Origin of the sequence: Pseudoalteromonas sp. CO342X, assembly GCF_004208915.1 — a bacterium.
Classification (GTDB): Bacteria; Pseudomonadota; Gammaproteobacteria; order Enterobacterales; family Alteromonadaceae; genus Pseudoalteromonas; species Pseudoalteromonas maricaloris.
In genome coordinates, this window is the sequence record NZ_SGPH01000022.1 from 57,672 (window position 1) to 114,142 (window position 56,471).

Here is a 56,471-nt window from a genome sequence, read left to right on the forward strand (position 1 = left end):
AGCGGCGAATAGCAGTAATTTGCCACATAATGTTTGTAATCATTTTGCTGCCAGCTCAGGTTATCCTGAGTATCAGGCGGCTGATGCTTGTATGACACAGCTAGGTTTTGGCCTATTTAGCCTCGAAGATCTTACCTTCGACCGTTGGCAAGGGGGGAATTATTATCCGAATCAAACAGTCAGCGGGCAGGATAATTCTTGGTTTCCTTGGTATACCAACTTTGTTGGTGATCCACCAGTAACAGAAATCTTTGAGCAGGCCTCGAGTGTTGAAATGCTTGCACGGCTGCAATTTAACCTAGCGCAGTTTGGTAAAATCAACCAAGACACCTATGTTAACGGCACACGTTTTAGCCAAGACACAGTCACCGGCTTCTACCGCTGCAGCCACCAATAATCAGCTAAGAATAAGGATATTCGTATTCGAGACTCGCAAATTGTTAACAATGCATTAAACTTCATTCAACTGTTCAAAAAGGAATGAAGTCATGCGCATCATCATCGCCATTGCGACGCTCAATTTAATTGCTTGTAGCAGCACGTTTGCAGTCCAACAAGCAAATACCAAAGTATTAGGCGCTTACTCAATGTTCGCGCCTTCCACTACTGAAGCCCCAAATATTTACGCGCGCGTTGTTGTTGACGGCGTGCTCAGCGACGCCAATCAATGCCCAAGCTTGCTCTTTGGTAAAAAATCCATGCCGATGCAGTTGCGAGCAATGCGTCCAGACCAAACACACTTTCCGGTTTCAGTATGTGAAGCAAAAATCTCCCCAAACACGGCTTATACCGTCAGTGGTAGCCAGTTCTCGTTAGCGCCCGTGACATTCGATCCGAATAAAATTGCGGTTTTTGGCGATACCGGCTGCAAATCATCAGTTTGCGAAAACAACACTGCTGCCGAGCCGTTTAAAACCCTCGCAGAGCAAGGGGCAAAGCAACAACCACAATTGTTGCTCCATATGGGGGATTTCAACTATCGAGGCACCGGTGGTGCGATTTCCGGTGATACCTATGCTTATGACGCAGGCGATGGTGGATATGGTGGTACTAGCTGCGGTCTTAACGATACCTACTACAGTCAAAACGCGTTAAATAGCCCAAGACCAGATACATGGAGCAACTGGCAAGCCGACTTTTTTGCCGCAACAACGGATCTTTCAGCAACCGCACCATGGATTTTTGCACGAGGCAATCATGAACTTTGTAGCCGCGCAGGAATTGGCTGGTTTTACTTTTTTGGCCCGGGAGCCAATCTTCCTGATGCCATTGACCAACAGCAATGCCCATCTCAAGGGGATTATAATCAACCGCCACAATCTGCAAGTGCCCATATCATTGTGCAAAACTCCTATACCATCAACTTAAAACCGCTCAGTGTGTGGGTAATGGATAGCGCCAATGCCTGTGATGCCAGTGCTGATAATGGCCTGACAAAAGTCTACCAACAGCAATATCAACGACTTAATGTCAGAAGCGAACTGCTCAAAGCCAAACCCATGTGGATTATGAGCCACAGACCCATTTGGGGCGTTGAAGACCCAACAACCAAAGACACACTAAATGTGATGTTGCAAACCGCGCTGAAGAGCACCAGACAAGGTAAGTTGCCTGCTCACGTAACTTTATCACTCGCAGGACATATGCATATTTATCAGTCTTCAACCTTTGCCGCGAGTACCGCACGCCCTGCGCAAATCGTTGTCGGCAATAGCGGCGTCAGCCTCAGTGATACCAATGCCTTTAGTGAATTTGATTATGCACTTGATAGCCAAAACGCACTCGTTAATGAGCAAGGTAAGTTCGGCTTTTTATCCATCAAGCTTGGCAAAGATGGCGCGTGGCAAGGGGAGTTTTTGGATGAAAGTGGTGCCGCTTTTCTAACCTGCGGCAGCGAAACTACAGATAAACAAGCGGTATGCCGCGCGAAGTAAGCGCGGCTTTTACATCCTAATCACTGACAACTTGAGTTGCTCGCCTTTTATCATCGTGTTTTTGATACCTGGCGAGTAACACCACGGTAGCAGCAGCGACCACTGCAACCCCAAATCCAAGATCCACGGTAAAGTGTTCAACGACCCATCCGGTCAACGCAGCCCCACCTGCAATCCCCACACCGAGCCCGGTAATTAGCCAAGTTAAGGCTTCAGTGAGTAAGCGTTTTGGTACGCTTTGCTCAACAAGCCCCATGGCAATGATCATGGTTGGAGCAAACGCAAGTCCCGAAATAAACATCACTACTGCCAAACCATAAACGTGGTTAACACTGAGTAATAGTACGCTCGCGATCAATGTGAATATCGCAAAACGTACAAGCAGTACTGGCATAGACACACGCCACTTAACTGCCCCAAATCCAAACCCAGCGATACAAGAACCAAGCGCGTACATCGACAATACTAAGCTTGCCGCAATTGGCATCCCTTGCTGCTGAGCAAAAGCGATACTTAATACATCGATAGCACCAACTATTACACCGAGCGCCAATAACACCAAACTAAGCAACTTAACCGTGGAGTTAGCCAGTGCGGAAGTTCGGGTCTGATTTTCACTTTGTTCTATTTTTGGCTCCGTGTCCTTCTGCGACACTAACCAGATACTGCCTATCACAAACAAAATAACCGCTAGCAACGGACCGGCTTGAGGAAAGAGCAAGCTGCTCAATGCAATCGCAAGAGGAGGCCCTATCACAAAAGTAATTTCATCCAGTACCGACTCAAAAGAATATGCCGTCTTAAGTAAACCTTGATCTGATTGTATCGCGCTCCATCTGGCCCGGACTAAAGCCGGAACACTTGGCATAATGCCCGCACACATGGCTAAAACATAGAGACTCCAAAGTGGCGCTTGCAAGTGGCTTAGGAGCAACAATGCCAGCGCAGATATTGCACTAAACAAAACCGCAGGGATCACAACCTTGCGTTGCCCTACCCTATCAATCAGTCGCGACAACTGCGGCGCAGCAAATGCCATGGTGAAGGTAAATAGCGCAGCAATGGAACCTGCAATCCAATATGAGTCATAGAGTTGCGAAAGCATAGTGATTAACCCAATCGCCATCATAGAGAGCGGCATACGAGCAATAAAACCAGCACAGCTGAAATGCTTGGTTCCTTTTGTCTTAAAAATTTCGGAGTAAGGATTATTCATTGATCTCTCCTTGAGATTATTTTCACATACAGTGTGTATGTGAAAATAATTGACATACACACTGTATGTCAATTATAAATTGCGTAGTTTTTTAATAAGGATCGCAAAATGACAACAAGAAGCAGCATGATGGAGAAAACCCGCAGCGAGCTATTGGCCCAAGCCAGAGTGCTTTTTGCAAGTAAAGGATTTGCAGGGACAGCATTAGAAGAGCTAACAGCGGACGTAGGACTCACTCGAGGAGCGCTGTATCATCACTTTGGCAACAAAAAAGGGTTGTTTTACGCGGTAGTACAGCAATTAGATAGTGAAATGGATCTCCGGCTCCGTGATATTGAACGTAGTGAAACCTCACCTCAGCAAGCGCTTTTGAAACGTGCAGAAACTTACTTGGATATGGCTACGGAGCCCGAGATACAGCGTATCATATTACGTGATGCGCAGTCGGTATTAGAGCCTGAACAACTCAAAAAAGCAGCGTCAGGGTGTGTGGCATCAATCACACAGTTACTAAGTGTAATCGCACCGCAACAGAGTTCTCAAGCGCATAAAACTAGCGCTCAATTTATCAATGGTGGATTAACGAGTCTCGCACTTTGGATTGCAAATCATCAAGTACCCGATCAAGCCGTAGATGATGCAAAACGTACCGCATACGAATTATTAAACCGTATTATGCCAGCTTAGATTTTACTTAATAAGAACAGCACGCCGAATCATTCGAACTGTTCTAGCGTATGCATAAGACTAAACGGATGCTGTAAAAACTCGGCTTGGTAGGTTTTATTGCGAACACTTTCTGGTAGCTGGTTAAACTCCAACTCCGTTTCAACATAATCGAAATAAACGCTGGAGCTTACCGTGTTTAGCGCATTCACGAACCTTAAGACTCCTGACTGCTTTTGCACCGCTAAATTCGCGGCAACAAGTCTGGCGAATTCGCCATATTCTTCGGCTTCACATTCTCTTTTTTGGTGAATATAAAAATAAGATAAAACGATACCTCGCTGCTGCGGGGTAATATTAAGACTGTGTAATTGTTTTGGTGTAATAACACGCGCATTTTCGCATGCCGCTTTTCTATCACCCAGTTGTGTTACGCTATTTAACAGCTCACTAAACAGCGTCTTTTGAACTGGTTCAAGTTGTTCGACTGGATATTCAATAGTCGGCGTAAGATTTACTGACATTGTTTCAGCGTTAGTTTGCGGCGCGAACGCAAACAATATCAAAACTAATAGCAGGGGTTTCACAAATATTCCTTTTATCACTCGTGTCCGTGAACTTGCTCCAAGCTTTGAAACAAATTAAAGTTATCTCGAAGAAAATCCGCTTTTAGCGTGGCCGTTTTAACGGTCTCAGGTAAAGCGTTAAACTCAGCCTCAAACTCAATAAAATTTGCGTAACGCCCAGACGATAGCACGTTCATTGCTTTCACCAGCTTAAGCTCCCTCGGGCTCTTATGCATCACATAATTTATAGCGACTGTCCTTGTAAAAGCGCCAAACTCCGCAGATTCACACTGATTTTTGTTCAAACCATCAACATAAAAAAGCACAGTGGTGTAGTACTCTACATCCATTTTGAGTGAGTCCAATTGCGACCTTTTCAACACAGTCGCAACGTTGGCACATTCTATCCGTTTGTTGTGTAATCGGTTATAGCCCTTAATTAATTCAGCCATAGCGTGCTGCTCAAGGCCATGTAGTGCTAGGTCATGCAGTAAAGTGGTAAGTTCATTAGGTGGCAGCGGTAGCTGGTTAAGCACATTTTGATAGTCCGGTGTGGCGGACGCTGTACTCATATTTACTATAAAGCCAGCGACCAAAAAAGCAGGGGATAAATTCATTGCAAAATTCCTTTTTGACTGTATTGCCTCCAAGCGTACAGTTCTTGCAATAAATAAACAATGAACAACAGCGTGGCTCACTAGCCACGCTTTGTTAGTTTACAGTCTGCTAAAAATCATAGCTAAAACTTAAGCTGTAATTTCTCGGCGCACCATAGCGGTACTGATCAAAGAAGCCTATTTGGCTGTAGTACTTTTCATCGAAGAGGTTTTCTACGTTGAGTTGTAGCGCCATATTGTCTGCCAGTACGTAGTTTGCCATCAAGCTAACCAGTGCATAGGCATCTTGCTCTAGCCTATCGTTGCCCGTTACTGAATAAGTGTCATCCTGCCAGTTCACGCCACCACCAATCGTCAACTCAGGTAAAGCATTCACAAATTGGTAAGTCGTATACAACTTAAATTGCTTTCTTGGGTTATCCGTATTCACTTCAACGCCGTTGGCATCCTCTGCTTTGTATTGTGAATAACCCAAATGCACATCAAAACCGTCAGTTAACTGACCCACCACTTCAAATTCGAAACCTTTACTGGTTGTGCCTTCAGCAGCATATTGCGCGACTGTATTTACCGAACCAGGAACTATGTATCCAACATCATCTTGAGCTAGGTTATCTTGTTCGATTTGGAAAATCGCCAATGTTGTTTGCAGCGTGTCGTCTAGATAGGTACTTTTTAGCCCCACTTCGTATGATTTTCCTTTGATTGGATCAAGGAAATCACCATTACGGTCTTGGGCATTTTGCGGCTGGAATATTTCTGTGTAACTTGCATACACTCGCTGCGTTGTCGACAAGTCGTACAAGGCACCAGCGTAAGGTATAAATACGCCATTGTCGCCAAAATCAGTGATGACGCCATAGCTTTCGCCTTCGCGCTGCCAGCTCGACAAACGACCACCCGCTATTACTTTAAGTTCATCGCTAAGATTTAGCCTTGTTGCGGCGTAAAACCCTTTTTGCTCAGTATCCATATCTTGAGCAACTGAGGTTTCTGTGCCCCACGTCGGCTCAGGGAAATTGCCGTCCCACTCGTAAAAATTGCCAACTGGCAAAAAGGCATTATCGAGCGCAGCGAAAGTGAGTGTATCGGCACTCTGCTCACTGTAGAGCGCGCCAGTTACGAAATCATGCTCACGACCGGCGAGTTGATAAAAACCTTTAAGCTGGATATCAAAGCTGTCTTGGTTACTTTCACCTGTACTTTTATAAGGCCAAGAAGCTAAGCCCTCACCTGTTGTTTTATCCAATGTGCCGAATAAATACAGCAGCTCTGTATCTTGCTCGTATTTCAGCTTGTTGTAATTGGCAACCAGTTCCCAGCCATTTGCAAAGTTGTGACTAAAGTTCACAAAAGCATTGGTGCCAGTAGTTTGCCACTCTGTCCAATTTGCAGCCGTGGTTTTTTCGACTTCCCAGTCTGTTTTACTTCCATCGGTAAAGAAAGTAGGTAATGCCCCCCAAGTTGGACTGGTAGGGTCGTTACGCTGATAGCTAGCACCAACGCGGATTGTCGAATGCGTGCTTAAATCCGCTTCTAGTACCCCATAAAGCACGGTACTTTCGTCAGAGAAGAGATCTAAATACGAGTCACCTTCTTCATACTTCGCCACCACTCGTCCACGCACACTGCCATCGTTAGTTAATCCATTGGCAACGTCCACCATCACTTCTTTATTGTTCCAGCTCCCCAAAGAGACACTAGCAAAACCTGTGAGGTCGGTGCTATTTGCATGTTTGCGTACTAGGTTAATTGAAGCTGAAGGATCGCCCGCGCCGGTTAATAACCCGGTTGCACCACGCACAAACTCCACGCGCTCGTATATAGCAACATCCGCGATGGTTTCGCCTGAATCCCCCGCTAAACTCCATGACAAAGGAACGCCGTCAATTTGATAGTTGGTAATGTCAAAGCCACGAGACTGCAACGTATTACGAACATTATCAATTTCTTTCGCTGACACCCCAATCGCATTTAACACGGTGTCGGTCAACGTATCGAGCTTTTGCTCTTTGATCCGTGCAGCGGTAATAACGCTAACAGATTGCGGCGTCTCAAGAAGAGATAGCCCTAAACCAGTTGCGGTGTCTATCACTTCATTGACGGTGTATTTTCCCGTCACAACTATTTTTTCAATTTCTTCATTATCTTGCTGTGCTGCTTGCACCTGTAATGCTGACGTGCCGAGCGCTGCCATAACAGCAAATGAGAGCGTTTTGAGAGGCAGAGTGTTCACTGGGTTCATCCTAATATTGTAAAAATCGAAACGATAATAATGCAGATGATAACCATTAGCAATAACATTAAGGTAAATTACAACCAGTTTCGAACCCGATTTAAGGAACGTTCCCAAAACAAGTAACCAACTAATTTAAAACAACTTTACTATAAAAGAAACAAGAAAGGTAAACCGCTAAACGAATAAAACATGCCATTTAACGCACATCCAAATGAATATAATTGCCATTTACACTTTTAAAAAGATATACTTTATTTACATTTTTGCGCAAATACTCCCTCAGCTTTAATTTGTCGCCGTCATTCAAAGAACTAGGAACACACAATGGCAAAGAAAATAAGCAACAAGTTTTGGTTTCAGTTGCATGGTTGGTTTTCACTGCCAATATGGCTACTGTTTTGCTTTATTTGTATCACAGGTACCATTTCCGTTTTCAGCCATGAACTTACATGGCTTACCAACCCTGATTCTCGGGCACATAACCCCAGTCAAGTAAGTGAGATGTCAGCGGGCTCAGTGTTACGCGCGTTTAAGGATGAGCACCCAAGTGCAGATGTCATGGGCCTCAATGTGAGAGAGCCCTATTTGACCTACGTGGTGATGTTTACCGACGTCGACAAGCCCTATGCGCTTGCATACGTAAACCAGTACACAGGAGCTGTTCAGGAAATAAATGACGGCAATACGTTTATTAACTTTATGCGTTCACTACATGGCTGGCTGCTATTTCCATGGCAAAATGGCTATAGTGTTGGTTACTATTTAGTGGCGTTTATGTCACTGATCCTATTGGGCGCGTTGATCACAGGCCTGGTGGTATACAAAAAGTTTTGGTTAGCGTTTTTTCAGTTTAAGCTGCGTAAATCACAAGGTGGTCGCACCCTTGCCGCTGACATCCATAAACTCAGTGGAGTATGGTCGCTTTGGTTTATGGCCGTAATGAGCCTCACCGGACTGTGGTATTTAACGCAAGCGGTGCTGTGGCATGCTGGTGTTGAACTCGAACATCATGAAACATTAAATGCAGCGAATATACCCAACTCAACAATAAACACGAATGCAGTAGAGACCAGTGTTGATCTAGCGCTCGCTGAAATCCAACAACAGTACTCTGACTTTCGCCCAAGTTACATCATGCTACCTGAGCATAACCGCGATACGCTTAAAATCAGTGGCGCAAACGACTACGTACTCTATGACGATTACAGCATTAATATTGCCTACAACACTTGGAATGATACAGTCGTTCATCATGCAAACCCTGATTCAATGACAGGCTTACAAACGGTTATGCACATCACAGATCCACTGCACTACGGCACCATTGGAGGGATCTGGACAAAAGTCATCTGGTTTATTTTTGGCTGTATTTTATCCGGGATGTCAGTTACCGGATTTATCATGTATCAGCTTCGGACCAAACGCGCGCGTAGCCAAGAACGAAGCAATGCAAGACAACTAAAAGCACAACAAGGGTAAATCGCCATGAATGCAGTCAAACGCTTTATACAACACAATAAATATTGGTTAAATGCTCTATTGCTGGTATTGCCAGCTTGGTTTTATTATCAATCATTACATCCAGAATTTCCCGCTCCATTGGCGGAGCAAACACTTGGAAAGTACAGCATTACACCAATGCCTTTTGACGACAAGCCGCCATACATCCACGATAACTTATACGTCAAAGACTTCTTATTGCTATTTAATAAAGGCGATGTTGATTCTATGCGTCAAGGCTATCTCAATATCGGCCCCAACGCGATGCCACTTGCACAGCTTGTGGAGCATGAGCTCGGGATCCTTCATGGCACAAAACACGGTCAACACGTACATGCTTTAGCAAAGAAAACATTGTCAAAAGACGACAGGGTTTGGCTGACGATTGAAACTTGGCAAGGCGAAGTCATCGTCATGAATTGGCCACTGCCAGAGTATTTAATCAAAGAAAGCGCATAGAAAAGGGGCATCTCGCCCCTACTCGATTTGAATTACACTTAAGACTCAATGGAAATCAGGATATTATACCAGTTGTATTAAGTAAATGATCTATCTTGAAGCGGGGAAATAGCTTTAGTAGCAAGGCAAAAATTTCGCTATTTAGTTGTTCTAAATGAGAAATTTTTAACGAAGCTAATATGCTATTTCACCCTTCAAATTGATTAGAGAATTAATTCAATTGGTATTAGTACCCCACCGCAGCGCTATCTGCGCGCCTTGGATCGGAGGAGCCAAATAGACCTTTATCGGTAAGCATGATTGACTGGGTTGAGCCCATCGCATTCTGCTCCGAAAGTGTGTGTCCTTTGTTTTCTAGTAGACGTCGAGTATCCACATTTAAGCTGCGTTCAATACGAATTTCATCTGGTAACCATTGGTGGTGAATACGCGGAGCCACGGTTGCTTCAGCGATATTTAAGCCATGATCAATAACATTCATAATGATTTGTAGCGTGGTGGTGATAATACGTGAGCCACCCGGGCTACCCGTTACCAAAAAGGGTTTACCCTCTTTCATTACAATCGTAGGTGTCATCGAGCTCAGCGGGCGCTTCTTGCCTTCAACGGCGTTAGCTTCTCCACCAACCAAGCCAAAACCGTTTGGTGTGCCGGGCTTTGCCGAGAAATCATCCATTTCGTTGTTAAGTAGAATGCCTGTGCCAGCCGCGACAATACCTGAGCCATAGCTAAAGTTGAGCGTATAAGTGTTACTCACTGCATTGCCCCACTTATCTACCACAGAATAATGCGTGGTTTGGTTACTCTCATAAGGTAATAATTTACCGGGCTTAATCTCACGACTTGGCGTCGCTTTGTCTGCGTTTATTTGTTTACTGCGCTGCTTTGCATATTGCTTATCCACCAATGCTTTAACGGGTACGTCGTAGAAATCAGGGTCGCCCAAATATTCACTGCGGTCAGCATACGCACGCTTCATGACCTCAGCCATTAAATGGATGGTAGCAGCGCTATTATGCCCAAGCTCACCAATAGGATATTGCTCCAGCATGTTCAGCATCTCTATGATATGCACACCACCAGATGAAGGAGGTGGCATAGAAACGATGTCGTAGCCGCGATATGTACCTTTTACCGGCTCACGCTCTACCGCTTTATAGCCTTTTAAATCATCCAGCGACATAATGCCACCAGCTGCTTCTACCGCAGCAACAATTTTCTTTGCTGTCTCGCCCTGATAAAAGCCCGCGCTGCCTTTTTCGGCAACAAGTTCCAAAGAGTGAGCCAAGTCAGCCTGCACCAGCCATTCATTTGGCTTGTAGCTGCTACCATCTTTTTTATAAAACACAGCCTTAGACGCCGGCACACTCAGCATTCGTTCTTTAATGTAACTATGAGAAAGCGAATTAGCTAAATCAGAGGTCACTTTAATGCCATCTCGCGCCAATTTTATTGCAGGATGAATAACTTGGTTAAGTGTCATGGTGCCGTATTTTTCGAGTGCTAACTCCATCCCCATAACAGTTCCGGGAACACCCACGGCAAGGCCGTGCTGAAGGCTTAGCTTTGGGTTTACCTCGCCATTTTCATCAATAAAGATATCTTTGTGCGCACGGCTCGGTGCCATTTCGCGATAATCAATTGCGATGGTTTTATTCTCTTTTGCCAGATGCACTAGCATAAAGCCACCACCGCCGATATTTCCGGCCCTTGGCAAAGTCACGGCAAGACTAAAACCTACTGCGACAGCCGCATCAACGGCATTACCTCCTTGCTTTAAAATCTCCACCCCAACCTGACTGGCAAGTGCCTCTTGGCTAGATACCATGCCATGCTCAGCCCATATTGGCTGTGCTGTGGCTTTAGAACTAAATATTGGTGACTCGTCAGCTTGCGCCGTGTTACCAAACGCAACACCCACGCACAAGGAAACAGAGCAAGTCCACACCAAGGCTGTTAATTTACGCATCTTCATCCCGTTTTTTAATTATTCTCATGTTGCAGTGTTGCATGATTAAAAAGACCAAACAATATCGATGCGTTGGGCGACTGGCAGTGCAGATGTACGTTACGCCATGTTTCTAAACTCAAGGCTAACAAGCAGCATGTTGTCGAACGTTGAAGTTACACAGGGTTGAAATAAGGCAATTAAGAAAAACATAAATTTAACTTTTAAAGAACATATTTGACAAATGGTTTATATTGGGTACAGTCAATAATGCAGTTTATTTTTTGTACGACAACTCAAGCTTTCACAATAAGGAAAATAAGATGAAATTAACTCTAACAAAAAGAAAGATAAAACAACTGAACCATACTGCAGGCTTGGAAAAAGCCCAAACACCAAACATCGCGGGAGGTTATTTAACCGCGGGTTGTGACAGAGAAATAACCGAGTTATGCAACACGAAAGCATTTGGTTCTTGCTATAACTGTGGCTCTCTTCGCTGTTAATACGCTTTCTTACCACCCAAAGGAAATGAAAAATGAAAATTAAACTAAATAAAAAGCCGCTTAAAAACTTAAACAATGCTCAAGCTATTACACCACAAGCGACCCCCCAAATTGGTGGTGGTGTAAACCGTTTAACTGATTTGGACTGTGTACCGACTAACCGCCACGATTGCCGTACAGGTGCTATCTCTTGTTACGGTGATCACGACTGCGCTTTCACAAATAGACAGTATATGTGTGATTAATTCTTTTTAGGCCCGTACTTGGGCCTATTTTGGAGTCTCGACCTGCTTAAAACACTAATCCTAGCTCACGTAACTCGCGCTCAGCTTGCGCCGCATTAAAGAACTGAATGCCATGCAATCCGACCTGCTTTGCACCTTCGACATTCGCTAAGACATCATCAAGAAAAACACAGTCATCTGCCGCTAGTTGATAGCGCTCCAGTAAGTGAGTAAAAATAGCTTTACCGGGCTTCATGCAGCCAAGCTCAGCAGAAATAATTTCTCCATCAAAGTGTTGCCAGAAAGTATGACGCGCTTTTAGGTGGCTCACAATCTCGTGCACATTATCGGTTAGGGCATAAGCACTATATCCAGCCGCCTTTAGGCGCTGCATCAGTGCAAGCGTGCCATAAAGTGGGATCAGTGATTCTTTGATATAAAAGAACAGTTCGTCAGCTTGCTCAGAGGTTAAGTGACAGGTTTGCATAAAAGCGTGCTTGGTGTCTGCTTCAGTCAGTTCGCCTCGATTAATCGCAAACCAAATCTCACTGTGGAACAGCTGCTTAGCTAGACTCTCAACGTCGCATTGGTTGCCAAAGGTAAGCCGAACAATCTCCTCTGGTGACCACCTCACAAATACGTTACCGACGTCAAAAATTACGTGTTTAATATTGCCAATTGCCATCCTTGAACCTCTTTAGTTAGTTTAAATATGAGCGTTTATTATGCATATCTTTATCACTTACGCACGGCTAATTCGTTAGGCTTCATTGAAATAAAATCAATCATGCATTTGTTGTAAATACTCGCTAAAAAAGGTTAGAAACGCTTTGACTTGGCGAGGTTGGAACTGCCTAGATGGATAAATCGCTTGCAGCGCGACTTTATCTGAGTCCGTTGGACTAAATCCCAATGTTTGAGTTGGCAACAACTCCACCAATCGCCCCGCTTTAATATCTTTGTGAACATCCAACCATGACTTAATGGTGATCCCAAGCCCCTGAATAGCCCAGTTTCGCAATACTTCTCCATCTGAACTCACTAAACAGGTAGGCACGGTTTCAATGATGGTAGCTTGCGTGTCTCTGTCGATAAAATACCAATCGTTTAGCGCCTGTCCTGCTCTTTCCAGTACTAAACAGCGATGGCGCTGTAATGCTTGATAGCAATCTGGCGTACCATACTGTTCGAGATAGTTTGGGGCAGCCACCAGCATTCTGCGGTTGTTTAACAGAGGCCGAGATATCAAACTGCTATCATTTAAATTACCATAACGAATGGCGATATCAGTGCCAGACTCAACTAATTTGACCAAGCCCTCCCCCAAACTCAAGTTAACCACCACCTGTGGATGCTGCGTGGCAAACTCCGCAACGGCGGGAACCACGTACTGACGGCCAAAGTCTGAGCTTGCTGCAATTTTGAGTGTGCCTCTCAAATCAGGATCGGCATCTTGCAGTAGTGCCTCCGCCGCCGCGACCTCCTCAATGACTCGCACACAGCCCTGATAAAACCGCTCTCCCGCTTCTGTCAGTTTGATACTTCTGGTGTTTCGAGTCAGTAAACGGGTTTTATAGTGCGCTTCAAGTGCATTGATCCGTGCGGTCATGCTCGCTGGAGAAAGCCCTAATACTCGCCCTGCCGCAGCTAAGCCATCAGAGCGCACCACTTGAACAAAAAGCGCCATATCGTCTGCTTTGCTTTTCATTATTCACCTTTTATGAAAAGTAATTTTATATAAAAGCCAATTATCAAATATTAATAAACAAATAGACTGTTCTCAACGCATAAATCGCCAACACCAATGGAGGTAACACACCATGCAGTTAGATCACTTTTTGTTTAGAGCCCATGACATGGCAAAAATGGCGACCTTTTTTGAGCAGGTGCTTAGGCTCAAAGAAGGCTTGCGTCCACCTTTTCCATTTCCAGGAAAGTGGTTCTATGGCGACCAACAACAACCTTTCATTCATCTGGTTGAACAATCACCACATACCCAAGCACAGGCTGAATACCTTGGTTCTGTGCAAAACACAAGCATGAGTACTAGCAACATAGATCATATTGCATTTCGTGGTGACGATTACCCCGGGTTAATCGCCCGACTAGAGCATTTTGGCGTTCGCTACGTGGAACGAGATGTCCCTATTAGCAATGAGCATCAGGTTTTTATCTTTGCACCTGAATCTCTAAAAATTGAAGTGCTGTTTCCACGCCACATCAACTCACTTGTCCAATAATTAGGAGAATACTATGTCTAATCCATTGTTATTTACGCAGAAAAAACTCGGTAATTTAATCTTACCAAACCGCATTTTGATGGCACCAATGACCCGCTCTAGAACAACACAACCGGGAGATATTCCAAACCAGTTGATGGCAAAGTACTACGCCCAACGCGCTTCGGCAGGGCTTATCATCAGTGAAGCCACACAAATCTCTTGTCAGGGCAAAGGATATTCATTTACTCCCGGAATTTATACTGCTTCGCAGGTTGCTGGATGGAAAGAAATCACCCATGCAGTGCAGCAAAAAGGTGGCCGTATTTTCTGTCAGCTTTGGCATGTCGGTCGTATGTCTCACTCCACTTTTCATGAAGATGGCCAACCCGTCGCTCCCTCAGCACTGGCTCCCGACGCACAAGTGTGGGTAGTCAATGAAAAAGGAGTGGGTGAAATGGTCGATTGCCCAACACCACGTGCACTGGCAACCCAAGAAATACAGAGCATAGTCGAAGATTATGTCCATGCGGCTGAGAATGCCATGATAGCAGGGTTTAATGGCGTCGAGATCCACGCTGGTAATGGCTACTTAATCGACCAGTTTTTACGCCGCAGCTCTAATCAACGTCATGATCAATATGGTGGCTCGAAGGAAAACCGAATTCGCTTTGCGGTTGAAGTTGTCACTGCGATTAGCCAAGCAATTGGGCCTGAAAAAGTAGGGATCCGGTTAGCGCCTTTTATTACCCAACGTGGCATGCAAGACGAAGAAGCCATTGATACTATTTTGCTCGCCGCGGAGCACTTTAACCGCTTAGGCATTGCCTATGTGCACTTAGCAGAAGCGGACTGGGATGATGCGCCGGTCGTGACGGAGAGTTTTAGGCAAGCACTAAGAAGAAAATTCCACGGCGCCATTATTGTGGCGGGAAATTACGAGCCAGAGCAAGCCGAAGCCCTTATTGAACAAGGCCTAGTCGACTTTGTGGCTTTTGGTCGCAAATTTATCTCCAACCCAGACCTCGTATATCGTCTGACTCATCAATTACCTTTGAGTCCAATCAACCCTGATGCGCCTTTGTTTGGTGGTAGCGAGCAGGGCTACACCGACTATGCAGATTTTCAACAATTAAGAGCAAAAGGTGCAATATGAAGCCATTATTACTGAACTTATCCCTAGCCTCCATGGCATTACTCGGTGCAACCAATGCAATTTCAGCACCTGAGTTTACACTAGAAAGCCCAGATCTTGTTGCCGAAAAATCTATTCGGCCATTTCAATACTGGGATCAATTTGGCTGCGAGGGAAACAGCACACGACCAACCTTAGTTTGGTCAAATGCACCTAAACAAACCAAGAGCTTTGCGGTGACATTTTACGATCAAGACGCGCCAACCGGCAGCGGATTTTGGCACTGGCAAGTGTATAACTTGCCCAAAGACACGACTAGGCTTGCAGAAACTTTACCAAGCCAAGCCATTGAAGGTAATACGGATTTAGGAAAGCCTGGGTACTTTGGCCCGTGCCCGCCTATTGGCCGCAAACATAAATACACCTTTACCGTGCATGCGCTAGATGTAGATACACTCCCCGTGCCAGCTGGTGCAACGGCACCACTTACTGGATTTTTTATCCACCAGCATAGCTTAGCGCAGGCAACACTTTCTGTGTATGCCGGTCCAAGAGCCGCAGGAGAATAACCATGCGTACCACGTTGACCACAAGTATTCGAGCACTACTAACAGCAACCGCCCTGCTTGCAGGCACAGCCTACGGCGCTGAAATAGAGTCTGGCCATTACTGGCCTGATGATGCTCAATTGGTGATCTCTATCTCCATGCAATTTGAAGCAACCGCGCAAGACCCAAGCGATCCTGGGCCATTTCCTCAGCAAGAAGCGGGCTATCCCGACACCGTCGCTCCTACTTGGTATCAGTATGGCATGAATGAAGGGATCCCACGATTGCTTAAGCTTTGGGATAAGCACAACATCAAAGTGACGTCCCACATGGTAGGAAAAGCTGCTGAGCTTAATCCTAAACTTGCCAAAATGGTGGCAGAAAAAGGGCATGAAATTTCAGGTCATGGACAAAACTGGACACCACAATACTCGATGACACCCGAAGAGGAACGTGCATCTTATATTCACAGTGCAGACGTGCTTGAAAAGATCACCGGGCAAAGGCCACAAGGCTTTAATGCATTTTGGATGCGCCATTCTGAGCAAACATTAACTATTTTGCAGTCCCTTGGCTTTGTCTATCATATTGATGATTTATCTCGGGATGAACCTTCGTTTACCCCGGTCAATGGCAAACCCTTCGTGGTGGTGCCTTATACCTTTAGAAATAACGATATCGTGCGCTATGGCGGCAGTTCCGCAATGACAGCAAAAGCCTATTTGCAAGAGTTAAAGGACGAGTTTGATGTGCTTTATGAAGAAGGAAAATCCCAGCGCCGGATGATGTCTATCAGTGCACACGACAGGCTCGCAGGCAGTCCGGCTCGCGTAAAAGCACTTGACGACTTTATTCGCTACGCGAAATCGCATCCAAAGGTTAAGTTTATGCGCAAAATAGACATAGCGAAATGGACCCTAAAACAGCAAGACGTACCAACCAACCCAGAACGTGTGTTTTAACAAATAATAACGCTGCAATTCATAGGCTCTATTGATGAGCCTATTTTCTTCTGCGCACTTGCAAATACAATCGAGCTTCCCAAATCCACAATTTTTATTTTCGAAACCGCAAAAAGCACTCATTCCCTGCAAACAGACAAAGTAAAAAATCCAATAATTTCAGTAAATTAAATTTTGGCATGTGACTTGTTATCTACTGAGTAATAACAACCTTCATTCCACCAGAGATATCAACATGGATATACAAGTCGAACATAAAAAACGCAACAAGGTTAACTGGTTGTGGGCTGTTGGCGGAACTATTTTCGCCATCGTTATTATATGGCTGCTATTACAACCCTCAGCGCAGGCATCTTTGCCTATGGCAAAAACATGGATTGCGGAGGTCCAGCAAGGGGATTTAGAGGTCAGTGTATCTGGATATGGTCAGCTTAAATCGAGAACGCCGCGTTTGATAAGTGCCGCAAGCGATGCCACGGTTGAAGAAATTTTGCTGCGCCCAGGTGCACAAGTTAACCCCGACAGCATCATCATGAGGTTACAAGATGCAAATTTGGCCCAATCTTTAAAAGATGCCAAACGCAGTTTGGCGCAATCGCAAGACCAATATCTACAGCTCGATATCAATCAACAACGAGAACTGCTGTCTCATCAGGCGGATTTGGAAGTTCTGAGATCTGAGTTAGAAAGTGCCGAGCTGGAGGTTACCGCTCAAGGAGAGTTGGTTGAAGATGGGGTTGTTTCTAAACTCGACTACCAACGCGCGGTACTTACCCATCGCCAGCTGAAACGTCGCATTAATATTGAACAACAGCGAATATCACAATTGCAGACCTTACACAAAGCCAACCTGCAGCTTGCGCAGTCAAATATTGATGCCAGTAATGAAGCATTTTTATTGGTGCAAGATAGGGTGAATAAGCTCACTGTACGGGCTGGGATCAAAGGAGTATTGCAGCAACTTCATGTGGAACTTGGACAAAGTGTCTCTCTTGGCACTCAATTGGTGTTAGTTGGTAGCACCACAGATTTATATGCGCAATTGCAGATCCCACAAGCCTATGCCCAGCAAATAAAGCTGGCTCAGCATGTGAGCATCAATACCCGTAACGACTTAATTGAAGGCCAAGTGTCGCGCATTAATCCAATGGTACAAAATGGCAATATTGAAGTTGAGGTGACACTGCCTAAAAGTCTGCCCGCGAGTGCTCGCCCCGAGCTAAATATTGAGGGAAAAGTCTCTATCGACAAATTGAGTTCCGCACTGTTCATCGACAAACCCGTCGGTGCAAAACCTTATAGCCAAGCAACCTTATATCTTGTTGATAAAGAAAAACAACAAGCCCATGCAATTCAAGTACACTATGGCGCAGAAACGTCACAGCACATTCAACTACTCAGTGGCGCTTCGACAAATCAGCAGTTTATTTTGTCAGATATGACATCTTATGCCGACGCACCCGTAGTGACTTTGAGCAAATAACAAACCAAAGGAAGAACAATGAATAATAAACACGTTATTGAACTTAAAAACATCACTAAAAAGTTTGTCCTCGGCGGAATGGAAACACTGGCACTGCGTGGCGTAAACCTCAATGTGGCGCAGGGCGAATATCTGTCAATTTCAGGCCCATCAGGCTGCGGCAAATCAACACTTCTAAGTATTCTTGGTTTATTAGACAGCCCAAGCACCGGCACCTACACAATTGCGGGTAACGATGTCAGTAACCTTGACGTTAACCAAAGAGCCACACTAAGAAATAAACATATCGGTTTTGTGTTTCAGTCATTTAATCTCATTGATGAATTGAACGTCTTTGACAATATCGCCTTACCTATCAAGTACAGTAGCACCGCTCTTTCAAGTACTGCGTTAAAAGAACGGGTAATGACTTGCTTGGAGTTAGTACAAATGACCCACAGAGCAGAACATAAGCCCAATCAACTGTCAGGCGGACAGCAGCAACGTATCGCCATCGCCCGTGCACTCGCCAATCAGCCAGATATTCTGCTTATTGACGAACCTACAGGAAACTTGGACTCAAAAAATGGCGATGCGGTAATGAACATGCTGAGCGACCTAAACACCCAAGGCACAACCATGTGTATGGTTACCCACGACCCTAGGTATGCAGACATGGCAAAACGTAAACTGTTCTTGTTAGATGGGGTGATGGTGGATGAAATGAATTTGGAGATGGTGGGATGATAAAAGAGGAATGTAAGCTCGCACTGTCAAATCTTAGGAAGCTTCCGGGATTTAGTCTTACCATACTTGTCACCCTAGCATTAACCTTAGCAGCGCTAACGGTAGTGATTAATATCAACCATAGATTGATCACGCAACCGCTTCCCTACCCTGATGCAGATAAGCTGTGGGTGACCGATCAAAGCGAAACCATTAATGGAGAAACCCAATATGGATTCCAACTGCTCTCGACCCAGTTTCAGCTATATCAAGATAAGCAATTTATCGACAAAATGACGATGATGCACTTGGTATCATCTCGTTTTATGGACATTAAGGATATGCCCACGGTAGACATTATTCGAGTGACTCCCGAATTCTTTGAGTTGTTAGGTACGCCACTGCATCTTGGTCGCGCGCTAAAGCAAGACGAAGGCGTCAGCGATGAACAAAAAGTTTTAGTCCTGAGTTACCAGTCTTGGATAACGCACTTTAATGCAGATCCAGATATCGTTGGTAGCTACACCTCCATAGATCGTGAACGCTATCAAATTATCGGAGTAACGGGAGAAGCGTTTGAAGTGCCTGAGATCTTTGGTGGCTTTCCCGTTAGCGGCTTTAGTAGCTTTCCGGAGCCTGTCACCACCACCTCGCACTGGAATAACATCAGTAGCCAGTTTAACGGTATCGCTCGACTGAAAGCGGGTGTAAACATAGAGCAGATGAATCATGCGCTGGGCGAACAGATTAACACGCTTTACCAATCCCGTGAAAACGTAGCGCCTAACACGCGAATTGGCGCTCAGTTTACACCACTGCGTGACAAAATCGTTGCACGAAGTGATGAACTCGCCATTACCTTGTTGTTCTCAGCAGCGGTTTTGGTGCTCATTGCCCTGACCAATGTGGTTAATTTATTTCTCTCAAGGGCTGCGCAAAAGCAGCGCACCATGGCAATTCAAGCGGCACTGGGGGCAAAGCCTACTCACATTTTTGTCAGTATGTTTTGCGAAAGCATCCTGTTAGTGGGCGCAGCCACTATACTCGGATTATTGCTTGCCGAGTGGTTGAATGTTTGGTTAGCAAACGACTTGAGCTATTTATTTAGTCGCATGCAGGGCTTAACTCTGGACTGGCCGACCATAGTAGTTGCTTGTGCACTGAGTCTGATAATAGCGCTACTCATCGCCTGGTTTACCAGCAAACAAGTAAACTATCATGCCCTGACAGATGCGCTACACAGCAGCGGTAAAGGCACTGGCGCGCAAATTTCCAAGCGTACTCGTCAAGTGTTGGTGGCATTACAAGTATGCTTTGCCAGTATTTTACTCTTTCTAGCGGCCAACAAATTAGTTCCCGCATACGCGCAAATGACTCATCCCACAGGGTTTGATACTGAGCATTTGTACTATGTCCGTATCGATGGCAGTGCCACAGAAATCGATAACTTTGAGCTTGGCAAACAAATCAAACAGCTTTTAGCCAATCAAGCGAGCATCGCATCGGTATCAGCAAGTTACACTTCACCACTACAAATGGGATGGCAAAACTATTTGTATGATCAAAATATCGCGCTGATCGGTATCGTCAGTTTGTCCTTTTACGACGAAGACGGTTTCACTGCGCTTTCACTGCCATTTGAGCAAGGAAGCCGGTTTACACCAATCATGGCCTCAGGCTCAGACAACAATGAAATAATTCTCTCAGCCTCACTCGCTAAGCGTTTGTACAAAGATGAAAACCCTATCGGTCAAACCCTCTATGCAGACAGAGAGGCGCCAAGAAAAGTGGTTGGGGTTGTGAGTGATATTTACGTGCCTACGGGCAACCGAGGCTATACCTTAGAGCGCTATTACTTGCCTGTCACAGAAGGCAGCACATCTTTTATTATCAAGGGGAATGCAGAACTGTCAAAAGTCCAATTAACTCATGTTCTCAAGGCCATTCATCCGAGTTTAAACTTTGCCTTTTTTGAGCCTGTTGATGACATGCTAACCCAACGGTTAAGACAAACTTGGCTGCAAGCAATGTTGACTGTCGCCCTATTAGCCCTTACCTTAAGTCTAGCTGGCGCTGGGATCTACGGCGTGCTCAACTACAGTGTACAAATGCGTCGCTGTGAGCTTGGCATTCACTTGTCGTTGGGCGCACATACACACAAACTGATAGCACAAGTGCTCAAGCAGAGTCTAACACCGGTAATGATTGGCCTTGGAGTGAGTGCATTAACCGTTGCAATCGGATATGGGATACTGACAAAGATAAGCACAACTGCTATTTCCGTGAGCTGGTTCGCTGTTATCGTGACAATCCCTATCATGCTGCTGATTGCGCTCATCGCAAGCTATTTACCTGTGCAAAGGGTGATAAGGCAAGATCCCATTAAAGCGCTAAGAAACGAATAAGTTAATAATAACAACAGGAATGAGTAGGCAAAGCGTGGCGTGTAAACTCCCTTTGCCTACAACACACTATGCAAGGTTCAATTTTAATCGTTGATGACAAGGCCGATATCCGCCTTAGCTTACAGTTTTTGCTAAAAAACCACGGTTTTACCATTTTCCAAAGTAGTAGTCTCGATTGTGCCGCTAAGCAGCTCAATGCGCACGACATTGATATTGTACTGCTAGACATGAACTATGAATTCGATACAACATCCGGCGATGAAGGTCTCGCTTTTTTGAGTCAGTATGCAAGCCAAAGTAGCACAACCTTTATTGCGATGACTGCTTGGTCTAGCGTCGAACTCGCCGTCGAAGCCATGCAGCGCGGCGCCAAAGACTTTTTTGCCAAGCCTTGGGACAACCACGCTGTAGTAATGATGGTGAAAAAGCATTTAGGGCTAAAGCAAATCGCTGCAAAACAACAACCTGCTTCCTCCCAACAAACCACAGCTAAAATAGCGCCAAATGCAGAACCTGCTGATGCATTACTCTGGTTAAGCCCTACGATGCAAGCGCTAAAAAGCCAACTTGATCGCATTGCCAAAACCAAAGCGAATATATTGCTTAGAGGAGAAAATGGTACGGGAAAATCACAAATTGCCAGCTACATCCACCAGCAAAGTAACATCACAGGCAACTTTGTGAGCACCAATATGGCGGCCATTCCAGAGTCACTGTTTGAAAGTGAAATGTTTGGCCATGTGAAAGGTGCGTTTACTGACGCTAAACAGGATAGACAAGGTCGTTTCTCAATGGCTGAGCAAGGGACTTTGTTTTTGGATGAGGTTGGCACACTCACAGAGCCTCAACAAGCGAAGCTACTACGAGTATTAGAAACAGGGGAATATGAAGCTGTTGGCTCAAGCAAAACGCAGCATGCAAGCTGTAGAATTATTAGCGCAACTAATGCAGATTTAGAGTCGCAACAACAAGCAAGTCAATTTCGTAGTGACCTGTATTTCAGACTAAATACAATGGAGTTTGAGATCCCACCACTGCGCTTGCGTCGTACAGAGATAATTCCGCTGGCCGACTTTTTTATTCAAAAGCACGCAACGACCTATGAATTAGACGTAAAACCCTTGTCTCATGCAGCACAAACAAGACTACAAAATTACGCATTCCCGGGTAATATCCGTGAACTTAGTCATATGATGGAACGTGCGATTTTGCTGTGTGATGGCACTGAAATTGAACAAAGCGCGCTTTCTTTAAAATCTGTGGTAACCACAGAGCAGAGTGAGCCCGAAATGATGACGCTAGATCAAGCCGAGCAAAAGTTGATTAAAATGGCGCTGTGCCAATGCCATGATAATGTGGAAGATGCTGCTGTTTTACTTGGGATCAGTAAAAGTGCGCTATATCGTCGCCTTGATAAGTTTGATATCAAAACGCGATGAGCTTGCCTATGAAAAAGCCTAACTTTGAACAGACTATCGAGATTTTTTACCTGGTAATTTGGCTTCTGTTCACCGTACTCAGCGCTTTTTTTATGGTCATCCTTGAGGTCTCAACACTCAGTGTTATCACCTACTTTATCCTTGTCCTTTGTCCGCTCGCACTGCTGTTGTATCATTTTAAACAGCGCCTGATACAACCTTTTTATCACCTCTCAACCACCATAGAGGCGATCAAAAACGAAGAGTATGGGCAGCGCTTTTACACCTCTGACAGCTCGGGCATTCTTCACAGTTTGCAGCAAGAAACACAACAATTATGTCAGCAGCTGCAATCATTCAAATCAGAGCGAGACCACCAGGCCATATTACTATTTAGACTCATTGAACAACTGCCCAGCCCCATCGCAATTTTCGATAACGATACTGCACTGGTGCATGCCAATGAAGCCTTCTCAAATTGGATTGGCAAACCATGGCAAAGCCTACGTTTATTAAAAGCGCATAAGTTCAGCCTTGAGTATCATAGTGGCCATTGGCACTTTAACCACCCTACTCTCGGTGATGAGTGGCAGCTTCGCTATAGCGAGCTTACCATTGCAAGCATGCAGGCGCACTTAGTGATCCTGACCGATGTGCAAGCGGTTGTCAGTCAAGCTCAGCGCGACGCTTGGCAAAAAATGATCAGAGTGCTCAGCCACGAGATTCATAATTCTCTCTCGCCGATTAAGTCACTTGCTCAAACCTTGATAGAAATTCCCACCACGCAAGAAAATCAAGCCGATTTTGAACAAGCGCTTGGCGTGATTGTGCAGCGCAGCGATGGCCTGATGTCATTTGTTAATCGCTATGCAAGCGTTGCAAAACAGCATCAACTTCATATAGAAGCGATATCCATAAATGACTTACTAACACCGCTCGTAGGGCTTTTCGACAATCGCGTGAGATTAACAATTGAACAGAACTTTACGCTGCAAATTGATCAAAGCTTACTTGAGCAAGCACTTGTAAACCTGATCAAAAATGCCTTGGAAGCGGGAGGTAAGCGCAATGCTGTTTACGTCAAAGCATATCACAATCATAAATTCGCAGGTATTGAAGTACTCGATGAAGGGCATGGCATAAAGAACGCTGACAACCTATTTGTACCTTTTTACACCACTAAAGCAGCGGGTAAAGGGATTGGCCTCATCTTAGCTAAAAATATTGTCGAACAGCATAACGGAAAACTGAGCTTAACCAATCGTAAAGATGCGCAAGGCGCAATTGCTCATATTCAGCTTCCACTGGCGGCAGCGAATAGGTGAGTGTTCACCGCCACCTCTAGGCGACATTTATTCAGACATTTTAAGCATCGCAATCAACTGACGGCCAGCGGCAATGGTATTGGTTTCACCACTATAGATGTTGTCGCATTCTTTCGATTCAAACACTTCTTTAATCCAAACAAATAAATCTTTGTTAAACATCACCAGCATCTCAACGGGAATATCTTTATCGTGCAAATGCGCCGTTAAACATTCTGCAACCTCATCAATTAATAACGCGCCATCATTAAACTCAACACAAAAATACAAGCTATTAGCCAATTCTTTGTACAATTTTACAATTAGTTCAATACGTTGCTGTGAATATCCGTTGGCTTGAATAAGGCCAACTTCGGCATCCACCTCTTCTACGGCTTCAAGTAAACATGCAACATCATCGCCTTCTATCGGACACTCAAGCCAAAATTCGCTGGCAGATTCCGCCTCTTTTTGCAATTTACTTGAAAATGCTCCGAGGTCGTCTGGGCCCATATCGAAAAAAGCATCATCGAATAGATCATTGGCGGCTTCTGAGCGTAAATTACCGTTGAGTAATTTTTCATTTTTCTTGAGCTCTTCGAGGGTTTCATCAAACAACTCAATTGCCTCTGGCGCAATCTTTCCTCGATCTCTTTGGCGTCGCGCTTCAGGCCCAACAAATGCCTGATTATGTGAGATTTTAAAGTAAAACTTCTTAAAGACTTCTGTCGACTCTTGGATTTGTTCTGCGAGTCGACGCAGATTAGTTAAGTCTTTTTGCATCGAAATATAATGCGTTACCTCTCCTTGTTCATTACGAATAGCGGAAATATTCCACTCTACCGGATACATACTGCCATCTTTACGATAGTTAATAGAGGAGCCGTAGAAAAAGCCGTTGCGCTCAAGGGCATCACTTAGCTTAGCAATAACGCTTTTATTACTTTTAGGCCCTTGTAAAATCGCAGGGGAATTGCCAACAAGTTCTGCGAGCTCATAACCCGTATGCGTACAAAACTTTTTATTGGCGTAGACGATGCGGTAGCCATTTTCCCTATCTGCATCGGTGACAACCACCGCATGATGAGAATGCATAAGTACTTGTTTTAATAACTCTATTGCTGAGGTTTGCTTTAGTAACTGGCTGAAAAACAAGGTTTCTTCAATGTTATCTTGCTGGATAGGCATATAGCTTCCTTAAACCAAACGCGGCTTATTTATATACCTTTAAACCGTAGCTCAATTATCGTTACCTGCTACTTTTTCAGCATCATAACAAAGCAATAATACGTGTTAACCGATTAACTTTGACCCCTCGTAAAAGTGCTGTCGATGCTCAAGGTAGCGCATCCACACTCTATCCATTTGCGACTGATATAGTTTTGCGCCATGTTTGTAATCCATGCCGTGCAACAGCAGCATATCCGCAAGTTGCATGCTGCTAGTCATGGCATGCAACATGCCTTGCGAAGAGAGCGGATCAAAGCTCATGCTCGCATCACCCACCGCATACCAGCCTTTTGCTGCACAACTATCCAAACGGACCGAATTTGCACTTACCATTGGGTGCAGGTGTGCTGTTTCTATATTCACCAAGTCCACTAAGGTGTTAAATCCCCTCACCTGCTTTACTTTGGCTAAAAAATCTCGAGCGTTGGTGATGTTGCACTTTTTGATCGCATCAGCGCAAGCCTGCCAAGAAAACACCCGAGGCTGCATATTAGGGTCGAGTGAAGAGCATGCCGCGCTCGGCGCACTATACCACCAGCCATTTTCTTCATCGCTTATCACCGCAAACTGTTTCGTCGTGGCAACCTCTGCGGTAAGCCACAGTGCCATTTGCTTATCAAACTGTTGTAGTTTTGCACCGAGTCGCCTCGCCAGATGACAGGCGCGACCGGTGGCATCAATAAGCAGTGTTGTCGTGATAGACATGTCAGTGTCGCAGCCTTCAACCCTAACTTGCCACCCTGATTGTGTTTGCACCACATCAGTGAGCTTTGTAGAGGATAACAAAGGGATACCACGAAGCACTAATTGATCACGAAGCTGCTGTTCAAAATGCTGCCGATGAATGTGCCACCCCAAACCATCGGGGTTTTTAACGTTATCCACTATGGTAGGCGATTCACTGCCCCAAAACGAAATCATACCGTGACAAGTGAGATGTTCCGGGCTTTGTAATAAGTGCAACAGGTTAAGCTTTTTGAGAATTCTAGACGCCGCTGGCGGTAAACACTCGCCCACTTTGTCTTTAGCTGTAGCGAGCTTATCGACTACTATCACCTGATAGTGGGGATGTAAAGCAAGTGCAGCAATGCATCCTGCAATGCCTGCACCTACAATGACAATATCCGACTTCCTTTCAGCCATATTAGCCCTTATTATTTGCGATTCCGGCGATGTGCTTTGTCGGTTTGTGACAAATCAGGACGACAATCTCGCATGCTTTCGTTATTATCCGCAGTCAGCAGTTTTTCCGCTTTGACTGGTGTTAACCCTACTTGCATGGTGGTTGGAAAACCAGTTACGCCTTTTTCTGTTTTCGGTAATACCACCGCCAATTGACCAAACCCAGTGATCATACTGTTGATCTGCTCAATATAGTTGGTTGAAGGGCCTATCGGCAAATCGTTTAGCCACAGCTCCCGGTCATTAAATGCTGCTTGCCGCTCTGCAAATGGCTTAGTTTCATCAACTACCCGATGATAGTTTTGCTCGCTAAGCATATTATTTGGCACTCGTGCAGGCCAAAAGGTCGGTAAATAAGGGTCGTAAGCTTCATTGTAGCCATCGCGACAACTCGCGGTGTCTGTTTGCCAAGGAATGGCCATCCAACGTGTAATGCCACCAGCAACCTGCCCCGTTTTTAATGGGCCGCTCGAATGCAGCGCGATTTCTGATGTCATTTCCACGCCATAATTGGTGCCGTGGGTCGGTGCAGTATCTTCTGAATGTTTAAGACGGAAAGCCTCGCTATACATGCCCGCTGTACGCATTGGCCAAGTCATTTCACATCCAGGGTGGAAAGCATCCGCTAAACAGAACTCCATCGCCGCTTTAGTTAACATCTCAGGCTGCTCAGCAACCGGAATTTCATCAATGCTGGTTGGGGGGCAATAACAAGGGTCGTAATCAGAGTCAAATTCGCCATTCGACCACTGCTGTAACATATTCAACTGAATGTCTGTCAGGGTGACAAACTGCCTTGGCGAGTCATCGGCATCTACACTCATCGCATCGCCGTACAACCAAGGCCACAACTGCGGAGCGGTAGCGGCAAATTTAGGGTTCCAACTATGTTTTTCATCCGCCGTGGTGACTTTTTCTATCTGTCTAAAGTTATTAAAGAGATTACGTCTTGCTTCTTGCCATGTGCGTGAATTGTCATTTAAACGGCTGATCCAAGTCTCTGAAGTAAAATCAAAGGGGCTATTCCAGCCAAACCCAGCGGCAAATCCCGCATTAACCCATTGTAAATCGGTTAACCTTTGGAAAATTGGCAGAATGTCTTTACTAAAGGAAGGCTTACCCTTAGGTGCAGGTAGCATCTTGGCGTCAACTGCAACCTGACGCATTAAATCCCACATGGTTCGCGGAGATTTTTGCATTGGTGCGTAATCTGGTGGCGCACAAATAACCCATGCTGGTTTCACATCAAGTGCTTTGCCTTGATATTTAACCTCTGCAGTTACAGGGCCGTCCGAAGTATCGTCGTACCAGCCTTCATTATTACCGAACGTGATCGCCTCGTGGCCTTGAGGATTTTCTGACACTCCGTGCCCACCAAGCATAAGTAAGCGGCCCTTATCATCGGTACGCATTTCGCCTAAGTACACTTTTTTACCGGCAAAGCATCCTTCAAAGCGACTACAACCACACCCTGAAGCAATACCACTGATCTGCTGCGCTCCACCATCAATGAGCAAGCTGTTACGGTCGTTTACATTGAGGTTGCGCAGTAAACTCGGCTCGGCTTCAGCCGCCTCTGGAATATCCAACGCTAATTGAAACTCATACCAAGATGCTTTTTGATTAGCCAAGCGTGCATGCCAAATGATAGAAGCACCATCGTCACAAGTGAGCTCTTTAACGATGTTGCCCTCGGCGTCCAATCCATAAATACGAAATCGCGCGGCTTGGCGCTTCAACGCTCCCGTGCTATCGCGATAGTAATTCATATCTCTTGGAATGGCGGTATCGACCTCAGGACCAATAAAAAATTCATCAGGGCTATTACCAACCCGCATTACTCCAATGGGTGGGTATATCGCAGCTGAAACAATGGGATTTTGATTGCAGTGATGTGACATGTTGTAATCCTTTTTACAGTGGTTCAAGTCATGAAGCTTTACAGCAGTGTAGAAGCTATTTCTGACTTACACCATTACATCGAATTACAGGTAGGAAAGAGGCCAGAGCCTCAAAATGAGGATGGCCCACATGGAGAAAGGGTGATATCTCATCTGTGATAGATGAGATAAAAGTACACCCTGTGCGGGACACAGGGAGAAAGGAAAAATTAAGGAAGGAAGCGCTCAATGGGATAATCACTGACGCCTGGTATAAAAAATGTGGGATTTAACTTAACCTAATGCTTCGCATACTAAATAGCTTTTAAAGCCGGCGTGATTAATTACATGCTTGACCTCACAGACAAACCAGTCACCGTTGAGGTTATCATCAACCTCTTCGATAGTTATCACTCCACCTGCTAGTAAGTTAGGGTCGCCAACCACACAAAGCTGCACACTAGTATGCGCTCGATTTAAACGCTGTAACATGGCCGTCGCCGCGGTTTGTGCTTCGGTTTCATTAGGATAAACGTAAGAGAGTGTCGTGTTAGGTGAACCGCCACCAACACTTACCAATGTTTTTTGCGCTAACGCTTTATCGTAAAAATAAGCTTGCACCCCTTTGACTAACTTGTTGTGATTAGCATTAAGCTGCCATGAAACCAGCTGCTTTTTACTTACCGTCACGCTAGGCAAAGCTTTGCCAGTTAACGACTTTCCAGTACCTTTAGCCATAAATATAAGCTTGTCATCCGCAATCTTCATGATTGCATCAAACTGCACGGCAAGCTTGCTTAGCAATTGCATATCGCTTTCAGTTTGCTCAATGTGCGGTATTTCTCGGCCTTGAAAGGCATCACCTATTTTTGCCTGTAGTCCATACTCACCAGCAATGTCTTGAATAAGCTTGTCCAGCATCAGCGGCTCATCCTTCCCCTGCTCTGGCCACGAACGTATTTTTAGTGCTTTAAAATCTTGATCCCATAGCACTTTATTACCATAAAACGTCAACGAGCGATTGGGGCCAGTCAATTCATAAGCGCCCACTTCGAAAATACCTAATTTGGTTGAGGGAGCACTCTGATCTTTGGTGCCTTCTTTATATCCCATCGCAATTTCTAGTTGATCCGTTGGTGCGGGTAAGGCAATGGGCGCGTCAGCTAAATTGTCAAATCGTACATAGCAGGTATCACTCGCCAGTCCTGTGCGTGTTGTAACACTGAGCTCAGCCAAGCGGTTCTTCAGTGTTTTTGATACCTCATTGCCATTTGCTTTAATAGAATAATGCGGTTGTAAGTCCATCTTAATCCCAAATATTGATCACTTTAGACACAGTAGGTTTTGCGATTTCGGGAAGAAAAATACTGATCTGCTCCGAATAAATTGGCCCAAGCTCTGCCAAGCCATGATTGGCTTCTAGCACCTTTTCTACCATGCCACTACTGCGGCCATAGTGCTTAAAACAGATGAGATCGAGACAATCGCCATCTCGCGTAATATAAGTTACCCCTTTGCTCATAACGACTCCTTAGCACTCAGCGCGCTTAATAGCGGCTGAGCTCCATTGAAAATTGGATTTCTCGTGGGATCCCATCATTAAAAAATAAGGTCCGCGTTTCACTTATCCGTTTGATGACCCACTTACCCATCACGCGCCCTACGCTTGGACTAGATTTCCCACTTTCTTCAACATAGCCAAGCGTCATCGGCTCCCCTTTGGCGGCTTCATCTCTCATCATGTCTAACTGCTTCAAGCCGTTATCCACAATTTGCGGGAAGATCACCCCTTCAATGTTTAAGGTTTGCTCTCCTACGCCAATAAATTGCATCGGCGGAGAGTCCTTATCAGTCTGAGATTTGTGGGCTTCCCAGCGATATTGAGAATCGTACTGGAGCTTATTAAACGCTGCGGTGCTTACTGAAAACTTGTAGTCTCCCAGTTGCATCATATGTTTAGCATGATTAACTTTGCTCATTTAGTCCTCTATCGTTATGCCACTTGATTGTAATATCGAGCACTAAGCTCTTGCTCTGCTTGTTGCTGCTGCTGATCCAACATTTGCTTCACTTGCTGCGCAACCTCATAAGCCTGTTGGCCATCTTTTGCATTGACTGTAATATTAGCGTTCACCGTTACCGATGCCGCGCCCGGTTGTAGCGCCGATGAATATTCAGATGCTTTATTCGCACTCGCATTCAGTTGATTTAAACTATTTAGATCTGGTGCTTTAGCCTCATTGGTAGCTGATGTTTTGTCATCGCTAAACCAACCTTTAATGGCATCACCAACCATGTTGTTGGTAAGGTAACCCGCCATAGGGGCCACCATTCTTACATAAGGATTTTTGCTTTTTGACAGTGCACCAGATACCGCGTCGGCAGAAAACATGCCGCCTAGCGTGCTACCAATGCCAGCCGCTTTTTCTTTAACAGAAAGCCCATCATTATTGAGCGTTTCCCATACCGTGTGTGCGTTTAGCGCTCTGCCTGCCAAATCACCCGCCTTGCTGACGCGGTGAATTTTGCTGGTTGTCATCCCCTGATTAGCAGCAAAGGCAGCGGCCGTGCCTGTGGCTAAATTCAGCTCATTAATGACATTATTTTTAACAAAGTCGAGTGCGTTATTTTTTGTTGCTTCACTGTTTTGAGGCGTACTAATCGCTGCCGTTTTGCTGTCTGTTTGCGCAACGTTTTCCTCGCCTTTTGATAACCAACCGCCGAGAGTGTCGCTAATTAAGCCCAGCGGCCCCATGGTGGCAAAACTCGTTGCGCTATCGAGCAAGCGCTCTGTCACCGAAGGGCTCGAGGTACCTGAAGCTGAGTCCTGAGCATCGTCAGAGAACCAACCACCAAGTTTGTCACCAAACCAACCACCGATTGACTCACCGCCCATAGCGCCGAGTGCACCACCGACTAAGCCACCGATTGCAGTGCCAACCACAGGAACAACCGAGCCAATTGCCGCGCCTGCAGCGGCGCCAGCGAGTGCGCCGCCCGCGCCACCCGCAGCCGCTCCAACCTGAGTGGTTTTTTCTTTAGTCGTTAATGTGTCATCAGTTAATGCCGTGAACGCATCGAATGCCCCTAACGCCACGCTAAGCGGTGCAGCCGCACGCCCAAGTAACTTTTTAGACCCCTTGAATAACTGACCAAGTTTGCCACCTTTAGCTGGAGAGAAACTGCCAAGCTTTTGATAACTAGCATCATTTGCGGCAGTCATCATTTTGACTTTTTTGGCTTTTGCTTTGGACTTTGGTTGCGATGCTTGATTATCTAGCTGTGCTTTTACGCTGGGGGCTTTCCCGCCGTCCAACAGTTTCAAAGCGGGTTTATTAGCGCTTCGTTTGTTGATTTTGCGCGGCTTGTGCTCGCGCTCCGCCGACGTTTCTTGTTTATCCGCTAGATTAGAAGACCTAGCTCGCTTGTTACGCTTTCTGCCTCGCTTCTTGCGTCCTTTTTTACGCGTAGATTTCTTCTCTTCAACATCACTTTCTAACTCAGCAAACGACTCGGATAAATCATCGCTAATACCGTCTAATCCAAACTCACCAAATAAATCTGGTAAGCTGTTGGTAAGTGAAGATAAATCTCCCTTGAGAACGCCTTTTAAATCAATATTGGAGAGTAGATCAGCGTGTTGCTCTAGTACACTTGCCGCATCGTTTAGCCCAAATGCATTCAACAATTCAGGTCCTGCGCTTACAAGGGACTTGATGTCGCCCCCCAAAATCGCGTCGACATCCAGTTTTTCTAATGCCGGTAATGCGCCTTCGAGTACGCCAGCTGCACCGTCTAATTCAAATGCCTTTAGTAATGAAGGACCTGCCGCCATAAGGCTCGATACGTCACCGCTGGCAATTTGCTTGAGATTCAGTTGTTTTAAGCCAGGAACCGCAGCTTGTAGCTTATCCGCAGCATCGCCAAGTTCAAATGCTCTAAGCACTTCAGGTGCGGCATCCACTAAGCTGCTCAGCTCACCATCCATTAAGCCCTTAAAATCGAGTTTTTCAGCGATAGGAAGAACTGAATCAAAAGCCTGTGACGCACCTTGCATATCCAATGCATCTAATAATGCCGGAGCACTTTGTAGCAACGACTGGATATCACCATCTGCAATTGCGCCCAAGTCCAATTGTTGTAGCGCTGGCAAAGCCGCAGATACCGAGTTTGCGGCACCATCAAGTCCCGCCGCCTCAAGTAGGTTTGGTAACGTTGCGGCCAACGACCCCAGCTCACCATTAGCAAGCCCGGCTAAATCAAGTTGTGCAAGCGCCGGTATTTCTTGCGCAAGAGTTTGGTTTAATGACTTAAGATCAACGGCTTCTAGCAAGCTTGGTAAAGCCTGCTGCAAACTTTGTAAATCGCCTTGAATAAGTCCTGGAATATCCAATTGGTTCACAGCTGGCGCAAACTGCGTGACCACATTTGCCGCATCGTCAAAGCCAAATTGAGTTAATAACGCAGGAGCTGCTTCTGTTAACGAACCAAGCTCTCCTTTGAGTACCTCTGCAAACTCAATATTGCTCAACAAATTGCCTGTTTCGAGCAGCTGCTTTGGCAAAGCAGCCAAATCTAAACTCGATGCAAATTCCGGCAAAGCTTGACCCAGTGACGCTGCATCTAGGCAAAATTGCTGCTGAGCATCGATTACAGATTGACCTTGCTTGGATGCATTTGTCGCCGCAGTCACGGCTGGTGCAACGGAAATTGCGTTAAAAAGTGAAGGCACGTGTTCGGCTAATGCCGCCAATTCAACTTGTACGGTTTGGCTTGCGGCGCTGAAATCTAGTTCAGCAACCCGTTCAGACAAGCCGCTTATCGCATGCTGTAAAGAATCGGGCAACGCCAACATAACCTGCTCAGCTTGCTGCACCAGCTGGCTACTAGGCACAGCATTTTCACCAGTGGCAGGTGCCTGAAACTCAGGTACTGAGAACGAAGCCTGTGGACTTAACACCGCGCTGGCATTAAGTTGAGTCATGATGGAGATTAATTGCTGGATTTGCGCACTAGTCGCTGAATTGGCATTGAGCTTTGCAACTAGACTACCTAAATGAGCAACTTGGTTAGCAAGCGAAGTTACCTGTGGCAACTTATTTTTGACTTTGTTCGCCTCTCGTGAACGAACCTGTTTACCTTGTTTTGTCATGGCGTTACCTGAGGAAAATAGAGAAAAGTGAAACGCTTTAGCTTAAGCTGAGGCCTAAGCTAAAGCGTCTAAAAGTATGGAAATGCGCCCCTTAAAGGGTTAAGGGGCGGTTGCGGTCATCGGTTTAGCCCGCTTCTGTCGCTTGTTTGTAATCAAGCGCTGCTTCAAACCACTCGATGAGTTCGTCTTCGGTCAGCGCGTTGAGTTCGGCCAAGCCCCAGCCAGTATATTTGGCCAGAGCGATAACCATGGCTTTTAAGCGCTTTGGCGGGACACGAGAAAAGCTTGTAGCGTTTCTCGCAGCTTCACAAAATCACTCCAATCAAGCTCTTCGATGATATCTGGAGAAACTTCGCATAAGTGCGAGAAATAACGAATTTCGCTTTCAGACTCGCTGATATCCGCTCTATCCACCATTAACCGATCGCGTACTTTTGGTCGTCTCATTGTCAGTTCTGCATACTCATGCCCATCGACCGTAATTGGGAATACTAAGGTAATGATTTCTTTCATGGATTAAGCTCCGATTGCTGCGCGAAGTGCTGCCATTTGGTCCTTACCATTAACGGTACGAACGTCGTTGTATAGGTCAATTTCGTAAATTACATCTTGACCGATCTGTAGCTTGTACTTCTGAATTGCATATTGCAGCGTTAGCTTAGCTTCCTCGCCATCTTTCCAGCTGCCCATATCCACTTCTTTGAAGAAGCCTTCAAGCGTTACCACCACTGGTACTGGCGCTTCGCCTTGCGCTTGGATAGCACCACGAGCCGTTAATGGCGTTGTTGCACCGCTCCAATCGCCAAGTAGCTTCATCATATCAGCGTTGTATTCAAGTAACGTGATTGTGCCTTCTAGCTTTTCAAGTTGGCCAACATCAAGCTCAACTGGCGCTTGGAAACCCGACGTCACTTCACGAGTTTTTACGGTTACTTTTGGTAGCTGGATTTCATCAGCGATACCTAGATAGCCTTTACCGTCTACAAACAGCTTGAATTTTTTAAGAATTTTTGGAGAGATTGCCATTATACGATTTCCTCTAGGTAGTTGTTAGTTAGAATACTCTTGAAGGTGATGTGCTCAGCCGGTGTTGGCGGCGTGAAGTCAAAGCTAAAATACACTTTACCCGCTTGAATATTGGCCGGTGTGTTTAACTCTTCATCAGCCCAAATTTGACCGCCAAGAATTGCACCTTGTGCTTTTAAGCTATCTAGGTATGACTGAACACTTTGCGTAACATCTTCGATGTAAGTTTTGGTGATATTGCGGTCAACCGCCCACATGTGCGCACGCAGTAGTGAGTCGTTGATCATATCTGCGGTACGTACCACTGACAGGAATGCCCATTTAGGGTCGTCAGAACAAGTACGGTTACCCCACAACTTAAAGCCATTTTGACGAATAATGGTCGACACTTCTTTTTCGTTCAGCATATTCGCACGTGCGTTAGCATCGCCCAGCTGGAAGTCGATAGGACGTGCAGTTGCCACAATACCGTTCATATTGGTATTACTTGGGCTCCACCAAAAGCCTCGGTCGTTGTCCGACTTAGCAATCATGCCCGCAACACGTGCACTTGCAGGTTCAACTTCTGTTTTGCCATCGCGGAATACTTTGACATGAGGGTCAACAACGAACACACGACGCGAACCAAAGTCTGCACGATATGTTTTTGCATCCTCATCGTTGGTGTTTGGACCATCTGCGATGATAACCGCACGAAGACGCTCAGCCACGTTCACAAGTTCTGTGATAACTGGGTTACGATTACCTTCAGGGCGTTGATGCGCATAACCTGGCGCCACAAAAATACGTGGTGTTACGCCAAGTACAGACTCAGCACCAAGGAAAGCTTGTACACCTTCATAAGAACCGTCTGCTGCCACACCGCCAACCATGTTTGACATGATTGCCGCTTCATCAGCACCATCGACACGAACCACAACGACTACCGCACCAGCTTGGTCAAAAATACCGTCCATTGCCGCAGGTAGTGTTCCTTCTGTACCCAATGGTGCAGCTTCAGCACGTTTACCAGCAACCAATACAGGTGTGTTAAGTGGAAACTTTTCTGGATCTGCACTAGGTGCAGTACCAATCACACCAATTACTGAGCTTTTTACTGTTTTGATTGGACGCGTGCCGGATTGCGCCTCAATGACTTCTACACCGTGTAGAAATTTTGACATAGTTATCTCCTTTAAAGACATGTCAGTTAGAGAATAAAAAAGGCCATACAAGCTGCCTTGTATGGCCCAGGGTCTGTTGACCTTATACCTAACGGATAAGGTGAATAAAAAATGACTTAGATTTGGATACCCTCGATGGTGACAGGCTCCCCGTTGATTAAATACAATCCTTTTATTTCGATAGACAACTTGCCCTCTCCCGCTGGGTGTACTGCAACACCATCAAGTTGAAAACGTGGCTCCCATTTCTCCAGTGCATTGGCGATGGTCATAGTGATATCCCCTACCAGAGAGTGAGAAAAAGGCCTATCTACAAGCTCATATAAACCGCAGCCATAATCGCGTCGCATCACTCGACTCCCAAGCGGTGTGGTCACAATATCGCGAATACTCTGTTTTAGATGCTCAACACCGCCGAGCGGCTTGCCCGTTTTGGCATTCATTCCTATCATGCTGAGTTACCCTCCTACACTAAATGAAGCGACGCCCGCAACCGCGAGCTTGCCACCACAACTCGCTGCATCACTGATCCTCGCGACCGCTTTTCCTGCAATGGTGAAGCTACCAGCACCGGCAGCTATCGTGACGCCAACGTGTTTTACTTTTGGATCGGGTGAAAATACATGGTCACTGATGGGATCTCCAACCCTAAGTACCGGCTTACCTGCGACGGTAAAACTCGACTGTGTGGCACTAGCCGTCCCTGGTACAAATTGCGCGTGAACATTTGTCATATCGCCATCCACTGCTATCACTGGCATATCCAATCACTCCTGTGCACTGATGTTTGCGCCGTTTAATTTCAGCGTCGCGCTGGCCGCTATTTCAATATTCCCTGAGGTTGAGCTCATTGTTATGCTGCTGCCCTCAAGCGATAGCTCATTCGCTGCTGCCACACTGATATTGTTATCAGCATTTACCACCGCATCATTACCAATTTGCGCTGTTAGATTGTTTGCAACCTGCACGTTAGCATCATTGCCAACGATCACCGTGGCATCGTTACCACACTCAATGTGTATATCTCGCGCCGAGTGCACTTTAATTTGCGCTACCTCGTTGCCACTGGTGTTAGGCACGTACAAATGGTAAATGTGCTGCTCTCGGTCGTATTCCACCATCGCACCATCCTTATGCTTAGTGCGACTCACCGCTTCCCTGTCAGACACCTGCTCATATGCCTCACCAGCACCAAGAACATGATCTTGATGATGATGTGATTGCGAGCTGGAATACAAGCTGCCAAGTACCACTCCCTGGGAAGTATCTCCACAGGGAGATAACACCATCACTTGCTCACCAACTTCAGGGGCTTGCCAAGTCATATCATGAGCAGCTTGCGCCGTTAGCCAAGGTAACTTTGCCGTGATCCAATCACCCATTTTGACCTTGACGGTCGCCGTTTCGTAGTCCACTTCATGCACCGTTCCTAGGCTAATTAGCTTAGTAAGACGCTGCTGTAAGTCGGACATGGCTAAGTCTGAAAAATGTTGATTGGCTATCACGCTATCGGTCCTTCTTCTGGGGTTTTATAAATTAAGCGATGCTCGCCACCATGCGGGCCAAGGTACACTTCTGTTACCTCCACACCGGCCTCCTCGGGGTACTCAACTTGGTAATAAAACTGCCAAGTCAGCGTCGCCTTAGCGAGCATTGAATTGACTTGGTTGCTATAACTAAAACTGCTTTTTTCGCAAATAAAGTGTTGCCAAGGGACGGGCGTTTCGTCCTTTATAATCGAAGCCTCAGCGGCACTGACCAAGTTATCCAACCGCGCTATCAACGCCGAGGGTTCAGCCTCTTCAAGCGCCAGTTCAAGCTGCAAAGTCATCACTCGTCTGTCGAGTGCATTTGGGCTCAGGTTTTTATTGTACGCAGGCCCATAAGTCACGCCTTTGTCGGCGCCCTTCGCTTGCAGTTCACTGGCTTGTCGCTCAGCGGTTGGGATTAGGGTAAGCTGTGCACGCTCTGTTAAATCCGGTTGTGGCTGGCTTGCTTTTAGTAAATCAACTTGAGCAAGCTCAGACAGACCGGCACTCAGGCACGCCAACACCTTAGCTATCAAGGTTTGTCGATGCATAGTTGTGCTCTCAAATTATAAATTGGCTAGATTAAAAAGCCGAAGATGGACGAAACGCCCGAAAGAAGGTTAATTAAATGGAGTGATTATTGCTTCTCGGGCGAGCTTGCGTAATTCTTTCACATCAGCAGGAATGGTCTCTCCCGTTTCCAGCTCCCTTATCACATACCAATCCGTTTTTTTAAGGTACGCTCTTAATTCACAATCAATATCGAATTGGCTGCGCTCTCCGCCTAGCTCATCTTTTCTCATTACGATTTGTTCTAACATTATAGTTGCCTCTCAAATACTGGTTTTTCAAAATATCCCCATCGATTTTCTGGAACCTTACCTGCAACTACCGAAGGTAAAGCAATTAGGCAGCTAGCTCCCTTTTCTAGATAAATGTGAGGACCAAAGGTGTAATTCACACCACCGCTACTAGGCATATTTGATTGTCGAGTTACTTCATGCCATTTGTCATCTGTTGGAACTAAGAATTCATCGGACGGATAAGTAAATCGAACCTTTCCTGATTCAGCTTTTATCCAACCACCAAAGGTCAATGCGTTGTTGTAAGGTAAACCACCTTGATAAATGGAGTATGCATTTTCAAATGCTGGATAATCATCCACTTCTAATGCTTTTATACGTACGATTGCAAAATCAGGCTGATTATATTTTGGAGTACCACCTTGAATTTGGTCATACATAGCTCTGATTTCAGGGTGTTTATCTTCTTTGAGCTTCCCATGCTCTGAATAGGCTACGATTTCACATTCGTAATGATTACTATTCCTACAGTGGTAACCATCTGGGATCCCCTTAGTTCCTGGGGTTAAAGAGCCATTAATTTTCAGCTCTTGATTCTTAGTAATACGGAAGAACGGCAGTTCAGCTCTAAATTGACTATCAATAAAACTATTTACCTGCGCTTTCATTCCATTCGTAGCTGCAGTGAGTTCAACAGTAGAAGAGTCAATATGCTGATCTACTTCCTCAGCTTTATTCTCTAGCGTACTTTGAATAATCCCAACCTGATCTTCAACAGTTTGGCACAGTGCATTGGCACGTGTGGCAACCTGGCTCAGGCGCTCCGTCATGGTTAAATTGTCATTTGACATAGTGTTTCCTTATTGATGCTCAAGATTGGTTAATCTAATTTCTTGATTGGTTTGGCGGTTCATGGTGTCTAGCTGTACCGTTGTTACGTTGGCAAGTTCTGCGTTAAATAAGCCATGGAATGCTGCTACGCGATTATCTAGCCGAGCGGCATGTGTTGTATCTAATCGTGCCACTTCACTGGTGAGCAATTGTTGCAGCTCACTTAGCGCTGTTTCCTGTTGTTGCAAGCGAAATTCCTGTTTGATTTGCCGATGCATGGTATCGAGCTGCGTAAGCGTCATTTCGGCAAGCTCCTTGTCAACAATCAGATTAAGATTGTCGACCCCTAGCTTTACCTCAATACTCTCACTAGGCAGCTGGGCCAAACTTAACGTTAACCACTGTAGTACTTTGACGTCAGGTGTACGGTAACCAAGTGTGGTGTTGGCTTTTGAGTAAACCCCCAGCAAAATCAGCTCCGGCTCACCACTTGTGTCTACTTCACCGCTATCTAAATAAACGCCAATTTCTCTGATGGCATATTCAAGTGGTGCGTCGAATTTGCCTGCAATTTTAAGGCTCGTACTTTCACCGTCTTGATAGTCACTGTCGGCAATAGCTACACGCTCTTTAAGGCTGCGTAGCTCAGTTTGATTCTGTGATGGCGTATAAGCGGCATCGCCAAACGCCATATGGCTGATTTGTCCCTTAAAGCCTCGCGCTTGAGCGCTGAGTAGGGCATCAAGTCCCGCATGGGTAAACTGCAGCGTTAGTGCAGACATTAAGTCGCTCCTTGTAAATGATAATGTTGATATTGAAGTCGGTGCATACCACTGGCGAGTACCACTCCTTGCATTAACTCATCAGGATGAATGCCCATTCCTTGGCTGGTATGCATTTGTGCATTCAGCTGTTTTGCAACCGCTAACACACCTAAACTTGCCTGCGTTTCACTAGGTAAAACGCCTGCGCCTTCGGTATTTAGCATTTGATAGCCATAGTGATTTATATGGCCACATGCCCCTAACCCGGCTTTGCCTTGCTCAGGTTTTACCCCTAACCCCAACACTTGGGTATTGCTCAAACCCAAAGGCGCTTTGCCAAGACCTGCTGCACCAATTAGCTCTTTAAGCGCAATACCCAATTGTAAATCAACATGGATAGCACCGCGTTTCACCGCGTTTACCACACGGCGAATACGTTTGAGCATCTGGGAGGTCAACAATCCTTGTTGTCGGTCGTCCAAATTCTGATTAATAAGCGCCCAGATCTGTACAGTGCCAGGCAAACCATCTTCCTGCTGCCACCATTCCTTGATCTCGGTTTCAATATTGAGACTATCGAGCGCTTTTTGTAGCGCAAATGGGGTTCCCTTGCACTGATGAACCGTAAACGCATCAGTAATGACTTGGCGTTTAATCGCCACAGGCCAATGTTCACCCCACTCATCCACTGAGTAGTTCCACGCCAAAAAAGGCAATAAAGGCTCAGGGCAAAGCTCTGGTTGCCAAAGACTCGTTAAGAGCAGCCGTGTATCGTTCAGTACACAGGCATCACGCAATTGGGTTCGTGCTTCATCATCCTTGAGGGAGAGCCCACTTAGTCCGACACTTCTCGCTAGCCGCTCAAGTGCATCTCTTGGGAAAAACACTTGAGAGTAAATAATTGGCAGCAACTTATTGCTTGATAAGCGTTTAAGAGCGCTGCGTAAATCAAGGCAACCGACCTCAGTCAACGAGAGATAACGCGCAATTTCCACTAGCTCATCATCGCTGCGCTGTTCAAGTTTTAAGGCCGCTAATAAACCCGCTCGGATAGTTCGAGGTTTGGCTTGCAGCTCTGCTAACCACTGCTCCAGCGTTGACGCATTATGAGGTAAAAGCTTAGTCATCCTGCCCCCTCACCTTTACTCGCAAATCCATTTGCTGACAATACGCCACCTCAATATCTAGAGGTATAATGTCTTCACTTGGCGACTCCAATTTAATGTTTTCAACACCTGACAAAAACAAAGCATTGCTAATGCCCGCTCGCGTGATCTGCCTACCAAGCTGACGCCTTTCAGTTAAGTAAGCGTCGAGCGCAGCCGAGGCACTGTCCACAATCACCTCAGGCGACGGGCCAGGTAAAATCTCAAGTTCCGCATCAATGCTAAACGTCAATATCTGTGGCTGCTTGATTGTGACTCTATCGCCAAGCGGTCTCACTTTAGAGACTTCAGGCTGAGTTGACGATTCAGGGGTAAACGCGACGTGTAATTTATTCAGCAGCTCCGCGCTTAGTGTACCTTTCCCTATTCGACTCAAGGCGGTTAGCTCTATTTCACATGGCCTTGGACTATGAACTTGCACATCACAAATCTCATTACTCACCGACAATGCATGAAAGCGATAAGAGGCCGCGCTCCCTGCGGTATTCAGTCCATCAAACGCCAGTTGCGTTCTCGCTCTTAAACGCTCATCATCCTCATTCCCAAGCCTTGCAACATTAAACCTCGCTGCGATTGCGTCTAAGTCACTCCCTGAAGCACTCGCGAGCAAGTTCGCTTCTATTGCGTCATTTAGCATGCTTTGCTGAGTCAGTCCTTGATATGCCATGACTTCTAACAGTTTAGTCAGAGGTTCACTTTCCAAGTTTACTACCTCTTGGAGTGCGCTATCCTTTTGCAGCAATTCTTGCTTTAATGCGTCTAGACGCTGCTCAAAGTTTAAGGGTTTTAATACGTTAGGAATGGGCAACTGCGATAAGTCCAATCGCTCAAATGCCATCATCACCTCCTCGCTTTGCGCCATAAAAAAACCCACAGCAAACACTTGCTTGTGGGCCTTGGAGATTGGAAACCTGTGTGCTTGTTAACTTTCTCAAGCATAGGTCTATCTTACTGGTTTTTAGGGTGTAAAACAGGTCAATCCTGACCGGTTGGGGACATAAAGTAAATTTCTAGACCCATTCCCATAAGTTAATACCTGTATAATATTCAATAATACTTGCCAGCCAATTATCTATTTCTGATATTGGCCAATATACCTTTGAAATAGGCACATCCCTACCAATAGGATCACTGGGTTCATTCTGCCTATCTCCGAGCATGGCAACCGTATCAAATGAGATAACCTTTGGATTCAATCGCATGGTACTAAATGGCATAAATACACGATAAGGTAAGATAAAAGTTTTTACTGGACTTGTTGCGGAGTTTAAGTGAAATTCAGGGCCAAACCTTAGCTCAACCTTTAGCTGACCAAACTCCTCATCAGGTTTGCATTGAAGTAGAGACACTAAACCATTGACAAAACTATGAGGTCCTCTGCCAAAACCATAATCTTCAGCGGCTTCAATATCAATAGTCAGCGTTGTCAAATCTACAGGGATTTTCTTACCCCTGCCTGCAATTTGACCCGATAAATACAGTTGATTATTTTGAACTACAAAATAGCCAAAATAGTGCTCTATTGGCAGTGACAAAGAACGTACAATTCGGCCATTTAATAAATTGACAGAGATTACTTTTGAAAACTCCGACGCAGTATTACGCTCTTTAAACGTCAATAAGACATAATTTTGACCATCTAATTGATAAAAAAATACGTCTTTTTGAAGTACACCATTACTGTCTTCCGAATAGATTTTTTGCCATAGTTCAGTAGTTTCATGATAATAGTAAACTGCATTATGGGCTATAAACAAACAATGGCCTTTTTGATACGGGTTGTTTATATAAGTTCGATCTTTATATTGGTTCTGCAAATCTCCAACGGTTTTCAAATCAATTGACTTTGGCTTATAGAAAGGGAAATCGCTACTTGTATCGTCATAATCAGTTAATACATTATTCATGCTAAAATCCACCCTCCTTGTACAAATATAAAGTCACGTTGTCTATTCGGTATTGTCATATGATATTCAGCTCCCGCTTCCTCACCACGCCCAATTGATTGCCCACTTGGGGGGCACACTTTGGCAGGAGATGCTTTACTTGCCCCTGCATTGCTCAGTAGCTTCACTGTAATATGTGAACCTTCAGGCGCTGTTTGTGGCAAATGTAAGGTACAAGCCGTTGCAAACAAATATGTACCACCTGCAACCGCCCCCATGTCGTTTTCAACTACTTGATAAAACCCCATCAAAACCGGCACACCACCAAGCGTTTCGCCATCACCGACATAAAGCTGCTTTGTGTCTGTTGAAAACCCCGGTTCGCCGTTGCCAAGTACAGTTTGTAATCGTGTTGCTTCTGGGCCTCTTCTAAACTGGATCCGTCGCCCCATTAAAATACTCCCCCGTCAATATCGCCGCCTTCAACAGCGAGACCCAATGAACTAACCCAGTCTCGTACCCAAGCGGTGGTTGCAATATTGGTGCTATTATCTGAGCGTGCTCGTGTAGGTGATTTTGGCGTACCGGTGAACATAGGTGAGGTAAACAACTGTGATTTCGATAAGTTATCAACTTGGCTTAGGCCAACATCTGCTTTGTTAACCGTTACAGCTCCCGTTTTACCGTTTACAGATAAAACATTATCTGTTGGTGTGCGCAGTAGCACCCAGTTTGCTAATACATTCGCAGGTGTCGACTTGAGAATATAAGATTTGTTCTCGTCGGTGCGAATTGCCAAGTCACCAGGCTGTGCATTTATTGCTAACATGGCAGATTGACTGGCGACCTCAAACGGCTCACCTATTGCAAGACTGGGTAACACATTTTCAGGAATTTTACCGGTACTGTCTAGCAACAACACATGGTTTGCGCCGCTACCTGCATCACGATGAATAGCACTACCTAGGGTGGTGAAAATATCCACCCCTCCAGGGGTTGTGCCATCACCGATAAATAGTTTTTTGCTGTCGGTCAACCATATTGGTTCACCATTACTCGGCGTGACATTGGTGCGGTTTGCCGCAGGTCCGCGCCTAAACTGAATTTTGTTCGACATTAAATACTGCCTCCGTCTAACGAGGGAACATTGGGGTAAGAATCAGAAAATGCGCCACCATCAAGAGACAGTAAGCCTACAAATTTATTAATTTCATTATTTACATAGTCTTGCGTGGCATAAACCATAGATGGATCTATTTTTAAATTCACCATTTCTGACTGCACCACATCAATCACCGCTTTTATTCCAAGCTCAGCACTGGCGTTGTCTTCAATACTTGGCTTGTAAGTTTCAGGGTATTTAACAATGGCAAATGCTTGATCGTCTTCAGTGTAAAAAGCGGCTTCACGAACATAAAACCCACCTTCCGTGGCAGGGACAATACCGATGATCTCAAGCATCGCAGGATTGTTTTCTAGCGTTTTGGAGCTATTTATCAGTCCTCTAAATCGCTCACTCGTGAGATGCTCCGCATCAGGTAAAATATTGCCATCACCCACGGCAAATTTGACTAAGTTGATTTTAACGCCAGTACCAATGGCATTGGCTATTTTAGCGCGACCCGCTGGTGTCAGCATGGTCCAGTATTGTGGTTGGGGCATAACTACTCCGAGGGTAAATATTGGTATAACTGCAAGACTGACTGGCTACCACAAGGCGCATACGGGTATTGCTTACAATCTCGCTGGCATAGTATGGATAGACAGTGACAGAAGCACCAAATAGCGCTGCTGAAGCCATCTGAATTTTTGCTGTAGATAATAAACTGAGCGATAAATTAAACTGAATACTATGGCGCTTATTCGCTGAGATGGTTTGAAATATCTGCTGATATAACGCCTCATTGAGCCCCCTATCAGACACCGCAACATCAATAGCGATTGTCCCGGCAGGGCCTTTGGGTACTTGTTCAAACCATTCTGTGATACGGGTGTCATATCCAAAAGGCGCTAACGCGTTAATAATGGCAAAACGCGTCCCAAGGTGTTTGTGTTGTTCATAGCTTTGCGCAATGATCTGCCGTTTTATAGGCTCTGGCCACTGCTCATCCCACTGCGTAACACTTTGGCTCCACGCCAACCAAGGTAATAATTCGCTTGGGCAAGTCTCAGGTTGCCATAATGTTTCTAGGCAATTTGCAGCTTCATTCAGCACAGTAAAAATTGGGGATTGAGTGGCTTGTATTTGCTCAATCAGCTCAGTTCCTCGGTGTACTGGTTTACTATCACTCACACATCACCTTCAAATATCAAGCCAGCGATGCCATTTTCACACCAAGGGACTTCATGGCTCGCAATTATGACATTCTCATTCGGTGCAGCGAGTACAACATCTTCTACACCGCTACTATATAAAGTGGCAAACAGTGCTGAGCGCTTTATCGCAGTGCCCATGACACTGGTTTGTGCAAAGAAATCTTTTAAATTGGCCAACACTTGTGCTTTAACTTGTGCTTTGCCTGGTCCCGGGGCTAGTTGCACTCGGGCATTGATGGTATAGGGCTTCACTGTCACTGGCACAATTTCAACTCTGTCACCAATGGGCCGCACTTTTTGCAATGCAAGCACATCAGATACGGTATCAGCCGCATCTGCTTTGAGTCCAAACGTTGCTCTGAGCTTGTTCAGTAGTGCGTCTGAAGGTATACCGTTGGCTGATTCATGACTCAAAATGGTCAACACTACATGGCAAGGTGAAGGACTTGTAACATGAACATCTTTGACGCGACTATCTGCAGAAAATGTATGATAGCGATAACTTTCAGCTGTTCCAGCCGTATTTAAACTATGGAATGCTTGTTGTATTCGGTGTCTAAACCGTTCATCTGACTCTTCTGGCAAACGGCTTACACCATAACGCGTTGCAATATGGTCTAGGTCACTATTTGTTGCTGTCGCCAACAAGTTACCTTTGACGGTGTCATTTATTCGCCCTTTAAGCAGCATGCTGTGATATGCAAATGTATTGAGTAACTGTGTTAAAGGCTCTGATTCTAGCTCTAGCGTCTTACTAACATCTGGAACTAACTCACTCAATTTACTTTTCAACTGCTCCAGAATTTGTTCATATTCCAGATTTTCTAATAGCTCTGGAGGTGTTAGCTTAGATAAATCGATTAACTGAGATGATGGCATTGCACTCTCCGGTACTAAACAAAAAAATAAAAAACCCACAGCAAACTCTTGCTTGTGGGCTTTGGAGATTGGAAACCTGTGTGCTTGTTAACTTTCTCAAGCATAGGTCTATCTTACTGATTTTTAGGGAGTAAAACAGGTCAATCCTGACCTGCTGTGAAATTATTAGAACGCAATCACAAACTCTAGTAATTCAGCTTGAGAGGTAAGGCTAAGCACCGCAGCTTCTAACTCACCGCTTTTTTCACGCACCACTTCTCTTTGCTGCAAAATGGCGAGTAGGTTTGCACGCTCTGTTGCTGCACCTTCTTCATTACCGTTCAACCGCTCACTCAACTCACGCTCTTTTGCGCGCTCTACTCGCCACTGCTCTGATTGCAATTTGCTATAAGCGAGTTGCTTTATGCGCGTAATGACTTGCTGTTTTAAATACTCAACTTCAGAGTTTTCTTCAGTCTCTAACTGAGTCTCAGCAATAAACTGTGCTACCGACTCTTTACTCCATTGCTCACCCGTTTGCGGGTGTACTAACCAAAAGTTACCCGCAATAGACATCCCTTTATTATTGTCGTAATAAATATTCATTTTCACTCCTTAAATCGCGCGACAGGTTCTGGCGAGGCCATACTGGTTATATAGGTAGTGCTCATTAATAACACCGATATGTGAGTATGGATTCATCGCTTGAATGGCTGTTGCTATTACGCCCCCATCGTATCCTAAGCTATCAGCCTTAGAACGATAGCAATACGAACTCAGTAACTCGCCATCTAGTGTTTCCATAACCACATTCACTTCACCTTCACTATTCTCTGTACCATTTGAACTTTGTGTACGGTATGGCTCACTATTACTAGTAAAAATATAATTGATCGGCTGAAGCTTCTGCTCTTCAGTGAAGAGATAATGTGCGTTGAATTTATCACCTGCCATTTTTACTTCGCTACCAAGTAGACCAAAGTAACCGTAGTAATTATATGAATAGCTCGACATCGCCGCTTCGCTGTGGTTATAGCGATTTATTCCATGCGGCTGCGCTAAGGTATTTGCGATAAATACCATCGTTGTAAAGTCACCGCTATCCACATAATTCTGATATTCAGTTGCATTCGCAATGGCAATGTTAGTAATGTGATTGCCATCGCGATATTTTTCCACAACCAAGTTAGTACCCGAGTCGATAACCACTAAGCAGTGCTTTTGGTTGTTATACAACACAGCTACCTCGTTATGGTTGTAGCTAGACCGTGTTGGAATACCAAATTTATCTCGGGCATTGAGATCTTGCTTTGGCAAAGTGCGCGAGGTAAATCCCTGCCCTAAAACAAAAATACCACCATACTCCGTCGCATTCGCTGACAGAGACTCTTGGGTGCTATATACGATTTCAAAACTAACATCATTAGGTTGTGCTTTTAAACCCAACGGCACAATGGCACTTGCGCCGTGTTGATACACCTTAGTCGCAGGGTTTTGCTCAAAGGCATTATTATGGACAAAGCTTGATTTTAGTACGGTGGATGACGTGCCATCTTGGCTAATTTGTAAATGATCTAAACGACATGTGTCCGTTGCGGCATTTGCGGTATAACTTGGTCGAGTGAGATAGGAAGTACCATCACTATTATAGATAGCCAAAACCGATGTGGAGCGGCGGAAATTGACATTATTATTCGCCGTATCAATATTTTTTATCGCGAATAAGGTTTTTGGTGTTGCAGCAGTGTTGTTCGCGACCACTTCATTAATTTGTTGCGTCAATGGACCTATTTGATCCAGTAGCGCTAGTTTTGCAGCCCTGGTAACCAGCTCAGCGGTCGACGCGGTTAAATCAGCTTTAGCAGAATCAATATTGTTGATCGCTGAAGTTGCAACCTGTTGCAATAGCTGGGTTGAGTCATCCAAATGTTCCTGTGCAACGGCCACAACGGCTTGTTCAAGCTTAGCGTTATCTGTGAGCCGCGCTATTGCATTCGTGACTAAGGTTTGCTCCTCTGCACTCAGCGGAGTGCTGCCGTTCATATCAGCGACCAGTTTGTCGACCATTACCTGAACGGCTTGTTGAATTGTTGCCATAATTTCCTCTTATAAATCCTTTAAATTGGTAGCAGGGTCTCACCCAACACTTGATTGAGCCGAAGCCGTCTAAAGCGCTTGTCGATATCTACTTGAGCTTGTTGATGTGCCAGTTGCTGCTGATAGATATCTGCATCAACTGCCTTAAGCGCATTGATCAATCGCTGTACGTCTTGTTCAAGTAGATTATCTGGGTGAGGGAGTGGATATTGCTGAAATGGAGTAAATTGGTTGATGTCCACAATTTCTCCTACAAAGTAAATGTGCGTAGATTTCGTACTCTAGGGCGCTGTGCCGGAGTCCCCTTCAGTACCAGTTTCACCCGTGTTGTGGCGGTATCAACACCGTTAAAGGTGTAGTTGAACTGCTGCCAACCATCGTTCAGTACTGCACTGCTATCTAGTGCAAGCGGTAGCCAAACATCCCCTTTTTGCATCAAAGCTTGTACTTCTGAGTGGCTTTGAATATTCGCTTCAAAGCTTACCGTTAAATCACCGCCTAAACGGCAGCGCAGCTCACGAGAAATATAGTCTCCAGTTTGCGCGACTTGCCCATGAACACACTGGCTGCCCGCAAAAAGTACAGGCGTTAAGCTTTGTGTTCCCGTCATTAAAGCAGCGACCTTAACCTTGCCAGTTATGGTTTCTCCAAGCGTACTTGGTTGCCACTCTTGAACGCTTAGCACTTTTTCTTTATTGCCAGTAGGGTACGTGAGTTCAAAGGTAACTTGAGTATCTGCACTTGGGCGCTGGACAACAGCTAAGAGCATTAAATCCGTTACTTGTTCAACTTCTACCTTGCCGAGTTCAATCCGTCTACTTTGCTCTGCGAATTTCGCGGCCTTTAACCTAAATGTCAGATCTTTATCCTGATGTGGCGTCCAGGTGCTAGCGTTGCTTGATGATAACAACACTCCTACTTGATACGGCTGAGAGGTAACCCAGTTGTGCGCCTGATCAAGCTTACCGAGCTCTGCAATAGCAACACTGTGCTCGGCCCCATCGGTTAACACAACCAACGCATACTCTTGATCGGCATTTAAAAAGGTTGGAGTAAAGGTAAACAGTGTCGGTTGGTCATTTAGCTTTATCTCATCGCAGCTTATTTTGCTACTTGCCAGCACAGTTTGCGTAGGAATACCTTGTACTACTTCACGAATTTGTACTTCAACCGTTTCCTGTCCTTTGGCGGTAAACCATAATTCAACACCGGCAATAAATCGCGATTGCTCCAAAATAAAGGTTTGTGCGAGTGGGTCAAAACGCTGAGTAATAATGCTATTGACGCGCCGCAATGTTTCCACTTCAATCACGCCACTACCTGTATAACTAGCGCTTCCTGCCGAACCTTGCTTACCAATAAATCGCACCAATTTAGTTCCGGCGGGAACATTATTTGGCACTTTAAATCGACCGGCTAATTCACCGCGTGTATTTGCTTGGATCATGCTTGCACCTCTGAAATAATTTCAATGCCGTCGAATAACAGTGAGTCCAGTTGCTCACCTGAATCAAACCCAGAAATAGCAAAGTTGACCCAACGAGTGCGCAAGAACTCGGCTTGCTGACGGCGCACACCAACTCGCTCAGTACTCGTTTGAGTAATGACGCGACGAACACGACCTCCACCGCTAGTTAACCTGCGAGTAATAGGGCTTGTCCACTGAGTCTGGGTTTGTGTCCAATGATCAACACTTGGGGTTAACGTGACATCCGCAGGCAGTGGTTCAAATGCCATATAAGGATTAATTTTCATCTCACCGGTACGGCTCTCTTGTACTAAGACGTCCTCGAGTTCGTACGGTAATGTTTGGACTTGTGGTTGTGACAACTGAGTTATTTCTGCGGCCATTGGCAGCATGAGTTCGCCATCCACAATAGCAGCGCTTTGTTCAAGTCCAATATCGCGCATATCGTCATCTAAAAACGGGTCAACAAACACGCCGTATTTGCTAGCAGGTGACTGAGCATTGGTATCGTTACGTAGGCGTTCAATAGCCAACAATTGGTATAAATCTGAGATCTGCTGTTGCATCAACGCAAGATCTGTCATTTGTACCGCTTCAATCGCAATATTTTGGATATGCGGCGGCGCGCTCCCCCAGTGTTGCTGCACTTGGGCAAGCCCCAGGTGTTGATGAGGCACTAAAGGTGCTTGCGGGTTGATTCTGTCGGGTGCACCTTTGATCCGCTCAACATGACCATTGGGGGTAAGCACGAGCAGGTCAATACGTGGCATAAACCAGTGATAATCGACGACCACAAGGCCATTTTCGAGCATTTCTTCAGCTTCGTTTAACTGTTGCTCGAGCCAAAAACCGGTTTCGTCGGCATCAACTTCAATAGGTCGGCGATAGGTATACACCACGTCATACGACGTACCTGAAGCTGGCTTATTGCCACCATCACGCCAACTTATATGATTGCGGGTAAAAATAAAGTCGATACCTTGCTGATATTCAATGCCACCTTGCGAGATCTGCAAAATTTCAATCACAGAGTCATCATCAAAGGGATCGGTGTTTTGGCCGGTTTGCGCGTGGCCTCGAGTCAGAGAGGTACGCTTTTTCACCTCAGCAGTCACCTGATCAATGCGCTGCACCGGTGCAAAGTCTAAATCAATTCGCATAGCGCCTTGGGTATTGGCGCTAAATCGGCTCGGCTCATTGATCACCTCACGCACATCGGGGTCGTTTGGCAGCGTAACAGGTAGTGCGGTGTTAAACGCTATTTCATAGCCATTGATATGCGCTTTTCCCTCTTGCACATTAAAGTGCTGGCGGCTTGCCGTACTCTCTCGATAGCTGACATTGAGTCCGCTCACCACATAACTCCCGCCGTTTGACTCTCGGTCATAACGCGCAAGTGCGCTGGTAATTGAGTCTAGTTGTGGCGGCGGCTGTTTAACGATAAGCGTGCCATGATCGATTTGGTAAACGGGAAAAAAGTCACTATTGGGATAGTCAAGGCTGTCGCTCAGTCCCCAACGGCCCGAGATTTTCAGTCGCGCGGCACCCGCTTCGTCAAAATTGTGTGCGCCAATAGCTGGATCTCTGAGTGTTGAGTCTTCAAGCTCTGTCACCACTTCCTTTGCTAACCACACTCCGACAATTTCGAGTTTATTTAGCGCAATGGCTAACTGTTTAGTGTCGACATCATGTACCGCACCTTGCAGATATACTGAGGATGCGCCAATGGTTGCAACGGCATGAGCTTGGTCAATAACCACCTCGCCCCCCTTAACCACATCCCCATCTTTCATCAATACATCAGCGATGCCTTTTACATGGTGCTGAGACTGCAGTTGCAGGTCGTTAAGTTCACGACTTTGCAACCCTTTACTCGCTCGAAACAATAGCTGACTGTATTGCTTTGCAGGATCAAACTGCTGGTAATAATCTTTTATCATTGCTTTCTTCTTAAAAACTGATCACAAACTCAAACGTTTCGCGTACCCCTTGATCACGAAATAGTGCCGTGCGATGCTCAAGCAAAATAAGCTCACCAGCCTCTACAACCTCGTCTGGTAAGAGGTAATATTTTCCAGCTGGAATGCCCGTTTTTGGTGTCGTACCAAGCATTAAGCCAAGCTCGCGAATATGCTCACCTAAGCCATCTTCGAAGTCGTAGGTGAATTGGCAATATAGATGTTGGCTGGCCGTATTGCTTAAGCGGAACCTTCCGGTTGGTACCTGAATTTCGCCTTGTTCATCCGGCTCACAAAAGCGAATTTGCTTTGCCTTGCGATAACCAATGAGATTGGTGAGTTGTGTAGTATTGGTAGGGGTTGGCGGCAAAGTATTATCCCAACTTGATGCGCCGTTTCCCCATGCCAAATAAATAGCCTGCTGCTGCATTAGCCGTGCAAGCGCCTTTCGGCCTTGAAGTGTTAAAGTGGCCAAGGACTGCTCCTTTTAATTTGATTGTTTTATCTTCGGTAAATAATAGAAACTTTAAAGCTTCCAGCCGCTTGAAGGATCGCATTTGCCGGGGAAGTTACTTGGCTATGTTTCAAGCTGAACTTACACGGCATTCCTCCAGCTGTATCAAGTATCCCCCAGCGCTGTTGCCACTCACCCTGCCATGTTCTTGTCGACCACACGCGATGCTGCGAAAGCAGCCTAATTCGGGCTGAGCTTACAGGCAGTTGTGAAGGCTCTTTGTCGCTGAGCCTGTATTCACTTAAGCGTTTTGTGGTGAGGTAATGACTGCGCTGACTATGTGTTCTACTGAGGTGTACAGAGGCATTCGTCACGTTATGACTCACACCTTGCTGGTGGCTGCGACCAAAGCTGACTTTGCATAGCGTGTTATCGCCATCATGAAATGGTACGCCAGAAACATCAGATAGAAGCGCTCCAAAACCACTTTGAGACAACTTCAGTTCACGCACATCATAACCATGATAAATACGTGAAAGTTTGGCTCTTACTGGGGCAGATAGTCCAAGCAGCTGATGGATATCTTTAAGCGCCTTGTTCCCTGGAATTTTGCCAGATGCCAATTGATAGCGATAAAAGTGGCGTCCGGGTTTATCAACCTCAAGCTCAGCCTCGTCAAAGTTGAGCCAATTGAGCGCGATGTCTACACTTTTTGGTGTACCGCGAAGTCGCTGCCAAACCAGACCTTCCCTGATGGTTTCGCGAAGGTCTTGGCTGTAGGGCAAAATAGCCTCTAAGCCATACTCCCAAACGAGCCACATCAGCAAGTTGTCATGCGGATCGGCCTTAAACCCAGATAACCTTGAAATACCCGAATGAATATCGTCACTCACGGCAACACTTTGCTGCAATCGCCGTTGCAGCAAAGTGTGATTAGGAGGTAATAACGTCATCTTAGCCTCGCTTTAATGTCAGCGAGATTGACTTGGGCATAACGTACTGATGGGCCGCCACATCAATTAGCTGTGTTGGAGCAAGCAGTTCGATATGCCTAATTCCCGTACTGTGTAATTGCGCATGTAGCCAGCTTGGCGTTAAATCCCAGCCAAGTGTCGTGATGTTGAGCCAGTTGTCTTGCAACGTTTGCTTCAGCTTATTGATAATAAGTTCAGAAGCATGAGTATTGAGATAAAGCTCAGCTTCAACATCTACCCAAACGGGCTGTGCAAGTTTGACCTCTAACGTGTCCGTTAGCATTTTCACTGAGTCGTCAAATAGCCTCTCTTTAACTTGTGCTAAAACCTGCTCAGCATCAGTGTCAAACTTTGCGAGTACCGTTACCACTACCAGCCCATCCCCTGGGCTTTGCACCGACACATCCTTGATTAATCCCGGCGCAGCTTCAATAGCTTGATGACGATAATGCGCCGCACTACCTGCCGTACTGGACGCTATGGTGCTGTTGCGAATACGCATTCGTAAGGTTTCGTCATGTTCATCGGGCAACCGAGCCACCCCATAAAACGCGCCAAGATGCTCTAAATCAGCGCCTTGGCTGGTGGCTAACAAATTAGCCGCCGCGGCTTCATTGACGCGCTGTCGTAATAACAGCTCGCGATAGCTTTCAACTTGCAAACAAATCGCAAGAGGCGAGCTTTCAAGCGCTAACGCTTCGGCATATTCAGGTGCAAGTTCAATAAAACGTTGTTTACGTGCTTGGAACAGGCTTTCGAAATCAAGTGGTTCAAGGATGTTTGGCGCAGGCAAAGTGGAAAGATCGATTGATTGATTTGCCATAGAGCGCCTTATTCTGAGGACGTTAAAATGCTTGCAACACCAGTAGCGCGAGATTCAATCTCTTGGTAAACATTTTCAGCGCCTTTACCTTGATAGGGAAACTGAATCTCATTATTCAGCACTTTTGAGGTTAATGTACCTAGGCTGTCACGCCCCTGTGATGCCGCTGCACGCATCTCGGCAAGTGTTGTTGCTTTGCTGAGGCCATCAAGCAGCTTAATAAACTCAACTAATACTAGGTGGCCTGTATCTGCAGTAGTCCCAATAATAGATTCTACATCCGCCACAGCTCGGTTTATTTGCCCGCGCTTTACTTGCTTGTCTAAGTACGCGAGTGTCGCTAAATGGTCTTGTTGTGAAGGAATTTGTTCTTGCATAATTACACCTCGATTCTTGGATAGTTAATAACACGGTCAACTGCAAAAGTGGCGTTACCACCAAATTCAACGATGTTTTGTGGTGGCTCTGAAGTTGCAGCAGGGACAAAAGTACGGTTAATAAATCGCGCAAATAACCTCGAGTATGGATGATGTTGAGAAAACTTTAATACAGGAATTGAGCCTGTCGATGCACCATTCCACCAGCCTCCAAAATTTCTAACGCTCACGCTATTTGCATTCAGTTGCTCATTGATCTCTGCACTCGTCGCCGCATAGTTCGCAAAAACAAATTGCATATAGGTTACACTCCAGTCTCGCTCATATTGTGGCGCTTCACTGTATCCGGGCGAATATGAGTACCCATGAACTAAATGAATTTTAGTAAGTGCACCAACAGTTGGATAAATATGGTAACCAATGCTCGTCGTTGGCACTAATACCCACTCAGAGCGAGATTCATCTTCTGGATCAGCAACTACCCCAAGTGAAGCCTTTGAATGCGCAACTTGATCATAGTAACTCACTTTGAGATCAGAGTGGCTATCTGCAAAATTAAGGATCGCTTGATCTGTTTTTGACCCCGCCAAAGTAATCGCTTCGCTAATATCTTGCTGCGCATCACTCAGCGCATGATTAATCTCCCCCATTTTGCCGATCACGGTTTGTGTGAGGGTATTATTTGAATCGATTAATTTGCCGTTCTCGGCTTGCAGTGCGGCGATGCGCTGCTCTAATGTCATTGGCTGATAATCCGCCATATTACACTCCTAGCTGTAGTAGTCTGTTGTTGAATTGAATTTGTCGGTGATTCGCTTGAATTTGCGCACTCAGTTGTTGGGTTTGTGCCACCAGCATGTCGAGAAATTCACCGGCATAGAAAAGCGTTAAATCGCCTGTAGTATTAATCGTGATAGCATCTACGGGTGCAGCACTTAACAGCAGATCAAACCCTTGTACAATTTGTGCAATTGGAGTTTGATAAAAAAGTACATTTTGCGGGTGCGACCAAACGGCAAACAAAGTGCCATCTGCAAGATAAAAACCCACTTCGCGCACCGCGTACTCAGCATCGTCAATAAAATGTCCGGTAATATGAAATTGCCCGTCACCAACAACTTGCCCGCCGGCAATCGCCACGCGATTTTTTTCACCTTGCAGCCTAGTCTGGCTACGAGACGGCGTATAGCCAGAAGTGCCTACCGCAATCGCGCTAATATCAATAGTAAAACCATTAGCTTTGGCATTAACGGCCGCGTTTAATCCCGCCTGCGTAATAAGCGGCGTAAATTGTTCCATGAGTCATTCCTTTAGAGTCTGTTAATCTTCAAGTTTGTTTTTGCAGCAGCTTTGTTTAGGTATTAATAGCAATAAAACGACTGTCGCTGGATTTGGATAGCAAAAGGCGCTGCGTGAACATAAAGGCTGGAAGCACTTTTGAGATCAGAGCGCACTTCACCGGATATTTTGCCCACTCCTTGCAAGACAGAAGTACCAGCAAGATACAACTGGCTTAAATTTGCAACATTATCTGCTTGTTGAGGCATCCATGTTCGCTGGAGGCTCGCAGACTGACTGACGGTATTGAGCGATAAGCTTGCACTTTGCTGTACTCCTACACGCAAACTAATTTGGCTGCGGCATGGTTTTGTCATTACCACAGCTTGCCAAAGTTGTGCTTGCAGCTTAGGAGTCAGTAGCGTGCTGCCTGCTGGATCTAGGTTCTGAGCGGCCAAAGCAATGATCTGTGCAGAATGCGGCGTAAACGCGTGAGGATTTTCTTGTTGCCACCACTCTTTAAGCTCAACTTTTGCGGCTAGAGTGGAGAGTGCGCTTTTTATTGCACTAACCGTCCCTTTTATTCGATGATCGGGCACGCTATTCGCTATAATCTTGCGCTTCACTTCAATTGGCCAAGCGCTATCCCAAAAGTCCACACTGAGTGCATCCGCAAGCCAAGGTAAAAAATGCTCGGGACATCGCCAGGGATCCCAAAGACTACCAAGTGGAACAGGAGTCGCGGAAACTTTGCTTAGCGCCTTTGCCAGCGCATGCTCAAGCTTAGTGCTTGCGTGCGGTAATAGTGTATTAAATATCTCTTCCTGCAATGTTTATCTCCACTTGTGTACAAAACGCAGCCTGCCAAGGGGTATTGATAATGTCGGCGGTGGGTGACAGCAGCTCAACGCGTTGCACACCTGCTTGGTGTAGCGCACTGTAAAGCCCAGACAAACGAATATCATGATTAAGTTTATGATGTGTTTTTAACCATTGCTGCACGCTTTGCTCTACCGTAGATCTCACATTTTCTTCATCAGGGCCTGGATATAAATAAAGCGTGGCGCGGAGGGTAAATTCTATTACCTCAGCTGAGAGTACTCGTGGTCTATCCGTCAAAGGCCTAATGTCTTCTTGAAACAAATGCTCTGTAATTGCTGTGATTTCGTCTTGATTTGGTATGCCATTGCCTCTATCTGTCA

Annotated in this window: 62 protein-coding genes (2 of these 62 cut by a window edge); 16 read left to right on the forward strand and 46 right to left on the reverse strand. The window is 45.6% G+C overall.

What is annotated here, in order from left to right; translation table 11 throughout:
- On the forward strand, positions 1-397 hold the final stretch of the coding sequence (locus tag EXT47_RS11735; protein WP_130126643.1) for a hypothetical protein. Its footprint begins 1,592 nt before the window's first position; the window shows 397 of its 1,989 coding nt (coding positions 1,593-1,989); its start codon lies beyond the left edge, outside the window; its stop codon occupies positions 395-397.
- Between the two features lie 91 nt (positions 398-488).
- Complete coding sequence (locus EXT47_RS11740) at positions 489-1,934, forward strand: metallophosphoesterase (RefSeq protein WP_130126644.1); 1,446 nt, start codon at positions 489-491, stop codon at positions 1,932-1,934.
- 16 nt (positions 1,935-1,950) lie between these two features.
- On the opposite strand, the gene EXT47_RS11745 is transcribed toward EXT47_RS11740, so the two are convergent.
- Positions 1,951-3,150, reverse strand: coding sequence for an MFS transporter (locus EXT47_RS11745; RefSeq protein WP_130126645.1), 1,200 nt, complete (start codon positions 3,148-3,150; stop codon positions 1,951-1,953).
- Between the two features lie 108 nt (positions 3,151-3,258).
- On the opposite strand from EXT47_RS11745, the gene EXT47_RS11750 reads away from it, so the two are divergent.
- Entirely contained in the window at positions 3,259-3,837 is a 579-nt protein-coding gene (locus tag EXT47_RS11750) for a TetR/AcrR family transcriptional regulator (RefSeq protein WP_039491102.1), read from the forward strand.
- 29 nt (positions 3,838-3,866) lie between these two features.
- Here the strand turns inward: EXT47_RS11750 and EXT47_RS11755 are convergent, their stop codons facing one another.
- From EXT47_RS11755 to EXT47_RS11765, 3 genes are all read right to left on the reverse strand, one after another.
- Complete coding sequence (locus EXT47_RS11755) at positions 3,867-4,403, reverse strand: hypothetical protein (RefSeq protein WP_039491100.1); 537 nt, start codon at positions 4,401-4,403, stop codon at positions 3,867-3,869.
- A 14-nt stretch (positions 4,404-4,417) separates the two neighbouring features.
- On the reverse strand, positions 4,418-4,999 hold the full coding sequence (locus EXT47_RS11760; protein ID WP_039491099.1) for a hypothetical protein: 582 nt from the start codon (positions 4,997-4,999) through the stop codon (positions 4,418-4,420).
- Between the two features lie 109 nt (positions 5,000-5,108).
- Positions 5,109-7,235 carry a TonB-dependent siderophore receptor gene (locus EXT47_RS11765; protein ID WP_039491096.1) on the reverse strand — a complete coding sequence of 709 codons (2,127 nt, stop codon included), beginning with the start codon at positions 7,233-7,235 and terminating at the stop codon, positions 5,109-5,111.
- A 327-nt stretch (positions 7,236-7,562) separates the two neighbouring features.
- Here EXT47_RS11765 and EXT47_RS11770 point away from each other — a divergent pair, with 327 nt between their 5' ends.
- Both EXT47_RS11770 and EXT47_RS11775 read left to right on the forward strand, forming a co-directional pair.
- Positions 7,563-8,717 carry a PepSY domain-containing protein gene (locus EXT47_RS11770; protein WP_130126646.1) on the forward strand — a complete coding sequence of 385 codons (1,155 nt, stop codon included), beginning with the start codon at positions 7,563-7,565 and terminating at the stop codon, positions 8,715-8,717.
- A 6-nt stretch (positions 8,718-8,723) separates the two neighbouring features.
- The gene (locus EXT47_RS11775) at positions 8,724-9,197 is read left to right on the forward strand and encodes a hypothetical protein (protein WP_130126647.1); all 474 of its coding nucleotides are present in this window, start codon (positions 8,724-8,726) and stop codon (positions 9,195-9,197) included.
- A gap of 226 nt (positions 9,198-9,423) precedes the next feature.
- Here the strand turns inward: EXT47_RS11775 and ggt are convergent, their stop codons facing one another.
- Entirely contained in the window at positions 9,424-11,166 is a 1,743-nt protein-coding gene (gene ggt, locus EXT47_RS11780) for a gamma-glutamyltransferase (RefSeq protein ID WP_130126648.1), read from the reverse strand.
- A 302-nt stretch (positions 11,167-11,468) separates the two neighbouring features.
- Between ggt and EXT47_RS11785 the strand changes: the two genes are divergently transcribed.
- Both EXT47_RS11785 and EXT47_RS11790 read left to right on the forward strand, forming a co-directional pair.
- Complete coding sequence (locus EXT47_RS11785; protein ID WP_010604114.1) at positions 11,469-11,651, forward strand: hypothetical protein; 183 nt, start codon at positions 11,469-11,471, stop codon at positions 11,649-11,651.
- Between the two features lie 32 nt (positions 11,652-11,683).
- Positions 11,684-11,896 carry a hypothetical protein gene (locus EXT47_RS11790; RefSeq protein WP_010369567.1) on the forward strand — a complete coding sequence of 71 codons (213 nt, stop codon included), beginning with the start codon at positions 11,684-11,686 and terminating at the stop codon, positions 11,894-11,896.
- A 46-nt stretch (positions 11,897-11,942) separates the two neighbouring features.
- Here EXT47_RS11790 and EXT47_RS11795 read toward each other — a convergent pair whose 3' ends face one another.
- Positions 11,943-12,560 (reverse strand): HAD family phosphatase, encoded by a 618-nt coding sequence (locus tag EXT47_RS11795; RefSeq protein WP_069022724.1) that lies wholly within the window; start codon positions 12,558-12,560, stop codon positions 11,943-11,945.
- A gap of 96 nt (positions 12,561-12,656) precedes the next feature.
- Positions 12,657-13,583: a LysR family transcriptional regulator gene (locus tag EXT47_RS11800; protein ID WP_130126649.1), complete on the reverse strand. Its 927-nt coding sequence runs from the start codon at positions 13,581-13,583 to the stop codon at positions 12,657-12,659.
- 112 nt (positions 13,584-13,695) lie between these two features.
- Between EXT47_RS11800 and EXT47_RS11805 the strand changes: the two genes are divergently transcribed.
- The 9 genes from EXT47_RS11805 (at position 13,696) to EXT47_RS11845 (ending at position 24,075) form a co-directional block, all read left to right on the forward strand.
- Positions 13,696-14,115: a lactoylglutathione lyase gene (locus EXT47_RS11805; protein ID WP_039491082.1), complete on the forward strand. Its 420-nt coding sequence runs from the start codon at positions 13,696-13,698 to the stop codon at positions 14,113-14,115.
- A gap of 13 nt (positions 14,116-14,128) precedes the next feature.
- Positions 14,129-15,250, forward strand: a complete 1,122-nt coding sequence (locus EXT47_RS11810; protein WP_130126650.1) for an alkene reductase — start codon at positions 14,129-14,131, stop codon at positions 15,248-15,250.
- The gene (locus EXT47_RS11815) at positions 15,247-15,798 is read left to right on the forward strand and encodes a YbhB/YbcL family Raf kinase inhibitor-like protein (RefSeq protein WP_039491078.1); all 552 of its coding nucleotides are present in this window, start codon (positions 15,247-15,249) and stop codon (positions 15,796-15,798) included. Before EXT47_RS11810 ends, EXT47_RS11815 begins: the two co-directional genes overlap by 4 nt.
- A 2-nt stretch (positions 15,799-15,800) precedes the next feature.
- Entirely contained in the window at positions 15,801-16,739 is a 939-nt protein-coding gene (locus EXT47_RS11820; RefSeq protein ID WP_130126651.1) for a polysaccharide deacetylase family protein, read from the forward strand.
- A 235-nt stretch (positions 16,740-16,974) separates the two neighbouring features.
- Positions 16,975-18,222 carry an efflux RND transporter periplasmic adaptor subunit gene (locus EXT47_RS11825; protein ID WP_130126652.1) on the forward strand — a complete coding sequence of 416 codons (1,248 nt, stop codon included), beginning with the start codon at positions 16,975-16,977 and terminating at the stop codon, positions 18,220-18,222.
- A gap of 18 nt (positions 18,223-18,240) precedes the next feature.
- Positions 18,241-18,948, forward strand: coding sequence for an ABC transporter ATP-binding protein (locus tag EXT47_RS11830; RefSeq protein ID WP_039491072.1), 708 nt, complete (start codon positions 18,241-18,243; stop codon positions 18,946-18,948).
- Positions 18,945-21,332 (forward strand): FtsX-like permease family protein, encoded by a 2,388-nt coding sequence (locus tag EXT47_RS11835; protein WP_130126653.1) that lies wholly within the window; start codon positions 18,945-18,947, stop codon positions 21,330-21,332. Before EXT47_RS11830 ends, EXT47_RS11835 begins: the two co-directional genes overlap by 4 nt.
- A gap of 68 nt (positions 21,333-21,400) precedes the next feature.
- Entirely contained in the window at positions 21,401-22,771 is a 1,371-nt protein-coding gene (locus EXT47_RS11840; RefSeq protein WP_130126654.1) for a sigma-54 dependent transcriptional regulator, read from the forward strand.
- A gap of 8 nt (positions 22,772-22,779) precedes the next feature.
- Complete coding sequence (locus EXT47_RS11845; protein ID WP_240701611.1) at positions 22,780-24,075, forward strand: PAS domain-containing sensor histidine kinase; 1,296 nt, start codon at positions 22,780-22,782, stop codon at positions 24,073-24,075.
- 27 nt (positions 24,076-24,102) lie between these two features.
- Here EXT47_RS11845 and EXT47_RS11850 read toward each other — a convergent pair whose 3' ends face one another.
- From EXT47_RS11850 to EXT47_RS12035, 39 genes are all read right to left on the reverse strand, one after another.
- Positions 24,103-25,242: a PAS domain S-box protein gene (locus tag EXT47_RS11850; protein WP_069020233.1), complete on the reverse strand. Its 1,140-nt coding sequence runs from the start codon at positions 25,240-25,242 to the stop codon at positions 24,103-24,105.
- A gap of 105 nt (positions 25,243-25,347) precedes the next feature.
- A complete protein-coding gene (locus EXT47_RS11855; protein WP_130126656.1) occupies positions 25,348-26,427 on the reverse strand; it encodes an NAD(P)/FAD-dependent oxidoreductase in 1,080 nt (359 codons plus the stop codon).
- Positions 26,428-26,438: 11 nt separating this feature from the next.
- A complete protein-coding gene (locus EXT47_RS11860) occupies positions 26,439-28,367 on the reverse strand; it encodes a LodA/GoxA family CTQ-dependent oxidase (protein ID WP_130126657.1) in 1,929 nt (642 codons plus the stop codon).
- A 273-nt stretch (positions 28,368-28,640) separates the two neighbouring features.
- Positions 28,641-29,651 (reverse strand): phage late control D family protein, encoded by a 1,011-nt coding sequence (locus EXT47_RS11865; RefSeq protein ID WP_130126658.1) that lies wholly within the window; start codon positions 29,649-29,651, stop codon positions 28,641-28,643.
- Between the two features lies 1 nt (position 29,652).
- On the reverse strand, positions 29,653-29,868 hold the full coding sequence (locus EXT47_RS11870) for a tail protein X (RefSeq protein WP_010378405.1): 216 nt from the start codon (positions 29,866-29,868) through the stop codon (positions 29,653-29,655).
- Between the two features lie 25 nt (positions 29,869-29,893).
- Positions 29,894-30,325 (reverse strand): phage tail protein, encoded by a 432-nt coding sequence (locus tag EXT47_RS11875; protein WP_010378403.1) that lies wholly within the window; start codon positions 30,323-30,325, stop codon positions 29,894-29,896.
- A 14-nt stretch (positions 30,326-30,339) separates the two neighbouring features.
- Positions 30,340-33,498, reverse strand: coding sequence for a phage tail protein (locus EXT47_RS11880; RefSeq protein WP_130126659.1), 3,159 nt, complete (start codon positions 33,496-33,498; stop codon positions 30,340-30,342).
- Positions 33,499-33,622: 124 nt separating this feature from the next.
- Positions 33,623-33,748, reverse strand: coding sequence for a hypothetical protein (locus EXT47_RS24185; RefSeq protein ID WP_017218950.1), 126 nt, complete (start codon positions 33,746-33,748; stop codon positions 33,623-33,625).
- Positions 33,749-33,753: 5 nt separating this feature from the next.
- On the reverse strand, positions 33,754-34,011 hold the full coding sequence (locus tag EXT47_RS11885; protein ID WP_130126660.1) for a phage tail assembly protein: 258 nt from the start codon (positions 34,009-34,011) through the stop codon (positions 33,754-33,756).
- Positions 34,012-34,014: 3 nt separating this feature from the next.
- Positions 34,015-34,524: a phage major tail tube protein gene (locus EXT47_RS11890; RefSeq protein WP_010378397.1), complete on the reverse strand. Its 510-nt coding sequence runs from the start codon at positions 34,522-34,524 to the stop codon at positions 34,015-34,017.
- Positions 34,524-35,687 carry a phage tail sheath subtilisin-like domain-containing protein gene (locus EXT47_RS11895; protein WP_130126661.1) on the reverse strand — a complete coding sequence of 388 codons (1,164 nt, stop codon included), beginning with the start codon at positions 35,685-35,687 and terminating at the stop codon, positions 34,524-34,526. Before EXT47_RS11895 ends, EXT47_RS11890 begins: the two co-directional genes overlap by 1 nt.
- Before the next feature lie 116 nt (positions 35,688-35,803).
- Positions 35,804-36,139 (reverse strand): GPW/gp25 family protein, encoded by a 336-nt coding sequence (locus tag EXT47_RS11900; RefSeq protein ID WP_017218947.1) that lies wholly within the window; start codon positions 36,137-36,139, stop codon positions 35,804-35,806.
- 6 nt (positions 36,140-36,145) lie between these two features.
- On the reverse strand, positions 36,146-36,448 hold the full coding sequence (locus EXT47_RS11905) for a PAAR domain-containing protein (protein ID WP_052258317.1): 303 nt from the start codon (positions 36,446-36,448) through the stop codon (positions 36,146-36,148).
- Between the two features lie 6 nt (positions 36,449-36,454).
- On the reverse strand, positions 36,455-37,192 hold the full coding sequence (locus EXT47_RS11910) for a phage baseplate assembly protein V (protein WP_039496170.1): 738 nt from the start codon (positions 37,190-37,192) through the stop codon (positions 36,455-36,457).
- Positions 37,189-37,767, reverse strand: coding sequence for a hypothetical protein (locus EXT47_RS11915; RefSeq protein WP_069020244.1), 579 nt, complete (start codon positions 37,765-37,767; stop codon positions 37,189-37,191). Before EXT47_RS11915 ends, EXT47_RS11910 begins: the two co-directional genes overlap by 4 nt.
- A 69-nt stretch (positions 37,768-37,836) precedes the next feature.
- A complete protein-coding gene (locus EXT47_RS11920; RefSeq protein WP_010378384.1) occupies positions 37,837-38,037 on the reverse strand; it encodes a hypothetical protein in 201 nt (66 codons plus the stop codon).
- Positions 38,037-38,870 (reverse strand): hypothetical protein, encoded by an 834-nt coding sequence (locus tag EXT47_RS11925; RefSeq protein ID WP_039496168.1) that lies wholly within the window; start codon positions 38,868-38,870, stop codon positions 38,037-38,039. Before EXT47_RS11925 ends, EXT47_RS11920 begins: the two co-directional genes overlap by 1 nt.
- A gap of 9 nt (positions 38,871-38,879) precedes the next feature.
- Entirely contained in the window at positions 38,880-39,632 is a 753-nt protein-coding gene (locus tag EXT47_RS11930; RefSeq protein WP_130126662.1) for a phage tail protein, read from the reverse strand.
- Entirely contained in the window at positions 39,632-40,741 is a 1,110-nt protein-coding gene (locus tag EXT47_RS11935) for a phage tail protein I (RefSeq protein WP_130126663.1), read from the reverse strand. Before EXT47_RS11935 ends, EXT47_RS11930 begins: the two co-directional genes overlap by 1 nt.
- A complete protein-coding gene (locus EXT47_RS11940) occupies positions 40,734-41,642 on the reverse strand; it encodes a baseplate J/gp47 family protein (protein WP_240701612.1) in 909 nt (302 codons plus the stop codon). Before EXT47_RS11940 ends, EXT47_RS11935 begins: the two co-directional genes overlap by 8 nt.
- A 148-nt stretch (positions 41,643-41,790) precedes the next feature.
- Positions 41,791-42,687, reverse strand: coding sequence for a hypothetical protein (locus EXT47_RS11945; RefSeq protein ID WP_039496160.1), 897 nt, complete (start codon positions 42,685-42,687; stop codon positions 41,791-41,793).
- Complete coding sequence (locus EXT47_RS11950) at positions 42,684-43,118, reverse strand: hypothetical protein (protein ID WP_039496156.1); 435 nt, start codon at positions 43,116-43,118, stop codon at positions 42,684-42,686. The genes EXT47_RS11945 and EXT47_RS11950 overlap by 4 nt, the downstream gene beginning before the upstream one ends.
- Positions 43,118-43,783: a hypothetical protein gene (locus EXT47_RS11955; protein ID WP_039496154.1), complete on the reverse strand. Its 666-nt coding sequence runs from the start codon at positions 43,781-43,783 to the stop codon at positions 43,118-43,120. The genes EXT47_RS11950 and EXT47_RS11955 overlap by 1 nt, the downstream gene beginning before the upstream one ends.
- The gene (locus EXT47_RS11960) at positions 43,783-44,328 is read right to left on the reverse strand and encodes a phage tail protein (RefSeq protein ID WP_083229855.1); all 546 of its coding nucleotides are present in this window, start codon (positions 44,326-44,328) and stop codon (positions 43,783-43,785) included. Before EXT47_RS11960 ends, EXT47_RS11955 begins: the two co-directional genes overlap by 1 nt.
- Positions 44,279-44,959, reverse strand: a complete 681-nt coding sequence (locus EXT47_RS11965; RefSeq protein WP_130126664.1) for a phage tail protein I — start codon at positions 44,957-44,959, stop codon at positions 44,279-44,281. Before EXT47_RS11965 ends, EXT47_RS11960 begins: the two co-directional genes overlap by 50 nt.
- Positions 44,956-45,861 carry a baseplate J/gp47 family protein gene (locus EXT47_RS11970; RefSeq protein ID WP_130126665.1) on the reverse strand — a complete coding sequence of 302 codons (906 nt, stop codon included), beginning with the start codon at positions 45,859-45,861 and terminating at the stop codon, positions 44,956-44,958. Before EXT47_RS11970 ends, EXT47_RS11965 begins: the two co-directional genes overlap by 4 nt.
- Before the next feature lie 165 nt (positions 45,862-46,026).
- The gene (locus EXT47_RS11975) at positions 46,027-46,446 is read right to left on the reverse strand and encodes a hypothetical protein (RefSeq protein ID WP_130126666.1); all 420 of its coding nucleotides are present in this window, start codon (positions 46,444-46,446) and stop codon (positions 46,027-46,029) included.
- A 9-nt stretch (positions 46,447-46,455) separates the two neighbouring features.
- Positions 46,456-47,937: a hypothetical protein gene (locus EXT47_RS11980; protein WP_130126667.1), complete on the reverse strand. Its 1,482-nt coding sequence runs from the start codon at positions 47,935-47,937 to the stop codon at positions 46,456-46,458.
- A gap of 20 nt (positions 47,938-47,957) precedes the next feature.
- Positions 47,958-48,179, reverse strand: a complete 222-nt coding sequence (locus EXT47_RS11985; RefSeq protein WP_039496141.1) for a hypothetical protein — start codon at positions 48,177-48,179, stop codon at positions 47,958-47,960.
- Between the two features lie 8 nt (positions 48,180-48,187).
- A complete protein-coding gene (locus tag EXT47_RS11990; RefSeq protein ID WP_039496140.1) occupies positions 48,188-49,384 on the reverse strand; it encodes a hypothetical protein in 1,197 nt (398 codons plus the stop codon).
- A complete protein-coding gene (locus EXT47_RS11995; RefSeq protein WP_130126668.1) occupies positions 49,381-51,345 on the reverse strand; it encodes a DUF4815 domain-containing protein in 1,965 nt (654 codons plus the stop codon). Before EXT47_RS11995 ends, EXT47_RS11990 begins: the two co-directional genes overlap by 4 nt.
- A 10-nt stretch (positions 51,346-51,355) precedes the next feature.
- Positions 51,356-51,838, reverse strand: a complete 483-nt coding sequence (locus EXT47_RS12000; protein ID WP_130126669.1) for a hypothetical protein — start codon at positions 51,836-51,838, stop codon at positions 51,356-51,358.
- 26 nt (positions 51,839-51,864) lie between these two features.
- On the reverse strand, positions 51,865-52,770 hold the full coding sequence (locus EXT47_RS12005; RefSeq protein ID WP_130126670.1) for a phage tail protein: 906 nt from the start codon (positions 52,768-52,770) through the stop codon (positions 51,865-51,867).
- Between the two features lies 1 nt (position 52,771).
- The gene (locus EXT47_RS12010) at positions 52,772-53,614 is read right to left on the reverse strand and encodes a baseplate J/gp47 family protein (protein WP_130126671.1); all 843 of its coding nucleotides are present in this window, start codon (positions 53,612-53,614) and stop codon (positions 52,772-52,774) included.
- Between the two features lie 8 nt (positions 53,615-53,622).
- Complete coding sequence (locus EXT47_RS12015; protein ID WP_130126672.1) at positions 53,623-53,991, reverse strand: hypothetical protein; 369 nt, start codon at positions 53,989-53,991, stop codon at positions 53,623-53,625.
- A 2-nt stretch (positions 53,992-53,993) separates the two neighbouring features.
- On the reverse strand, positions 53,994-54,752 hold the full coding sequence (locus EXT47_RS12020) for a hypothetical protein (RefSeq protein ID WP_130126673.1): 759 nt from the start codon (positions 54,750-54,752) through the stop codon (positions 53,994-53,996).
- Position 54,753: 1 nt separating this feature from the next.
- On the reverse strand, positions 54,754-55,290 hold the full coding sequence (locus EXT47_RS12025) for a phage tail protein (protein ID WP_130126674.1): 537 nt from the start codon (positions 55,288-55,290) through the stop codon (positions 54,754-54,756).
- A gap of 62 nt (positions 55,291-55,352) precedes the next feature.
- Entirely contained in the window at positions 55,353-56,099 is a 747-nt protein-coding gene (locus EXT47_RS12030) for a phage tail protein I (protein ID WP_130126675.1), read from the reverse strand.
- Positions 56,080-56,471 carry the 3' end of a baseplate J/gp47 family protein gene (locus tag EXT47_RS12035; protein WP_130126676.1) on the reverse strand. It continues 565 nt past the right edge of the window, so the window shows 392 of its 957 coding nt (coding positions 566-957); its start codon lies beyond the right edge, outside the window — the gene reads right to left on this strand; the stop codon is at positions 56,080-56,082. The genes EXT47_RS12030 and EXT47_RS12035 overlap by 20 nt, the downstream gene beginning before the upstream one ends.

What these genes read in the sequence shown, in the direction of transcription:
- EXT47_RS11740 (WP_130126644.1), top strand. Translation starts at nt 489, where the DNA reads ATGCGCATCATCATCGCCATTGCGACGCTCAATTTAATTGCTTGTAGC.
- EXT47_RS11745 (WP_130126645.1), bottom strand. Translation starts at nt 3,150, where the DNA reads ATGAATAATCCTTACTCCGAAATTTTTAAGACAAAAGGAACCAAGCAT.
- EXT47_RS11750 (WP_039491102.1), top strand. Translation starts at nt 3,259, where the DNA reads ATGACAACAAGAAGCAGCATGATGGAGAAAACCCGCAGCGAGCTATTG.
- EXT47_RS11760 (WP_039491099.1), bottom strand. Translation starts at nt 4,999, where the DNA reads ATGAATTTATCCCCTGCTTTTTTGGTCGCTGGCTTTATAGTAAATATG.
- EXT47_RS11770 (WP_130126646.1), top strand. Translation starts at nt 7,563, where the DNA reads ATGGCAAAGAAAATAAGCAACAAGTTTTGGTTTCAGTTGCATGGTTGG.
- EXT47_RS11775 (WP_130126647.1), top strand. Translation starts at nt 8,724, where the DNA reads ATGAATGCAGTCAAACGCTTTATACAACACAATAAATATTGGTTAAAT.
- ggt (WP_130126648.1), bottom strand. Translation starts at nt 11,166, where the DNA reads ATGCGTAAATTAACAGCCTTGGTGTGGACTTGCTCTGTTTCCTTGTGC.
- EXT47_RS11785 (WP_010604114.1), top strand. Translation starts at nt 11,469, where the DNA reads ATGAAATTAACTCTAACAAAAAGAAAGATAAAACAACTGAACCATACT.
- EXT47_RS11790 (WP_010369567.1), top strand. Translation starts at nt 11,684, where the DNA reads ATGAAAATTAAACTAAATAAAAAGCCGCTTAAAAACTTAAACAATGCT.
- EXT47_RS11795 (WP_069022724.1), bottom strand. Translation starts at nt 12,560, where the DNA reads ATGGCAATTGGCAATATTAAACACGTAATTTTTGACGTCGGTAACGTA.
- EXT47_RS11800 (WP_130126649.1), bottom strand. Translation starts at nt 13,583, where the DNA reads ATGAAAAGCAAAGCAGACGATATGGCGCTTTTTGTTCAAGTGGTGCGC.
- EXT47_RS11805 (WP_039491082.1), top strand. Translation starts at nt 13,696, where the DNA reads ATGCAGTTAGATCACTTTTTGTTTAGAGCCCATGACATGGCAAAAATG.
- EXT47_RS11810 (WP_130126650.1), top strand. Translation starts at nt 14,129, where the DNA reads ATGTCTAATCCATTGTTATTTACGCAGAAAAAACTCGGTAATTTAATC.
- EXT47_RS11815 (WP_039491078.1), top strand. Translation starts at nt 15,247, where the DNA reads ATGAAGCCATTATTACTGAACTTATCCCTAGCCTCCATGGCATTACTC.
- EXT47_RS11820 (WP_130126651.1), top strand. Translation starts at nt 15,801, where the DNA reads ATGCGTACCACGTTGACCACAAGTATTCGAGCACTACTAACAGCAACC.
- EXT47_RS11825 (WP_130126652.1), top strand. Translation starts at nt 16,975, where the DNA reads ATGGATATACAAGTCGAACATAAAAAACGCAACAAGGTTAACTGGTTG.
- EXT47_RS11830 (WP_039491072.1), top strand. Translation starts at nt 18,241, where the DNA reads ATGAATAATAAACACGTTATTGAACTTAAAAACATCACTAAAAAGTTT.
- EXT47_RS11835 (WP_130126653.1), top strand. Translation starts at nt 18,945, where the DNA reads ATGATAAAAGAGGAATGTAAGCTCGCACTGTCAAATCTTAGGAAGCTT.
- EXT47_RS11840 (WP_130126654.1), top strand. Translation starts at nt 21,401, where the DNA reads ATGCAAGGTTCAATTTTAATCGTTGATGACAAGGCCGATATCCGCCTT.
- EXT47_RS11845 (WP_240701611.1), top strand. Translation starts at nt 22,780, where the DNA reads ATGAAAAAGCCTAACTTTGAACAGACTATCGAGATTTTTTACCTGGTA.
- EXT47_RS11850 (WP_069020233.1), bottom strand. Translation starts at nt 25,242, where the DNA reads ATGCCTATCCAGCAAGATAACATTGAAGAAACCTTGTTTTTCAGCCAG.
- EXT47_RS11855 (WP_130126656.1), bottom strand. Translation starts at nt 26,427, where the DNA reads ATGGCTGAAAGGAAGTCGGATATTGTCATTGTAGGTGCAGGCATTGCA.
- EXT47_RS11860 (WP_130126657.1), bottom strand. Translation starts at nt 28,367, where the DNA reads ATGTCACATCACTGCAATCAAAATCCCATTGTTTCAGCTGCGATATAC.
- EXT47_RS11865 (WP_130126658.1), bottom strand. Translation starts at nt 29,651, where the DNA reads ATGGACTTACAACCGCATTATTCTATTAAAGCAAATGGCAATGAGGTA.
- EXT47_RS11870 (WP_010378405.1), bottom strand. Translation starts at nt 29,868, where the DNA reads ATGAGCAAAGGGGTAACTTATATTACGCGAGATGGCGATTGTCTCGAT.
- EXT47_RS11875 (WP_010378403.1), bottom strand. Translation starts at nt 30,325, where the DNA reads ATGAGCAAAGTTAATCATGCTAAACATATGATGCAACTGGGAGACTAC.
- EXT47_RS11880 (WP_130126659.1), bottom strand. Translation starts at nt 33,498, where the DNA reads ATGACAAAACAAGGTAAACAGGTTCGTTCACGAGAGGCGAACAAAGTC.
- EXT47_RS24185 (WP_017218950.1), bottom strand. Translation starts at nt 33,748, where the DNA reads ATGGTTATCGCTCTGGCCAAATATACTGGCTGGGGCTTGGCCGAACTC.
- EXT47_RS11885 (WP_130126660.1), bottom strand. Translation starts at nt 34,011, where the DNA reads ATGAAAGAAATCATTACCTTAGTATTCCCAATTACGGTCGATGGGCAT.
- EXT47_RS11890 (WP_010378397.1), bottom strand. Translation starts at nt 34,524, where the DNA reads ATGGCAATCTCTCCAAAAATTCTTAAAAAATTCAAGCTGTTTGTAGAC.
- EXT47_RS11895 (WP_130126661.1), bottom strand. Translation starts at nt 35,687, where the DNA reads ATGTCAAAATTTCTACACGGTGTAGAAGTCATTGAGGCGCAATCCGGC.
- EXT47_RS11900 (WP_017218947.1), bottom strand. Translation starts at nt 36,139, where the DNA reads ATGATAGGAATGAATGCCAAAACGGGCAAGCCGCTCGGCGGTGTTGAG.
- EXT47_RS11905 (WP_052258317.1), bottom strand. Translation starts at nt 36,448, where the DNA reads ATGCCAGTGATAGCAGTGGATGGCGATATGACAAATGTTCACGCGCAA.
- EXT47_RS11915 (WP_069020244.1), bottom strand. Translation starts at nt 37,767, where the DNA reads ATGCATCGACAAACCTTGATAGCTAAGGTGTTGGCGTGCCTGAGTGCC.
- EXT47_RS11920 (WP_010378384.1), bottom strand. Translation starts at nt 38,037, where the DNA reads ATGTTAGAACAAATCGTAATGAGAAAAGATGAGCTAGGCGGAGAGCGC.
- EXT47_RS11925 (WP_039496168.1), bottom strand. Translation starts at nt 38,870, where the DNA reads ATGTCAAATGACAATTTAACCATGACGGAGCGCCTGAGCCAGGTTGCC.
- EXT47_RS11930 (WP_130126662.1), bottom strand. Translation starts at nt 39,632, where the DNA reads ATGTCTGCACTAACGCTGCAGTTTACCCATGCGGGACTTGATGCCCTA.
- EXT47_RS11935 (WP_130126663.1), bottom strand. Translation starts at nt 40,741, where the DNA reads ATGACTAAGCTTTTACCTCATAATGCGTCAACGCTGGAGCAGTGGTTA.
- EXT47_RS11940 (WP_240701612.1), bottom strand. Translation starts at nt 41,642, where the DNA reads ATGGCGCAAAGCGAGGAGGTGATGATGGCATTTGAGCGATTGGACTTA.
- EXT47_RS11945 (WP_039496160.1), bottom strand. Translation starts at nt 42,687, where the DNA reads ATGAATAATGTATTAACTGATTATGACGATACAAGTAGCGATTTCCCT.
- EXT47_RS11950 (WP_039496156.1), bottom strand. Translation starts at nt 43,118, where the DNA reads ATGGGGCGACGGATCCAGTTTAGAAGAGGCCCAGAAGCAACACGATTA.
- EXT47_RS11955 (WP_039496154.1), bottom strand. Translation starts at nt 43,783, where the DNA reads ATGTCGAACAAAATTCAGTTTAGGCGCGGACCTGCGGCAAACCGCACC.
- EXT47_RS11960 (WP_083229855.1), bottom strand. Translation starts at nt 44,328, where the DNA reads ATGCCCCAACCACAATACTGGACCATGCTGACACCAGCGGGTCGCGCT.
- EXT47_RS11970 (WP_130126665.1), bottom strand. Translation starts at nt 45,861, where the DNA reads ATGCCATCATCTCAGTTAATCGATTTATCTAAGCTAACACCTCCAGAG.
- EXT47_RS11975 (WP_130126666.1), bottom strand. Translation starts at nt 46,446, where the DNA reads ATGAATATTTATTACGACAATAATAAAGGGATGTCTATTGCGGGTAAC.
- EXT47_RS11980 (WP_130126667.1), bottom strand. Translation starts at nt 47,937, where the DNA reads ATGGCAACAATTCAACAAGCCGTTCAGGTAATGGTCGACAAACTGGTC.
- EXT47_RS11990 (WP_039496140.1), bottom strand. Translation starts at nt 49,384, where the DNA reads ATGATCCAAGCAAATACACGCGGTGAATTAGCCGGTCGATTTAAAGTG.
- EXT47_RS11995 (WP_130126668.1), bottom strand. Translation starts at nt 51,345, where the DNA reads ATGATAAAAGATTATTACCAGCAGTTTGATCCTGCAAAGCAATACAGT.
- EXT47_RS12005 (WP_130126670.1), bottom strand. Translation starts at nt 52,770, where the DNA reads ATGACGTTATTACCTCCTAATCACACTTTGCTGCAACGGCGATTGCAG.
- EXT47_RS12010 (WP_130126671.1), bottom strand. Translation starts at nt 53,614, where the DNA reads ATGGCAAATCAATCAATCGATCTTTCCACTTTGCCTGCGCCAAACATC.
- EXT47_RS12015 (WP_130126672.1), bottom strand. Translation starts at nt 53,991, where the DNA reads ATGCAAGAACAAATTCCTTCACAACAAGACCATTTAGCGACACTCGCG.
- EXT47_RS12020 (WP_130126673.1), bottom strand. Translation starts at nt 54,752, where the DNA reads ATGGCGGATTATCAGCCAATGACATTAGAGCAGCGCATCGCCGCACTG.
- EXT47_RS12025 (WP_130126674.1), bottom strand. Translation starts at nt 55,290, where the DNA reads ATGGAACAATTTACGCCGCTTATTACGCAGGCGGGATTAAACGCGGCC.